General features: G+C 72.4%; 37 protein-coding genes and 6 pseudogenes. 29 read left to right on the forward strand and 14 right to left on the reverse strand.

Annotated elements, in window-relative coordinates:
* Positions 1-527 precede the first annotated feature (527 nt).
* The 16 genes and pseudogenes from B1L11_RS29360 (at position 528) to B1L11_RS29440 (ending at position 19,237) form a co-directional block, all read left to right on the forward strand.
* Complete coding sequence (locus B1L11_RS29360; RefSeq protein ID WP_256863004.1) at positions 528-2,258, forward strand: penicillin-binding protein 2; 1,731 nt, start codon at positions 528-530, stop codon at positions 2,256-2,258.
* Positions 2,259-2,337: 79 nt separating this feature from the next.
* On the forward strand, positions 2,338-3,909 hold the full coding sequence (locus B1L11_RS29365; RefSeq protein ID WP_079318362.1) for a UDP-N-acetylmuramoyl-L-alanyl-D-glutamate--2,6-diaminopimelate ligase: 1,572 nt from the start codon (positions 2,338-2,340) through the stop codon (positions 3,907-3,909).
* 63 nt (positions 3,910-3,972) lie between these two features.
* A pseudogene (murF, locus tag B1L11_RS29370) lies at positions 3,973-5,341 on the forward strand (UDP-N-acetylmuramoyl-tripeptide--D-alanyl-D-alanine ligase).
* Positions 5,338-6,414 carry a phospho-N-acetylmuramoyl-pentapeptide-transferase gene (gene mraY, locus B1L11_RS29375; RefSeq protein WP_079318295.1) on the forward strand — a complete coding sequence of 359 codons (1,077 nt, stop codon included), beginning with the start codon at positions 5,338-5,340 and terminating at the stop codon, positions 6,412-6,414. The pseudogene murF and the gene mraY overlap by 4 nt, the downstream one beginning before the upstream one ends.
* A pseudogene (gene murD / locus B1L11_RS29380) lies at positions 6,396-7,773 on the forward strand (UDP-N-acetylmuramoyl-L-alanine--D-glutamate ligase). Before mraY ends, murD begins: the two are co-directional and overlap by 19 nt.
* Positions 7,774-7,952: 179 nt before the next feature.
* A pseudogene (gene ftsW / locus B1L11_RS29385) lies at positions 7,953-9,211 on the forward strand (putative lipid II flippase FtsW).
* Position 9,212: 1 nt separating this feature from the next.
* Entirely contained in the window at positions 9,213-10,292 is a 1,080-nt protein-coding gene (gene murG, locus B1L11_RS29390) for an undecaprenyldiphospho-muramoylpentapeptide beta-N-acetylglucosaminyltransferase (RefSeq protein WP_079318297.1), read from the forward strand.
* Positions 10,289-11,713 carry a UDP-N-acetylmuramate--L-alanine ligase gene (murC, locus tag B1L11_RS29395; protein ID WP_079318299.1) on the forward strand — a complete coding sequence of 475 codons (1,425 nt, stop codon included), beginning with the start codon at positions 10,289-10,291 and terminating at the stop codon, positions 11,711-11,713. Before murG ends, murC begins: the two co-directional genes overlap by 4 nt.
* 55 nt (positions 11,714-11,768) lie before the next feature.
* Positions 11,769-12,440: a cell division protein FtsQ/DivIB gene (locus tag B1L11_RS29400; protein ID WP_079318301.1), complete on the forward strand. Its 672-nt coding sequence runs from the start codon at positions 11,769-11,771 to the stop codon at positions 12,438-12,440.
* A gap of 247 nt (positions 12,441-12,687) precedes the next feature.
* The gene (ftsZ, locus tag B1L11_RS29405; protein ID WP_079318303.1) at positions 12,688-14,157 is read left to right on the forward strand and encodes a cell division protein FtsZ; all 1,470 of its coding nucleotides are present in this window, start codon (positions 12,688-12,690) and stop codon (positions 14,155-14,157) included.
* Between the two features lie 33 nt (positions 14,158-14,190).
* Positions 14,191-14,904: a YggS family pyridoxal phosphate-dependent enzyme gene (locus B1L11_RS29410; protein ID WP_079318305.1), complete on the forward strand. Its 714-nt coding sequence runs from the start codon at positions 14,191-14,193 to the stop codon at positions 14,902-14,904.
* 134 nt (positions 14,905-15,038) lie between these two features.
* Positions 15,039-15,566 carry a cell division protein SepF gene (locus tag B1L11_RS29415; protein ID WP_079318306.1) on the forward strand — a complete coding sequence of 176 codons (528 nt, stop codon included), beginning with the start codon at positions 15,039-15,041 and terminating at the stop codon, positions 15,564-15,566.
* A 104-nt stretch (positions 15,567-15,670) separates the two neighbouring features.
* The gene (locus B1L11_RS29420; protein ID WP_205829672.1) at positions 15,671-15,937 is read left to right on the forward strand and encodes a YggT family protein; all 267 of its coding nucleotides are present in this window, start codon (positions 15,671-15,673) and stop codon (positions 15,935-15,937) included.
* A gap of 49 nt (positions 15,938-15,986) precedes the next feature.
* Positions 15,987-16,850 (forward strand): DivIVA domain-containing protein, encoded by an 864-nt coding sequence (locus B1L11_RS29425; protein ID WP_079318308.1) that lies wholly within the window; start codon positions 15,987-15,989, stop codon positions 16,848-16,850.
* A gap of 46 nt (positions 16,851-16,896) precedes the next feature.
* Positions 16,897-18,951, forward strand: coding sequence for a hypothetical protein (locus B1L11_RS29435; protein ID WP_143737634.1), 2,055 nt, complete (start codon positions 16,897-16,899; stop codon positions 18,949-18,951).
* A gap of 133 nt (positions 18,952-19,084) precedes the next feature.
* Positions 19,085-19,237 (forward strand): DUF3099 domain-containing protein, encoded by a 153-nt coding sequence (locus tag B1L11_RS29440; RefSeq protein WP_256863007.1) that lies wholly within the window; start codon positions 19,085-19,087, stop codon positions 19,235-19,237.
* A gap of 96 nt (positions 19,238-19,333) precedes the next feature.
* Here the strand turns inward: B1L11_RS29440 and ileS are convergent.
* Positions 19,334-22,490: pseudogene (gene ileS, locus B1L11_RS29445) on the reverse strand (isoleucine--tRNA ligase).
* Between the two features lie 671 nt (positions 22,491-23,161).
* On the opposite strand from ileS, the gene B1L11_RS29455 reads away from it, so the two are divergent.
* The 3 genes from B1L11_RS29455 to B1L11_RS29465 are packed head-to-tail and all read left to right on the forward strand — an operon-like array spanning position 23,162 to position 25,085.
* Positions 23,162-23,557: a TraR/DksA C4-type zinc finger protein gene (locus B1L11_RS29455; protein ID WP_079318316.1), complete on the forward strand. Its 396-nt coding sequence runs from the start codon at positions 23,162-23,164 to the stop codon at positions 23,555-23,557.
* Entirely contained in the window at positions 23,530-24,264 is a 735-nt protein-coding gene (lspA, locus tag B1L11_RS29460) for a signal peptidase II (RefSeq protein ID WP_079318366.1), read from the forward strand. Before B1L11_RS29455 ends, lspA begins: the two co-directional genes overlap by 28 nt.
* The gene (locus B1L11_RS29465; RefSeq protein WP_079318318.1) at positions 24,156-25,085 is read left to right on the forward strand and encodes an RluA family pseudouridine synthase; all 930 of its coding nucleotides are present in this window, start codon (positions 24,156-24,158) and stop codon (positions 25,083-25,085) included. Before lspA ends, B1L11_RS29465 begins: the two co-directional genes overlap by 109 nt.
* 53 nt (positions 25,086-25,138) lie before the next feature.
* Here B1L11_RS29465 and B1L11_RS29470 read toward each other — a convergent pair whose 3' ends face one another.
* Positions 25,139-25,720 (reverse strand): TetR/AcrR family transcriptional regulator, encoded by a 582-nt coding sequence (locus B1L11_RS29470; RefSeq protein WP_179155379.1) that lies wholly within the window; start codon positions 25,718-25,720, stop codon positions 25,139-25,141.
* 150 nt (positions 25,721-25,870) lie between these two features.
* Here B1L11_RS29470 and B1L11_RS29475 point away from each other — a divergent pair, with 150 nt between their 5' ends.
* A complete protein-coding gene (locus tag B1L11_RS29475) occupies positions 25,871-26,284 on the forward strand; it encodes an organic hydroperoxide resistance protein (protein WP_079318320.1) in 414 nt (137 codons plus the stop codon).
* A gap of 179 nt (positions 26,285-26,463) precedes the next feature.
* On the opposite strand, the gene B1L11_RS48750 is transcribed toward B1L11_RS29475, so the two are convergent.
* The 3 genes from B1L11_RS48750 to B1L11_RS29490 all read right to left on the reverse strand — a co-directional run bounded on the left by B1L11_RS48750 (position 26,464) and on the right by B1L11_RS29490 (position 30,110).
* The gene (locus B1L11_RS48750) at positions 26,464-28,038 is read right to left on the reverse strand and encodes a serine/threonine-protein kinase (RefSeq protein ID WP_218671391.1); all 1,575 of its coding nucleotides are present in this window, start codon (positions 28,036-28,038) and stop codon (positions 26,464-26,466) included.
* Between the two features lie 96 nt (positions 28,039-28,134).
* On the reverse strand, positions 28,135-28,857 hold the full coding sequence (locus B1L11_RS29485) for a hypothetical protein (RefSeq protein ID WP_143737635.1): 723 nt from the start codon (positions 28,855-28,857) through the stop codon (positions 28,135-28,137).
* Entirely contained in the window at positions 28,854-30,110 is a 1,257-nt protein-coding gene (locus B1L11_RS29490; protein WP_079318326.1) for a serine/threonine-protein kinase, read from the reverse strand. The genes B1L11_RS29485 and B1L11_RS29490 overlap by 4 nt, the downstream gene beginning before the upstream one ends.
* Before the next feature lie 345 nt (positions 30,111-30,455).
* Between B1L11_RS29490 and B1L11_RS45735 the strand changes: the two genes are divergently transcribed.
* The 5 genes from B1L11_RS45735 (at position 30,456) to B1L11_RS29515 (ending at position 38,496) form a co-directional block, all read left to right on the forward strand.
* The gene (locus B1L11_RS45735; protein ID WP_143737636.1) at positions 30,456-31,028 is read left to right on the forward strand and encodes a hypothetical protein; all 573 of its coding nucleotides are present in this window, start codon (positions 30,456-30,458) and stop codon (positions 31,026-31,028) included.
* A gap of 76 nt (positions 31,029-31,104) precedes the next feature.
* Positions 31,105-31,794: a M48 family metalloprotease gene (locus B1L11_RS29500; RefSeq protein ID WP_179155380.1), complete on the forward strand. Its 690-nt coding sequence runs from the start codon at positions 31,105-31,107 to the stop codon at positions 31,792-31,794.
* The gene (locus B1L11_RS29505; protein WP_143737637.1) at positions 31,791-33,887 is read left to right on the forward strand and encodes a hypothetical protein; all 2,097 of its coding nucleotides are present in this window, start codon (positions 31,791-31,793) and stop codon (positions 33,885-33,887) included. The genes B1L11_RS29500 and B1L11_RS29505 overlap by 4 nt, the downstream gene beginning before the upstream one ends.
* Before the next feature lie 278 nt (positions 33,888-34,165).
* Positions 34,166-37,003 carry a M14 family zinc carboxypeptidase gene (locus B1L11_RS29510; RefSeq protein ID WP_218671392.1) on the forward strand — a complete coding sequence of 946 codons (2,838 nt, stop codon included), beginning with the start codon at positions 34,166-34,168 and terminating at the stop codon, positions 37,001-37,003.
* A gap of 62 nt (positions 37,004-37,065) precedes the next feature.
* The gene (locus B1L11_RS29515) at positions 37,066-38,496 is read left to right on the forward strand and encodes a M1 family metallopeptidase (protein ID WP_079318336.1); all 1,431 of its coding nucleotides are present in this window, start codon (positions 37,066-37,068) and stop codon (positions 38,494-38,496) included.
* Positions 38,497-38,543: 47 nt separating this feature from the next.
* Here the strand turns inward: B1L11_RS29515 and B1L11_RS29520 are convergent, their stop codons facing one another.
* The 4 genes from B1L11_RS29520 to B1L11_RS29535 form a co-directional block, all read right to left on the reverse strand.
* On the reverse strand, positions 38,544-39,179 hold the full coding sequence (locus tag B1L11_RS29520) for a response regulator transcription factor (protein ID WP_079318338.1): 636 nt from the start codon (positions 39,177-39,179) through the stop codon (positions 38,544-38,546).
* Positions 39,176-40,321, reverse strand: coding sequence for a sensor histidine kinase (locus B1L11_RS29525; protein WP_079318340.1), 1,146 nt, complete (start codon positions 40,319-40,321; stop codon positions 39,176-39,178). The genes B1L11_RS29520 and B1L11_RS29525 overlap by 4 nt, the downstream gene beginning before the upstream one ends.
* A 168-nt stretch (positions 40,322-40,489) precedes the next feature.
* On the reverse strand, positions 40,490-42,286 hold the full coding sequence (locus B1L11_RS29530) for a cellulose binding domain-containing protein (protein ID WP_079318354.1): 1,797 nt from the start codon (positions 42,284-42,286) through the stop codon (positions 40,490-40,492).
* Between the two features lie 162 nt (positions 42,287-42,448).
* Positions 42,449-43,165 carry a DUF2470 domain-containing protein gene (locus B1L11_RS29535; protein ID WP_079318356.1) on the reverse strand — a complete coding sequence of 239 codons (717 nt, stop codon included), beginning with the start codon at positions 43,163-43,165 and terminating at the stop codon, positions 42,449-42,451.
* A 67-nt stretch (positions 43,166-43,232) separates the two neighbouring features.
* Between B1L11_RS29535 and B1L11_RS29540 the strand changes: the two genes are divergently transcribed.
* Positions 43,233-43,439 (forward strand): hypothetical protein, encoded by a 207-nt coding sequence (locus B1L11_RS29540; RefSeq protein ID WP_256863005.1) that lies wholly within the window; start codon positions 43,233-43,235, stop codon positions 43,437-43,439.
* 30 nt (positions 43,440-43,469) lie between these two features.
* Here the strand turns inward: B1L11_RS29540 and B1L11_RS54200 are convergent, their stop codons facing one another.
* Positions 43,470-43,715 carry a GNAT family N-acetyltransferase gene (locus B1L11_RS54200; RefSeq protein ID WP_306291723.1) on the reverse strand — a complete coding sequence of 82 codons (246 nt, stop codon included), beginning with the start codon at positions 43,713-43,715 and terminating at the stop codon, positions 43,470-43,472.
* Positions 43,607-44,167, reverse strand: a complete 561-nt coding sequence (locus B1L11_RS52275; protein ID WP_256863006.1) for a hypothetical protein — start codon at positions 44,165-44,167, stop codon at positions 43,607-43,609. Before B1L11_RS52275 ends, B1L11_RS54200 begins: the two co-directional genes overlap by 109 nt.
* Before the next feature lie 160 nt (positions 44,168-44,327).
* Here B1L11_RS52275 and B1L11_RS29550 point away from each other — a divergent pair, with 160 nt between their 5' ends.
* Positions 44,328-45,101, forward strand: coding sequence for a MerR family transcriptional regulator (locus B1L11_RS29550; protein WP_079318358.1), 774 nt, complete (start codon positions 44,328-44,330; stop codon positions 45,099-45,101).
* 189 nt (positions 45,102-45,290) lie between these two features.
* Complete coding sequence (locus B1L11_RS29555; protein WP_179155381.1) at positions 45,291-45,758, forward strand: hypothetical protein; 468 nt, start codon at positions 45,291-45,293, stop codon at positions 45,756-45,758.
* 44 nt (positions 45,759-45,802) lie between these two features.
* On the opposite strand, the gene B1L11_RS52280 is transcribed toward B1L11_RS29555, so the two are convergent.
* From B1L11_RS52280 to B1L11_RS45750, 3 genes and pseudogenes are all read right to left on the reverse strand, one after another.
* The gene (locus B1L11_RS52280) at positions 45,803-47,281 is read right to left on the reverse strand and encodes a hypothetical protein (protein ID WP_079318360.1); all 1,479 of its coding nucleotides are present in this window, start codon (positions 47,279-47,281) and stop codon (positions 45,803-45,805) included.
* 407 nt (positions 47,282-47,688) lie between these two features.
* Positions 47,689-48,144, reverse strand: a pseudogene (locus tag B1L11_RS55275) (serine/threonine-protein kinase); the annotation flags it as partial.
* A gap of 29 nt (positions 48,145-48,173) precedes the next feature.
* Complete coding sequence (locus B1L11_RS45750; RefSeq protein ID WP_143737640.1) at positions 48,174-48,419, reverse strand: hypothetical protein; 246 nt, start codon at positions 48,417-48,419, stop codon at positions 48,174-48,176.
* Positions 48,420-48,759: 340 nt separating this feature from the next.
* Between B1L11_RS45750 and B1L11_RS29570 the strand changes: the two are divergent.
* Positions 48,760-49,380, forward strand: a pseudogene (locus B1L11_RS29570) (hypothetical protein); the annotation flags it as partial.

Below are 49,380 nucleotides of genomic sequence, written 5' to 3' on the forward strand. Positions count from 1 at the left end.
CCGTTCCGCCCGCTCGCGCCCCGCGAAGGGGCGAGCCCGGCATGCCCGGCGGCGGTCCGCGCCGCGTCGTCGCGCAGCACCCGGCCCCCGGTGAGGGGCGTCCTCGCGGCGCTGCCGGAAAGCCCGGCGTTTCCGGAAAGCCCAGTGTCCCTGGAAAGCACGATGCCCCCGGAAAGCCCGGCGCCCCCGGAAAGCCCGGCGCCCCCGGGAAGGCCGGGGCTTCCGGCAGGCCCGGCGTCCCGGGAAAGTCCGGGGTTCCCGGCAGGCCCGGCGCCCAGGGGACACCGGGCGCCCCCGGAGACGGCGCTCCGGCGAAGGCAGGGGCCCCGGGCAGGACCGGCGCACCGCGGCCGTCCGCGCCGGGAGCGCCCGGCGGGACGGGCGGGACCGGCGTGGGCCGTCCCCGCACCGGCGGCGCTCCGTCGCGTCCCCAGCGCCCGCCGGGTCCGCAGCGTTCTCCAGGTCCACAGCGTTCTCCAGGTCCACAGCGTTCTTCGGGGCCGCCGGGTCCGCCGCGTCCGCCTGCCGTGCTCCGGCTGGGCAACCCCGTCCGGCGGCTGAGGGCGGCGCTCGTGGTGATGGCGATCGTGCTGTCGCTGTTCGCCGGCCGGCTGGTCCAGCTCCAGGGCTTCGACTCCAAGGTGCTCCAGGCCAGGGCCGCGGAGCAGCGCGTACGGCCCGAGACGCTGCCGGCGCGGCGCGGCTCGATCACCGACGCCGGGGGCCACGACCTCGCCGTGACGGTCGAGGCCAGGGAGATCTACGTCGACCCCAAGGACGTGGACGCGGACAAGCGCGACCTGGTCGCCACCACGCTGGCACGGGAGCTGAACAAGCCCAAGGAGGAGATCGCCGCCGCGCTGGCCAAGACCACCCAGCGGTACATCCCGCTGGCCCGCGACGTGGAGCCGCCGCGTGCCAAGCGCATCATGGGCTTCGAGCTCAAGGGCGTGGGCATGAAGGAGACCTACCGCCGCCTCTATCCCGGCGGCTCGCTCGCGGGCGGCCTGCTCGGCTTCGTCGGCGTCGACGGCAGGGGCCTGGAGGGCCTGGAGAGCGCGTACGACGACCTCCTGGCGGGCAAGGACGGCAAGCAGAGCGTCGAGCTCGGCGCGAACCGGCAGCGCATCCCGATGACGCGCAGCCAGCGCGAGGCGCCGGTGCCCGGGCGGGACGTGCGGCTGACCATCGACAGGGACATCCAGTGGGCCGCGGAGCAGGCGCTGGACCGGCAGGTCCGCGCGACGGGGGCGCGCAGCGGCAGCGTGATCGTCATGGACGTGCGGACCGGGCAGATCCTCGCCATGGCGAACGCGCCCCAGGCCAACCTCAACGACTGGCAGTCGGCCCCGGCCGAGGACCGCGCCAACCGCGCGGCGTCCGAGGTGTTCGAGCCGGGCAGCACCAACAAGGTGATCACGGCCGCGGCGGCGATGGAGGCGGGCGTGGTCACCCCCGACACCGTCTTCCGCGTGCCCGACCACATCCAGTGCGCCGACCGGCAGCTCAGGGACGCCCACCCGCACAAGCCCGAGCCGCTCACGTTCACCGGGATCCTCGCCGAGTCGAGCAACGTCGGCACGATCATGGTATCCGACAAGATCTCCAGCCAGCGGCTGTACGACATGTTCCGGTCCTTCGGATTCGGCGCGCGCAGCGGGTCGGAGGTCCCCGGCGAGCAGGCCGGCCTGCTGCCGCAGTGGCAGACGTGGTCGGGCAGCCAGCGCTGTACGATCGCCTACGGCCAGGGCATCTCGGTCACCGCGCTGCAGATGGCCAGCGTCTACCAGACGATCGCCAACGGTGGAGTGCGGATCACCCCCTCGATCGTGGCGGGCACCACCGACGAGCACGGCGCGTTCGTCCCCAGCCCCGCGGCCACGAGCACGCGGGTGATCAGCGAGACCACCGCCAAGAAGATCGCGCTGATGCTGGAGGCCGCGGTGGGCCACGAGGGCACGGGAGAGGAGGCCTCCATCGAGGGCTACCGTGTCGCGGGCAAGACCGGCACCGCCATGCGGTACGACGAGAAGTGCGCGGGATACTGCGGGTACACCGCCACGTTCGTCGGCTTCACCCCCGCGGACCAGCCCCGGCTGATGGCCCTGGCGGTCATCCAGGATCCGAAGAAAGGCCACTACGGCGGCGCCGTCGCCGCCCCGGTGTTCAAGGACGTCATGACTTTCGCGTTGAAGAACAGGAAGATCCCTCCGACCGGTACGAAGGCGCCCGCGATGGTCCTTCGCCCGTCGGAGTGACGGCGGAGTGACCGGAGCCGGAGTGGCCGGGGTGAGCGACGGAGGGGGGTACGCTCTCGCCGTGCGTTCCCCGTCGTCCATGCGTCCCGAGGCCGTCCAGGCCCGTCCGCTGTCCGCGCTGGCGTCCCTGCTCGGCACGTCGTCGGCCGTCCCGTCGCCCGGAGCGCGGGCGGTCCGCGGCACGGTCACCGGCATCACCCTCGACTCGCGCCGGGTGCGGCGCGGCGACCTGTACGTGGCCGTGCCCGGCAAGGCCCGGCACGGCGCGGAGTTCGCCGGCGACGCCCTGGCGTCGGGCGCGACGGCGATCCTGACCGACGAGGAGGGCCGCGACCGGGCCGTCGCGACCGGGCTGCCGGTGCTCGTCGTGCCCGACCCGAGGGCCGTGCTCGGACAGGTGGCCGCCTGGGTGTACGGCAAGCCGGCGGCCGGCATCACGCTCATCGGCGTCACCGGCACCAGCGGCAAGTCCACCTCGACGTTCCTGTTGGAGGCGGGACTGCGGGCGGCGGGTCACCGCACCGGCCTCGTCGGCGGCGTGGAGATCCGCGCGGGCGACGTGCGGTTCACCCCCGAGCTGACCACCCCGGAGGCGACCGACCTGCAGGGGCTGTTCGCGCTGATGCGCGAGCGGGGCGTGAGCGCGGCGGCCATGGAGGTCTCCAGCCACGCCCTGGCCCTCGGCCGCGTGGACGGCCTGTTCTACGACGTGTCGATCTTCACCAACCTCTCCCAGGACCACCTGGACTTCCACCGCGACCTGGACGACTACTTCGCGGCCAAGGCGCGCCTGTTCACCCCCGAGTTCAGCCGGGCGGGCGTGGTGAACATCGACGACGCCCACGGACGGGAGCTGGCCGCGACGGCCAAGATCCCCATCACCACGTTCTCCGCCACCGGGGCGCCGGAGGCCGACTGGCGCGCCGAGGACGTGCGCCTCGGCGCGGCCGGCAGCGCGTTCCGCCTGGTCGGTCCCGGCGGGGTCGAGGCCGAGGTGTCGGTGGCCCTGCCCGGCCCGTTCAACGTGGCCAACACGCTCGGCGCGCTGGTGGCGCTGGTGGAGGCGGGGGTCCCGCTGCAGGCCGCGGTGACCGGCGTCGGCGAGTTCGCCGGCGTGCCGGGCCGGATGGAGCGGGTGCCGGGCGCGGACGACGTCCAGGTGATCGTGGACTACGCGCACAAGCCGGGCGCGGTGGAGTCGGTGCTGTGCTCGCTGCGCGCCGTGCTCGACGACGGGCCCGGCGGCCGGCTGGTGATCGTGCTGGGCTGCGGCGGCGACCGCGACCGCGGCAAGCGCCCGATGATGGGCGAGGCCGCCGTCCGCCTCGCCGACCTGGCCGTGTTCACCAGCGACAACCCTCGTACGGAGGACCCGCTCGCGATCCTCGCCGCGATGCTGGAGGGCGCGCTGCGGGTACCTGTCCAGGAGCGGGCCCACGTAATCGTGGAGCCGGACCGGGCGGCGGCCATCCGCCTGGCCGTCGGCGGTGCGGCCCCCGGAGATGTGGTAGTTGTGGCCGGCAAGGGGCACGAGCAGGGGCAGTATGTCGGGGGCGAGGTCATTCCCTTCGACGACCGCGAGGTGGCCGCCGCCGCCATCGCGGAGCGGAGCCGGGCGCGGCGGGCGGCGCGGGAGGCCGCCGATGCGTGAGCCGATGCCGGGCCGTGCCCTGGCGGCCGAGTTAGCGACGCGAAAGAGAGCAGGAAAGACACCATGATCCCGTTGCCGCTGGCCCGGGTCGCCGAGATCACGTCCGGAGCGTTGAACGGGGCGGCCGACCCCGCGGCCGTGGTCCGGGGGCCCGTCGTGATCGACTCACGGGCGGCCGGACCGGGCTCGCTGTTCGTGGCGATCAAGGGTGAACGGGCCGATGGGCACGACTTCGCCCGGCAGGCCCACGACGCCGGCGCCGTCGCCGTCCTCGCCACCCGGCCCGTCGAGGCGCCCGCCGTGATCGTGGCCGACCCGCTCGCGGCCCTGGCCTCGCTCGCCACCGCCGTGCTGTCGGAGCTGCCCGGCACGACCGTGGTCGGGGTGACCGGATCCGCGGGCAAGACCACGACCAAGGACCTGCTGGCCGGTCTCGCCGCCCGGCTCGGCCCCACGGTCGCCCCCGTCGGCTCGTACAACAACGAGATCGGCCACCCGCTGACCGTGCTCAAGGCCGACGAGACCACCGGTTTCCTGGTCCTGGAGCTGAGCGCGCGCAGCGTCGGCCACATCGCCTACCTGGCGAGGATCGCCCCGCCCCGCATCGGCGTCGTGCTCAACGTCGGCACCGCGCATCTCGGGGTGTTCGGCGGCAAGGAGGCGATCGCGCAGGCCAAGGGCGAGCTCGTCGAGGCGCTGCCCGCCGACGGGGTCGCCGTGCTCAACGCCGACGACCCGCTGGTGCGCGCGATGGCCGGCCGTACGAGCGCGCGGGTGACTTACTTCGGGCGCTCGCCGGAGGCGCACGTGCGGGCGGAGGACGAGACGCTCGACGCGACCGGCCGCGCCTCGTTCACGCTGCGCACGCCGTCCGGCACCGCCCCGGTCCCGGCTGCGCCTGTACGGCGCGCACACCGTGGAGAACGCCCTTGCCGCGGCGGCCGCCGCGCACGAGCTGGGGCTGCCGGCGGCCGCCATCGCCGAGGAGCTGTCGGCGGCCGAGCCGCGCAGCCGCTGGCGCATGGAGGTCAGCGAGCGGCCCGACGGCGTGACCGTGATCAACGACGCCTACAACGCCAACCCCGACTCCATGCGGGCCGCCTTCGGCAGCCTGGCGGTGATGGGGGAGGGGCGGCGGCGGTTCGCGGTGATCGCCGCGCTGCGCGAACTGGGCGAGGAGAGCGCGGCGCTGAACGAGGACCTCGGGCGGCTGGCCGCGGGCGCGGGCCTGGAGGCCGTCGTCGTCGTGGGGGAGGACGCCGAGCCGGTGCTGCGGGGCGCGCCCGGCGCGATCCACGTCCCGGACGCCGCGGCGGCGGCTCGGGAGTTGTCGGACCGGCTCGCGCCGGGCGACGTGGTGCTGGTGAAGGGGCCGCGTGCGGCCGGGCTCGAGCGGGTCGCCGAGGCGATCCTCGGAGGTGACGCCCGGTGAGGAACATCCTCATCGCGGGGGCGATCTCGCTGATGCTGTCCATGGTCGGCACGCCGCTGGCCATCCGGCTGTTCGCCCGCAGGGGCTACGGCCAGAACATCCGGGAGGAGGGCCCGTCGGGGCACTACGACAAGAAGGGCACTCCCACGATGGGCGGCACGGTGATCGTCATCGCGTCGCTGATCGGCTACTTCGTGGCCCACGGGGTGACCGTCTTCTCGGCCGCCACCGACCCCCCGACGGCATCGGGACTGCTGGTGCTGTTCCTGATGACGGGCCTCGGCGCGGTCGGCTTCCTCGACGACTTCATCAAGATCTACAAGCAGCGCAGCCTGGGCCTGCGCAGCGGCGCCAAGGCGGGCGGGCAGCTCGTCGTCGGCGCGATCTTCGCGGTGCTGGTCCTGCGGTTCCCCAACGCCTACGCCGTCACCCCGGCCGACACGCACGTGTCGTTCCTGCGGGACATCGGGCCGTCCATCGGGCTCATCGGGTTCATGATCTGGGTCGTGTTCTTCATCGTGGGCTTCTCGAACGCGGTGAACCTGACCGATGGGCTCGACGGCCTGGCCTCCGGCGCCACCTGCCTGGTCCTCGCGGCGTACGTGCTGATCGGCAACTGGCAGCTGCGCAACAGCTGCACGACGGTCGGCTTCGGCCCAAACTGCTATTGGGTGCGCGATCCGCTCGACCTGGCGGTGGTCGCGGCGGCGGTGCTGGGCGCCTGCCTGGGCTTCCTGTGGTGGAACGCCCCGCCCGCCAAGATCTTCATGGGCGACACCGGCTCGCTGGCCCTCGGCGGCGTGATCGCCGGTCTGGCCTTCACCACCCGGACCCAGCTCCTGCTCGTCATCCTGGGCGGCCTGTTCGCGATCATCACGATGTCGGTGATCATCCAGGTCGGGTCCTTCAAGCTGACCCGCAGACGCGTGTTCCGGATGGCGCCGCTCCAGCACCACTTCGAGCTGTCGGGCTGGGCCGAGACGACCATCGTGGTGCGCTTCTGGCTGATCGCCGCCCTGTGCGTCGCCGCCGGTCTCGGTCTGTTCTACCTCGAATGGATGCCGAAACAGTGAACGTCGTCGTCGCCGGCCTCGGCGTGTCGGGCGCCGCCGCGGCGCGGGCCCTGGCGGCGCGCGGCGAGCGCGTGACCGTGCTGGAGGCCGCGGACGGCGAGCGGCAGCGCGCGACGGCCGCCGAGCTCGCCGAGCTGGGCGTGGAGGTGCGCTTCGGCGAGCCCGCCCTGCCCGACGGGACCTCGCTCCTGGTCACCTCGCCGGGCTGGCGCCCCCACGCACCCGCTGCTCGTCGCCGCCGCGGACGCGGGCGTCGAGGTCATCGGAGAGGTCGAGCTGGCCTGGCGGCTGCGGCAGGAGCCCGCGGCCCCCTGGCTGGCGCTGACCGGCACCAACGGCAAGACCACCGCCGTCCGCATGCTCACGTCCATGCTGTCCGCCGCCGGGCACAAGGCCGTGGCCGTGGGCAACGTCGGCGTCCCGATCGTGGATGCCGTCGACGGGCCGTACGACGTGCTGGCCGTGGAGCTGTCGAGCTTCCAGCTCCACTGGTCCTCGACCCTGGGCCCGCTCGCGGCGGCCGTGCTCAACGTGGCGCCCGACCACATCGACTGGCACGGCTCGATGGAGGAGTACGCCGCGGCCAAGGCGCGCGTCTACGCGGGAGCGGGGACGGTGGTCTACAACGCCGACGACGCGTGGTCGTCCCGCCTGGCCGAGCCGTACGCCTCTCGGGTGGGCTTCACGCTCGCCGTGCCCCGGCCAGGGCAGCTGGGCGTCGTGGAGGACCTGCTGGTCGACCGGGCCTTCGTGGCCGACCCCGCGACCTCGGCGGAGGAGCTGGCCTGCCTCGCCGACGTGCGGCCGTTCGCGCCCCACAACGTCGCCAACGCGCTCGCCGCCGCCGCCCTGGCCCGCGCGTACGGCGTGCCGCCCGAGGCCGTACGGCGCGGCCTGCGGGAGTTCACGCCCGACCCGCACCGGATCGCCCACGTGGCCCGGGTCGGCGAGGTCGACTACGTGGACGATTCCAAGGCCACCAACCCGCACGCGGCCGCCGCGTCCCTGGCCGCCTACGAGTCGATCGTGTGGATCGCGGGCGGCCAGCTCAAGGGCGCCGACGTCGACGACCTCGTACGGCAGGCCGCGCCCCGGCTGCGCGGCGCGGTGCTGCTGGGGACCGACCGGGATGTGATCCGCCGCGCATTGGCGCGACACGCCGCGAATGTCCCCGTGGTGGACGTGCCCGGGCAAGACACTGGGGTCATGGACCGTGTCGTCACCGAAGCCGCCCGGCTCGCCACCCCGGGTGACACCGTGCTGCTCGCCCCCGCCGGGGCGTCACTGGACATGTTCGCCAGTTACGGAGCGCGTGGGGAGGCGTTCGCCCGAGCCGTGCAGCGGCTGGCGGCCCGGTGACGGCCCCGCGACCGGCTCCGCCGCGCGCCACCGCGCGGAAGGCGGAGCGCCGGGGGCCCGAGCCCGTCGGCTGGGCCGGCGCCCAGCTCGCCGCGCTGCGCGAGCTGCTGGGCCGCCCGCTGACGTCCTACCACCTGGTGCTCGGCTGCAGCGCGCTGCTGCTGGCGCTCGGGCTGATGATGGTGCTGTCGGCGTCGAGCATCGAGGCGCTGCAGCGGACCGGCGACCCGTTCTACTGGTTCCTCAAGCAGGTCACGTCGGTGGCGATCGGGCTCCCCCTGATGTGGATCTGCTCCCGGCTGCCGCAGCGGTTCTTCCGCCTGGCCGGCTATCCGCTGATGGGCCTGGCGATCCTCGGCCTGCTGATGGTCATCTTCCTCGGTCAGGAGCTGCTGGGCGCCCAGCGGTGGATCGTCATCGGCCCGTTCTCGGTCCAGCCGTCTGAGCCGGCGAAGCTGGCCCTGGTGCTGTGGGGCGCCGACCTGCTGGCGACGCGGGCGCGCGCCGGCCGCATCGAATGGCGCCAGCTGCTGATCCCGCTCATGCCGGGCGTGGCCCTGCTGGCGGTCCTGGTCATGCTCGGGCGCGACCTCGGCACCACGCTCGTGCTCATGATGATCTTCCTGGCGCTGCTGTGGGTGGTCGGCGCGCCGGTGCGGCTGTTCGGCGGGATCCTCGCGCTGCTCGTGCTGGCGACCGCCACTATGATCATCGCCGAGCCGTACCGGCTCGACCGGCTGACCGGCTTCCTGCACCCGTGGGACACCGCGCAGAACGAGGGGTTCCAGTCCGTCCAGGGGCTCATGGCGATCGGGTCGGGCGGCTGGTTCGGCATCGGGCTGGGCGCCAGCCGGCAGAAGTGGAACTATCTGCCCCACGCCGAGAGCGACTTCATCTTCTCCATCATCGGCGAGGAGCTCGGGCTGATGGGGACGCTCGTGGTGGTCGCGCTGTTCGGCCTGCTCGGCTATGCCGGGCTGCGCATCGCCATCCGGACGAAGGACCCCTTCGTCCGGCTGTCGGCCGCCGCCGCCACCGCCTGGATCGCCGGGCAGGCGTCGTCAACATCGGCGCGGTCATCGGGGTCCTCCCGGTCACCGGCATCCCGCTGCCCCTGGTGTCGTACGGCGGATCGGCGCTGCTGCCGACGCTCGCCGCGCTCGGCATGCTGGTGTCGTTCGCCAAGCAGGAGCCCGGAGCGGCCGAGGCTCTGGCCGCCCGTGGCCCGGGACCGGCCGCGCGGGCTCTAAGCTGGCTTGGCCTGAACCGCGCCGGGCGGCGGTCCGCGGCCTCGCGGGCACCGGCCCGGCAGCAGGCCGCACGGCCGCGGACGGCACGAAGAGGAACGACAGGGAACGGATCCGGGAACATCCGCGACAAAATCCGGAAAGACGTCCGCGGCAATATCCGCGAAGACATCCGCAAGAACAGGGAGTGACATGAGGGTGGTCCTCGCCGGCGGCGGGACGGCCGGCCATATCGAGCCGGCGCTCGCGCTGGCCGACGCGCTTCGCCGGCTCGACCCGAGGATCGGCATCACCTGCCTCGGCACCGAGCGCGGCCTGGAGACCCGCCTGGTGCCCGCCCGGGGCTACGAGCTCGAACTCGTGCCCGCCGTGCCGCTGCCCCGCTCGCTCAGCCCTCAGCTCCTCACCGTGCCCGGCCGCCTCGCCGGGGCCATCGGCAGCGCCGCGGGCATCCTCGACAAGGTCGGCGCGGACGTCCTGGTCGGCTTCGGCGGGTACGTCGCCACGCCCGGCTACCTCGGCGCCCGGCGGCGTGGGGTGCCGATCGTGGTCCACGAGGCCAACCCCCGGCCCGGCCTGGCCAACCGGCTCGGCGCCCGCCTCACCGAGCACGTCTTCACCGGCCACCCCGACGCCGTGCTCCCGAACGCCGAGTACATCGGCATCCCGCTGCGCCGCGAGATCAGCATGATGGACCGCCTGTCGATGGGCGACAAGGCGCGGTCGTACTTCGGGCTGGAGTCCGACCGGGTGACGCTGCTCGTGTTCGGCGGCTCCCAGGGCGCCCGCTCGATCAACCAGGCGGCGCTGGAGGCCGCGCCCTACCTGCGGGCTGCGGGCGTCCAGGTGCTGCACGTGATCGGGCCCAAGAACACCGTCGAGGTGGAGCCCCCGCCGGGCGACCCGCAGTACGTCATCCTGCCGTACGTCGACCGGATGGACCTGGCCTACGCCGCCGCCGACCTCGTGCTGTCCCGCGCGGGCGCCATGACCTGCGCCGAGCTCACCGCCGTGGGGCTGCCGGCGGCGTTCGTGCCGCTGCCGCACGGCAACGGCGAGCAGCGCCTCAACGCCGAGCCCATCGTGCGGGCCGGGGGCGGCCTGATGGTCGATGACGCGAACCTGTCGGCCGCCTGGATCGTCCAGACGCTGCTGCCGATCCTGAACGACCCCGAGCGCGTGGTCGCGATGTCCGAGGCCGCATCGCGGATGGGCCGCAAGGACGCCGACATGGCGCTCGCCCGCAAGGTGCTGGAGATCGCTCACCGATGAGTCTCGTCAAGCTCGTGGATCCCGTCCCTGCGGCCGACCTGGGGCGGGTGCACTTCATCGGCATCGGCGGCGCCGGGATGTCCGGCATCGCCAGGATCCTGCTCAAGCGGGGCATGCCGGTGTCGGGCAGCGACGCGCGGCCCTCCGAGCTGCTGGCCGAGCTGCGCGAGCTGGGCGCCGTCATCCACGTCGGCCACGCCGCCTCCCACATCAAGGACGTGGACACGGTCGTGGTGTCCACCGCCATCCGCGACTCCAACCCCGAGCTGGGGGAGGCGCTGCGGCAGAACCTGCGGGTGATCCCGCGTGCCGCCGCGCTGGCCTCGGTCATGACCGGCCGCACCGGCATCGCCGTCGCCGGCACGCACGGCAAGACCACGACCACCTCGATGTTGACCGTGGCGTTGCAGAAGTGCGGCGAGGACCCGTCGTACTGCGTCGGCGGGCAGCTCGTGACGACCGGGCTCGGCGCCGACGACGGCGCGGGCGAGGTGTTCGTGGCGGAGGCCGACGAGAGCGACGGCTCGTTCCTCATGCTCGCGCCGCGCATCGCCGTGGTGACCAACGTCGAGGCCGACCACCTCGACAACTACGGCGACCCCCAGGCCGTCCACGACAGTTTCGCGCGTTTCGTCGAGCGGATCGAGTCGCTGCTCGTGGTGTGCGCCGACGACCCGGGCGCCGCCGCCCTCGTGCCCGTCGCGCGTGAGCGCGGCCTCACCGTCGTCACGTACGGCGAGAGCGCCGGCGCCGACCTGCGCACGACCGACGTGGTGCCGCGCGGCCTCGGCGTGGAGTTCGGCGTGGAGCTCGGCCCCGCCGCGCCCGGGGGACCGGGACGAGGCGAGGTGCGCCTCGCCGTGCCGGGCCGGCACAACGCGCTCAACGCCACCGCGGTGATCGCCGTGGCGCTCCACCTCGGCCTGCGCTTCGACGACGTCAAGGAGGGCCTGGCCGCCTTCACCGGGGCCAAGCGGCGGTTCGAGTCCAAGGGCGAGGCCGCGGGCGTGACCGTCTTCGACAGCTACGCCCACCACCCGACCGAGCTGACCGCCGACCTGCGCGCCGCCCGCGACGTCGTGACCGGCGACGGCCGGGTCATCGCGGTCTTCCAGCCGCACCTGTACTCGCGCACCCGGTTCTTCGCCGACGAGTTCGGCGCGGCGCTCGGCCTCGCCGACGAGGTGGTCGTGCTGGACGTGTACGGCGCGCGCGAGGACCCCGAGCCGGGGGTCTCCGGCGCGCTGGTCGCGGGGAAGATCCCGCTTCCCGCCGAGCGGGTCGTCTACGCGCCCGACCGGCAGGCCGTGCCGGCGCTCGTCGCCGACCGGGCCCGTGCCGGGGACATCGTGCTGACGATGGGCGCGGGAGACGTGACGGAACTCGGCCCGAAGATCGTCGCGGAGCTGTCCGCCCAGTGATCCGGCCCGTGATCCGCACCCTGATCCGCACCGTGATCCGGAGCGTGGGGGACCGGTGAGGCGGGCCGTCCGGCGTTCGGCCCTCGCCACCCTGCTGACCGGCGGGGTGGTGGGCGTCGCCACGTGGGTGGTGTTCTTCTCGCCCGTCCTCGGCGTGCGGGAGGTCGAGGTCACCGGCAACAGCCGGATCCCCGCCGAGCAGCTGCGGCAGGCCGCGGGGGTGCGCACCGGCACGCCGCTCGCCACGGTGGACCTCGCCGAGGTCGAACGGCGGGTGCGGGCGATGCGCGAGGTCGAGTCGGCCACGGCCGACCGCGGCTGGCCGGGAACGCTGCGCATCAACGTGGTCGAGCGCGTCCCCGCCGCCGCCGTGCCCATGGGCGTGACGACCGCGGTGATCGACCGGTACGGCGTCGTCCTGCAGCAGGTGACCGTGGCCCCGCCCCGGCTGCCGGTGCTGCGCGTCCAGCGGGCCGCCGTGGACGACCCCGCCACCAGGGCCGGGCTCACCGTGCTGCGGGCACTGCCGGAAAGCGTCCTGGAGCGCCTGCGGGAGCTGCGCGTCGCCTCGCCCCGGTCGATCACGCTCAAACTCACCGACGGCCGTACGGTCCTGTGGGGGGACGCGGGGCGCTCGGCGCAGAAGGGACGTGTCCTGCTCGCCGCCCTCGCCAAGCCGGGAACCAGCTACGATGTCAGCTCGCCGCAGGTGGTGACGGTCAAGTGAGATATCTCACGGGCCGTGAACACATGATCCGGGTCCGCCCCGGAGCAGGGCATCGTGCGAATAGGACAGCGCGCGACACGCCGGACGGCCTTGCGGCGCGGTTAGTTGACCCTGGGGGACGCGCAACCCTACTGTCCGTATCAATCCTCAGGTTGACATAACTCTAAATCTCAACTTGAGGGTGAGAGTTCAGAAGACGGCGGGCCCTGCCCGCATGAAACGCAAACGAGCGGAAAGGCCCCTCGTCGTGGCAGCACCGCAGAACTACCTCGCGGTCATCAAGGTCGTCGGCATCGGCGGCGGCGGAGTGAACGCCGTCAACCGGATGATCGAGGAGGGACTCAAGGGCGTCGAGTTCATCGCCATAAACACTGACGCCCAGGCGCTGCTGATGAGTGACGCCGACGTGAAGCTCGACGTGGGACGCGAGCTCACCCGGGGCCTCGGCGCGGGCGCCAATCCCGAGGTGGGCCGCAAGGCCGCCGAGGACCACCGGGAGGAGATCGAGGAGGTCCTCAAGGGCGCCGACATGGTCTTCGTGACCGCGGGCGAGGGCGGCGGCACCGGAACCGGCGGCGCGCCGGTCGTGGCCAGCATCGCCCGCTCGCTCGGCGCGCTCACGATAGGTGTGGTCACCCGGCCCTTCAGCTTCGAGGGCAAGCGCCGGGCCATGCAGGCCGAGGCCGGCATCGAGACCCTCCGCGAGGAGGTCGACACGCTGATCGTCATCCCGAACGACCGGCTGCTGTCGATCTCCGACCGCCAGGTGAGCGTGCTCGACGCGTTCAAGGCCGCCGACCAGGTGCTGCTGTCCGGTGTGCAGGGCATCACCGACCTCATCACCACGCCCGGCCTGATCAACCTGGACTTCGCCGACGTGAAGTCGGTCATGTCCGGCGCGGGCTCGGCCCTCATGGGCATCGGCCACGCCAGGGGCGACGACCGGTCGGTCGCCGCCGCCGAGATGGCGGTCTCCAGCCCGCTGCTGGAGGCGAGCATCGACGGCGCCCACGGCGTGCTGCTGTCCATCGCGGGCGGCTCCGACCTGGGTCTGTTCGAGATCAACGAGGCGGCCCAGCTCGTCAGCAACGCCGCCGCGCCCGACGCCAACATCATCTTCGGTACGGTCATCGACGACGCGCTCGGCGACGAGGTGCGGGTGACGGTCATCGCGGCCGGGTTCGACGAGCCCGCGCCGGCCAAGCCGGTGGCCGCGCCGCTGTCGCGGCCCCAGCAGGCGGCCCGTCCGGCGCAGCCCGCGCCCGCGGCCCGTCCCGCGCCCGCCCCGGCCAAGCCGGAGCCGCGCGTGGAGCCCGCGCCGGTGCGTCCGGTGAGCAGCGCGGCGCAGCCCGCGCCCGCACCTGCTCCCCGCACCGGTGCAGCCCGCGGCTCCGCCGGTGACCCAGCTTCCGGTGAACGCGCTCCCGGCGAACCCGGTGCCGCAGGCCCAGCCCGCGAGCCAGCCGGTCCAGCAGGCGACGTCGCAGGCGGCGTCCGCGCCCCAGGCCCAGCAGGCCGAGGCGGTCACGCCGTTCCCGCGCGAGGCGGCCGACGGCGGGCGCGACCAGGGTGCGACCGGACCGCTGTCGATCCCCGCGCCCCCACTCCCGAGCCGCCGACCCCGATCACCTCCAGGAACGCGCAGCCGGGCCCCCGGCGTCCCGTGGTCTTCGAGGAGCAGGAGGAGGAGCTCGACGTGCCGGACTTCCTCAAGTGACGCCGGACATCCGTACGGCCGGAGGCGCGGTCCGTGGGTGACCGGCGCGAGGAACTGGCCGCGGCGCTGGCCGGGGTGGAGCGGCACATCGAGGACGCCTGCCGGGCCGCGGGCCGGTCGCGGTCGGAGATCACGCTGATCGCGGTGACGAAGACCTACCCGGCCTCCGACGTGCGGCTGCTCGCGGAGCTGGGCGTGTCGCACGTCGGCGAGAACCGCGACCAGGAGGCGGCGGCCAAGGCGGCCGACTGCGCGGGTCTCGGCCTCACGTGGCACTTCATCGGCCAGTTACAGACGAACAAGGTCCGCTCGGTCGTCTCCTACGCCGACATGGTCCACTCGGTGGACCGCCCCCGCCTGGTGGACTCGCTCAGCCGCGAGGCCGTACGCGCGGAGCGCGAGCTGGACTGCCTCATCCAGGTCGCCCTCGACGCCGCACCGGGAGAGGGCGGGATCGGGCGGGGCGGCGCCGCGCCGGAGGAGGTGCCGGCGCTCGCGGGGCTCGTCGCGAAGGCGGAGGGGCTGCGCCTGCGGGGCGTCATGGCGGTCGCCCCGCTGGGGGAGGACCCGGCCGCCGCGTTCGCCCGGCTGCGGGCCGTCGCCGAGCGGGTCCGCGAGGAGCACCCCGGCGCCGATGTGATATCGGCCGGAATGAGTGGAGACATCCCCCAAGCTGTGGCGAACGGCGCGACACACCTTCGAGTCGGTACGGCGTTGCTCGGCCGCAGAAAGCCCTTCGTCAGGTAATGTCCCCCAAGTGGACCATGGTGTCCGCGCTCAGGTAGAGGTCGATCAGCGGTGAGCTCCAAGGGGGGTACGGCTACCGCCCTGGCCTTCCAAAGGGACCTTGAAGGCACCAGTAACGCGGAGGACGACGAGCGATGGCCGGCGCGATGCGCAAGATGGCGGTCTACCTCGGTCTCGTGGAGGACGACCGCTACGAAGACAGGTACGCGGCAGAGTACGGCACCGACGAGGAGTACGGCGACGAGGAGTACGAGTCGCCGCGGCGCGGCTTCGCCGGGCCCTCCGGCACGCACTCGGGGCCCCTGGAGCGCGAGGACGACACCGAGACGGCCGTCCCCGCCCCGCGTCCCCCCACTACCGTGCTCGAGCGCCGTACGACCGATCTGGCGCGCATCACCACCCTGCATCCCCGCACGTACAACGAGGCGCGGACGATCGGCGAGCACTTCCGCGAGGGCACGCCGGTCATCATGAATCTGACAGAGATGGTCGACAGCGACGCCAAGCGCCTTGTCGATTTCGCGGCAGGTCTCGTCTTTGGCCTACACGGCAGCATCGAACGTGTTACCAACAAGGTGTTCCTGTTGTCCCCCGCCAACGTTGAGGTGACCGCCGAGGACAAGGCCAGAATCGCGGAACGCGGCTTCTTCAACCAGAGCTAGAGTTCCATACATGAACAGTGACCGGCTGAGCGGTGCCCGTGCGGCCCGAGGGCGGCTGGACCGAGGGGAGGCGGGGCTCGACCGTGGGGATCATTAGCGAGATCTTGGTCATCGCCCTGACCCTCTTCCTGGTTCTGCTGATCGGCAGAATGATCATAGATACGGTGCAGGCGTTCGCCCGCGCCTGGCGGCCCACAGGGGTCGTCCTGGTGCTGGCGGAGGTTGTTTACACAGTGACCGACCCGCCTCTCAAGTTCCTCCGCCGTTTCATTCCGCCCCTCAGGTTGGGTACGGTGGCCTTTGACCTGAGCTTCACAGTGCTGTTCATTGTGGTTTTGGTCTTGATCCAAGTCGTGAACGCGCTTCGTTGATCGGGTACCGTCCGACCGGACAGACTCCAAGCGCGCCAAGGAGACCCAAATGCCGTTGACGCCCGCTGATGTGCGGAACAAGCAGTTCAGTACCACCCGGCTGAGGCCGGGGTACGACGAGGAGGAGGTCGACGCCTTCCTCGACGAGGTCGAGGCCGAGCTGGACCGCCTCATCCAGGAGAACGAGGAACTCCGCGCGAAGCTGGCCGAGTGCCTCAGGGGCAAGGTGCCCGGGGGTATGGGCATGCCCGGCTCCATGCAGATGGCGCCCGCTCCCGTGGCCGAGCCGAAGCCCGAGATGATGGCCCCCCAGCCGGAGCCGATCAAGCCTCCGGAGCCGGCCCGTCCCGAGCCGGTGCCCGTCGGCATGGGCCTCCCGCCCGCCGAGGACAACATGGACACCGCGGCCCGCGTGCTCGCCCTCGCCCAGCAGACGGCCGACCAGGCGATCGCCGATGCCCGTCGCGAGGCGGACGAGACCGTGACCCGCGCCCGGCGCGAGGCCGACGACATCCTCGGCAAGGCCCGCCGTCAGGCCGAGCAGATCATCGGCGACGCCCGCGCCCGCGCCGAGACGCTGGAGCGCGACGCCCAGGAGCGGCACCGCCAGGCCATGGGCACCCTCGTCCAGACCCGCGACGAGCTGGAGCGCAAGGTCGAGGAGCTGCGCAGCTTCGAGCGCGAGTACCGCAGCCGTCTCAAGCTGTACCTGGAGAACCAGCTCGCCGAGCTGAACGTCGCGGGTGAGGGCAGCGGAGGCTTCCCGATCGTGGGCGCCGCCCCGGCCATGGCCCACGCCGTCGCCCCCGGTCCCCAGCAGATGACCGCAGCCCCCAACCCGTTCGGTCAGGAGCCCTCGCAGCACTCCGGCGCCTTCCCCGGACCCGACGGCCCCCACAACGACCGCCGGTAAGAAGTGGCGGGTCCCCACAGGGACCCGATAGCTCGGAGAACCCCCCGTGATCCTCATCAGTGCCGCACTGGTCCTCGCCGCAATCGTCCTGCTCATCGCGGGCGTCGTGCTGGGGACGCCCCCTCTCGTGATGTGGTCGATCGTCGTCAGCGTGCTGTCGGCGGTCTGCCTGCTGATCGGGGCACTGCTGAGGCGCCACGAGCTGTTCCCTGCCGGTGGGCGTGCCGCCGAGGGAACCGCTCCCACCCCCCAGGGTTCGTCCGTGCCCCAGCTCGCGCACGTCGGTGCCGTGAGCGGGGCGTACGGCGGAGCCCTCGCCGGGGCACCGGCGCATCCGGTGGCGACGCCCATGGTGGCGGCCCCGCCGGTCACACATCACGGGGCATTGCCCCCGCAGACCTTCCCGTCCCCGCCGCCCCAGCGGACGGGACCGATCACGCGGCCGCCGGCCGGTTCCGGCCGCGGCCTCGCCCCCGACGCGATCGTCCTCGTGATCCCCGGGCGCAAGCGCTTCCATCTGGCCACCTGTCGCCAGCTCGCCGGGCGTGAGACCGAGGAGCTCACGCACGAGGAGGCCCGCGAGGAGGGCTTCACCCCCTGCACCACCTGTCTCCCCGAGATCTCCACCCGTACGGCGGAGCCGGAGGAGGCCCCATCCCGCGACGACACGGCCCGCGACGACACGGTCCGCGATGAGAGCCTGCGCGCGGAGGCCGCTCCCACGACCGCCACGCCTTCGGCCGGAACCTCCGGCACGACCGGCCAGGAACCGCCCCGTCCCACCACGCCCGCTGATCGCGAGCCGCCCGTCGCGCGGTTCCCTCAGCCCGGCGTCCCGGGGCCGCGCCTGCCCGAGTCGTCCGCCCCAGAATCGTCCGGCCCCCAGTCGCCCGATGACGAAGCGCGCGAAGAGCCCCGTGAGGCGGCGGAAAAGGCGCCCGGGAAGACCGCCGACGTCGGCGAGGCGGACGAGCAGGACGGTCCGGCGCGCGACACGGCCTCCAAGGCCGACGCAGAGGTCGACGCCGGGGCCGAGAGCGACGGGCACACACCGGTGAACTGGTTCGGCCGGGGCGGGCCGCAGGAGTCCGGCGCCGAGACGACGGCGCCGCCTGCCGCCTCCACGCCGCCGTCCTCGCCTTCCTCGTCCTCCACCGAGTCTTCAGAGGCGTCGTCCGGATCCTCCGCGCCGTCCTGGCCTTCTGCCACGTCATGGTCCGCACCGGCCTGGTCTCCGCCGGCGGCAGGATCGGCGTCGGGCCGGGCGGACGACGAGACGGACGACTCGCTGACCGACACCGCGGAGCACGACTGGTTCAGGCCCGGCAGGGTCCCCCTGCCGTGGGACCCCGCACGGTCCAAGACCGCGGGGGAGACGGCGAAGGAACCCCCGTCGTCGGGGGACGGCGAGTCCGATGGACCCGCGGCCGGGGACAAGGCTCCCGGTGCGGCTGCGGCCTCGCCGCGGAAGGCCACCTCTTCCGGGGCGGACGACGAGCAGGCCCGTGACGACCAGAGCGACTCCGGCGCCGTGGACGCGCAAGCCGCGTCCGGTCCGGAGGACGCCCCCACGCCCTCGCGTGCGGGGAGCGGAAAGCCGGTGGAGCCGGCAGAGACCCCCGGATCCGGGCGCGCCGGATCCGCGGCCTCGGCCGGCTCCACCTCCGGCCCGGCACCCGCCGCCCAGAACACCGCTGAGAACACCGCTGAGAAGAGCACCGAGAAGAGCGCGGGGAAGACGGGCGAGCGGCCCGGCGGTGACTCCGGCGCCGCCCGCGAGGAGGACGGCGCCGCAGCGGCGCCCCGCGCCGACAAGGGTGACGGCGCCGCGGCGGCCCGGACCGAAGAGGGCGGCGGCGAGACCGCAGACAACCGCGACGAGTCCGAAAGCGGGTCCGGAGAGGACCGCAGCGCCGACGCGGCGGAGCCGCCCGCGGGTGGGGACACCCAAGTGCGGGTCATGGTCGGCACACGGCGCTACCACGAGGCCGGTTGCCCTCTGATCAGCGGGATGGGCGACTCGGGCATCGAGACCATGACCCGGGCCGAGGCCGACGAGGCCGGCCTCACTCCCTGCTCGGTCTGTCAGAGCGACCGCTGAGGCGCGCCCCGGCCGCAAGGCCGGCGCGCCACGTCATGCGCGGTGCGGCCCCGTCAACGTGTCGACCGCCCGCCGGACCGTCACTCGCTAGGCTGGACGCGTGCGACGCCGACAGAAGGCGTACCTGCTGATGATGGGCACGTGCCTCACGCTGTTCGTGCTGGCCGGCGCCGTCGTCCGGATGTACTCGACCACCGCGGCGATCGTGATGTTCGTGGTGGCACTGGTGATCCCGCCCTTCGCCGTCATCGTCGCCAACCGTCGCGGCGACGACCGCGACGAGTGACGCCGTAAGTCGCGAGAGCGGTTCGGGCCGGGCGCCCGCAGTCCGGTGGATATGCCGATGGGGCCGGTCGGCGACCGGCCCCATCGGCTGCGGGAATCAGGCCTTGCGGAGGCGGAAGGACAGGCCGAGGTCGGCGTCCTGGTGGACCGGCAGGTCCTCGTCCGGGACGCCTTCCGTGAGGGTGGCCGCCAGGACCTCGTCGGCGACGGCGTCGCCGCCCTCGCGCAGCGCCTCGGCCAGCTCACCCTCGGCGACCACCACAGGTGGATGCGGTCGGTGATGGACAGGCCGGTGGACTTGCGGGCCTCCTGGACGAGCCGGATCACGTCGCGGACCAGGCCGGCCCGGCGCAGTTCGTCGGTGATCGCCAGGTCGAGCGCCACCGTCTCGCCGGTGCCGGTGTCCACCGCGCCGGTCTCCACGGCCCAGCCGGACTTCGGCTGCTCGGTCACGATCACGTCGTCCGCGCCCAGCTCCACCGTGCCCAGCTCTCCGGCCTCGACGGTCGCGGACCCTCCCGAGCGCAGGGCGCGGGCCAGCTCCGCCGGGTCGGCGCCCGACACGGCCGCGGCGACGAGCTTGGTCTGCGAGCCGAACCGCTTGCCGAGGCTGCGGAAGTTGGGCTTGACCGTGAACGTCACCAGGTCGGCGGAGAACCCGGACAGGTCCTCCAGCCGCTGGACGTTGAGCTCGTCGGCGATCAGCTCGCGCAGCTCGCCGGGGAGCGAGGCCCAGCCGGGGGCGCCGACCAGCGCCCGGCCGAGCGGCTGGCGGGTCTTGACCGACGACGACGCGCGCGCCGACCGGCCCAGCTCCACGAGCCTGCGCACCAGCGCCATCCGCTCCGACAGCTCGGGGTCGAGCAGCGCGGAGTTCACCTCCGGCCAGGTGGCCAGGTGCACCGAGGCCGGGGCGTCCGGGTCGCGCAGCACGTCCCACAGGTAGTCGGTGAGGAACGGCACGAGCGGGGCCATGAGCCGGGTGACGGTCTCCAGGCACTCGTACAGCGTCGCGAAGGCCGACGCCTCACCGGACCAGAAGCGGCGGCGCGAGCGGCGGACGTACCAGTTGGACAGGTCGTCCAGGAACTCGGTAAGCCGTCGCCCGGCCCGGGCGGTGTCGAACTCCTCCATCGACGCGGTGACCTCGGCCACCGTGCGGTGCAGCTCCGCCAGCGCCCACCGGTCGATCAGCGGCCGCTCGGCGTACGCCGGGGCGTCGGCCATCCGGGCCGGTGACCACGACTCGGCGTTGGCGTAGAGCGCGAAGAACGACGCGGTGTTCCAGTAGGTCAGCAGGACCTTCCGGACGATCTCCTCCAGCGCGGCGTGGCCGATCCTGCGCGGGGCCCAGGGGGACCCGGAGGTGGCCATGTACCAGCGCAGCGCGTCGGCGCCGTGCTGGTCCATCAGCGGCATCGGCTGCAGCACGTTGCCCAGGTGCTTGCTCATCTTGCGGCCGTCCTCGGCGAGGATCAGGCCGAGGCAGAGTACGTTCTCGTACGACGACCGGCCGAACACCAGCGTGCTGACGGTCATCATCGAGTAGAACCAGCCGCGGGTCTGGTCGATCGCCTCGCAGATGAACTGGCCGGGGAAGGAGCTCTCGAAGACGTCCTTGTTGACCAGCGGCGCGCCCCACTGGGCGAACGGCATGGCCCCCGAGTCGTACCAGACGTCGATCACGTCGGGCACCCGCCGCGCCTGCGCCCCACACGCCGGCAGTCGAAGGTCACGTCGTCGACGTACGGGCGGTGCGGGTCGAGGCCGGTCAGGTCGCGGCCCGCCAGCTCGCCCAGCTCCTTCAGCGAGCCGACGCAGGTGACGTGCTCCTCGTCCTGGGAGCAGACCCACAGCGGCAGCGGGGTGCCCCAGTAACGGGACCGCGACAGCGCCCAGTCGACGTTGTTGCGCAGCCACTCGCCGTACCGGCCGTGCTTGATCGTGTCGGGGAACCAGTTGGTGCGCTCGTTCTCGGCGAGGAGCTGGTCCTTGATCGCCGTGGTCCTGATGTACCAGGACGGGAGCGCGTAGTAGAGCAGCGGGGTGTGGCAGCGCCAGCAGTGCGGGTAGCTGTGCTCGAAGTGCTCGCCGCGGAACAGCAGGCCGCGCTCGCGCAGGTTCTCCGTCAGCGGTTCGTCGGCGTCCTTGAAGAACAGGCCGCCGACGAACGGCACGTCCGGCAGGAAGCGCCCGTCCGGGCCGATCGGGTTCACCACCGGCAGGCCGTAGCGCTTGCAGACCGTCATGTCGTCCGCGCCGAAGGCGGGGGCCTGGTGGACCAGGCCGGTGCCGTCCTCGACCGTGACGTACGTGCCGAGCACGACGTAGTGGGCGTCCTCGATGTCCACCAGGTCGAAGGGACGCCGGTAGGCGGTGTGCTCCAGCTCGGAGCCCTGGTAGGTCGCCAGCACCTCGGCGTCCTCGCCGAGGACCCGCCGCAGCAGCGGCTCGGCCACCACCAGCACCTCGTCACCGCGCCGGGCCGCGACGTACGTCACGTCGGGGTGCACGGCGACGGCGGTGTTGGACACCAGGGTCCAGGGCGTGGTGGTCCAGATCAGCAGCGAGGCGCCCATCTCGGCCAGGGGCCCGGAGACGACGGGCATCCGGACGTACACCGACGGGCTGGAGACGGTCTCGTAGCCGCCGGGCTGGCCGAGCTCGTGGTCCGACAGGCCGGTGCCGCACCGGGGGCAGTAGGGCGTGATCCGGTGGTCGCGGAACAGCAGGCCCTTGTCCCAGACGACCTTGAGCGACCACCAGACGGCCTCGACGTACTGGGGGTCCATCGTGCGGTAGGCCTGGGACATGTCGACCCAGTAGCCCATCCGCTCGGTCATCTCCTCGAACGCGTCCACGTGCCGCAGCACCGACTCGCGGCAGCGCGCGTTGAACTCGGCGATGCCGTACGACTCGATCTCGGGCTTGCCGGACAGGCCGAGTTCCTTCTCGACGGCGACCTCGACGGGCAGGCCGTGGCAGTCCCAGCCGGCCTTGCGGGGGACGTGGTAGCCGCGCATCGACTTGTAGCGGGGGAAGACGTCCTTGAAGACGCGGGCCTCGACGTGGTGGACGCCGGGCATGCCGTTGGCGGTCGGCGGGCCCTCGTAGAACACCCAGGAGGGGCCGTCGGCGTTCTGCTCCAGCGAGCGCTCGAAGACCTTCCCGTCCCGCCAGCGTTCGAGGACCTCGTGCTCGAGGGCCGGCAGGTCGACCTGCGCGGGAAGTGAGCGGAAATAGTGGGAAGACATCGTCGGGCGGGACCTCCACGCGGTGGCTGTGACAGCGCTGCTGACATGGCGTGAAGGGACGAAGCCGGGGACGGCTCCGCGGTACCACCCTTCTTGACGACCGGGCAGAGCCGGGCGCCCTCTCGTTTTCTCTCCGCTGCCGGTTCTACTCGGCCGGGACGGCCTTTCTTCCGGCGGCTCCGGGGTGATCTTCCCTTCGCGGCCCGCCCCGGGCTCACACCGTCCCCGGGTCGCTGAGCGGGCGGATGCGGAGGTACTCGTCCCCATCAACGCCTTGCAGACTATGACGATAACGCAACCCGGCCGGTAGGGCTTCCCGATATACAGGCGACGTCCCGAGTGAGACCCGGCCCGTCGCGGGAATACGTGGGAGGAACACGCGGAGACTCCGCGATTGTTGTGAGGGTGGGCACGGCTGTCGCCTCGGCATTCGGGGCATGGGGTCTGGGCGGCGCCGCCCGCGGCACCGCCCACGACAAACTGATCGAAACAGAGAGTGACGAGGAGGAGCCGGTCGAATGCACCACCCGGTCACGGGTGGGGTAAAAGCCTCGGCGAGTCCGTTGCCGATCCGTTATCGGCGACTTATTCTGCCCGGACCGGCTCGAATCGCACCCGCCTCGAAGGGTGTCCTGGGCTCGAAGGGGTTCTGGGCGAAGGGGAGGCCCGCAATGACGACGCGCACGGCGAGAACCGCCACCAGTGACGACGTCTGGTCCGACGAGGAGCTCGCCGAGGTCCGCGAGCGGCTGCGGCACGAGATCGAGGAGTTGCGCGGCGACATCGCCCGGGCGGAGGAGCAGCTCGCGTCCGGGGACGTGAGCCAGGGCGCGGGGGACGATCCGGCGGACGCCGGAGCCAAGACGTATGAGCGTGAGCGTGAGATCGCCCTTACCCTGAATGCGCGCGACCTGCTCGCGCAGAACGAGCGGGCGATCGCCCGCGTCGAGGCAGGGACTTACGGAGAGTGCGAATCGTGCCACAAGCCGATCGGCAAGGAGCGCCTGCGGGCATTCCCGAGGGCGACGCTGTGCGTAGCGTGCAAGCAACGGGAGGAGCGCCGCTGAGCGGCGAACCGGCGAGGCCCAACCGGGCGCGGAGGATCGCTCTTCTCGTCGTCGTCGCCGCCGTCGTTTACGCGCTCGACCAGGTCAGCAAGCTCCTCGTCGTGGAGTTCCTGGAGCACGAGGAGCCTCTCACCGTCGTGCCCGGCGCGCTGGTGCTGACCGTGATCCGCAACGCCGGCGCCGCCTTCAGCATCGGCACCGGCATGACGATCGTGTTCACGGTGATCGCGCTGGGCGTCGTCGTCGCGATCGTGCGTACGGCGCGGCAGTTGCGCAGCCTGCCCTGGGCGATCACGCTCGGCCTGCTGCTGGGCGGGGCGCTCGGCAACCTGACCGACCGCATCTTCCGCTCGCCGGCCCCGTTCCAGGGGCATGTGGTCGACTTCATCCAGGTGTTCCCGGTCACCCGGTTCCCGGTGTTCAACCTCGCCGACTCGGGCATCGTGTGCGGCGGCGTGCTCGCCGTGTTCCTCGCCTGGCGCGGCTATCAGATCGACGGCACCCGCCAGACGGACGAGCCCGCCGAGGACCGCACGCAGAACCACGCGGAGGGCGAGGCGGACACACAGGCCGGTGAGCCGGCGGGGGAGCGGGGCCGATGGGTGACCAGCGCAGCCTGCCCGTGCCGGACGGCCTGGAGGGCGAGCGCCTCGACGCCGCCCTGGCCAGGCTCTTCGGCTTCTCCCGCACCCGCGCGGCCGAACTGATCGCCTCGGGGGACGTACTGGTCGACGGCGCCGTCCCGGCGAAGTCCGACCGCGTCCACGCCGGGGCCTGGCTGGACGTCACGATCCCGCCGCCGCCCGCCGCGCCGATGCCGGTGGCCGAGCCCGTGCCGGGCATGACGATCCTGTACGAGGACGACGACATCGTCGTGGTGAGCAAGCCGATCGGCGTGGCGGCGCACCCGACCGTCGGCTGGACCGGCCCCACCGTGATCGGCGGCCTGCTCGGCGGCGGCCACCGGGTGTCCACGAGCGGCGCGGCCGAGCGGCAGGGCATCGTGCACCGGCTCGACGCCAACACCACCGGGGTCATGGTCGTCGCCAAGAGCGAGCGGGCCTACTCGCACCTCAAGCGGGCGTTCAAGGAGCGCACCGTCGACAAGCGCTACCACGCGCTCGTCCAGGGGCACATGGACCCGTTGCGGGGCACCGTGGACGCCCCGATCGACCGGCATCCGTCGGGCGACGGGCGCTTCGCGGTGGTGGCCGGGGGCAAGGACTCGGTCACGCACTACGACACGATCGAGGCGTTCCGGGCGGCGTCGCTGCTCGACATCAAGCTGGAGACCGGCAGAACGCACCAGATCCGGGTCCACATGGCCGCGCTCAGGCACCCGTGCGTGGGAGACCTGCTGTACGGCGCCGACCCCACCCTCGCCGCCCGCCTCGGCGTGGGCCGCCAGTGGCTGCACGCGGTCTCTCTGTCGTTCGAGCACCCGGCGAAGGGGGAGTGGATGACCTTCACCAGCGACTACCCCGCGGACCTGGCCCACGCGCTGGAGATCCTCGCGGACGAGGGCTGACGCCGCACTCCAGGTCCCCCGTTCCGGCGGGCGAGGCGTCTCGCCGGGAGACCTCAGCCGCGGGGGACGTGCCGGTCGATCAGTGTCCGGGCGGCGGCCACGGCGCGCCCGGCCGGGCCGGTCGGGCCCAGGGTGGCGGCGTTGGCGTAGAGGCCGGAGATGACGAGCATCAGCATGTCGGCGAGCGCGTCGGGGTCGGTGGCGTGCGCGGCCTCCGCCAGGGCGCGCAGGCGCAGGCGTAGCCGGTCGAGATGGGCGACGGCTTCCTGGCGGCCCGGGTGTGCGGGGTCGCGGAACTCCGCTGACGTGTTGTAGAAGGTGCAGCCGTGGAAATCCGGGGCCTGAACGCTCTCCTGCGCGAGTTCGACGACCGTCAGGAGTTGTCGGGCGGGGTGGCCCTCATGGAGGGCCAGCGCCTGCTCCATCCGCGACCATGATTCGGCGTCGAGCTCGCGCACCCATGCGGCGACCAGGTCGTCCTTGCTGACGAACTCCCGATAGAGAGCGCTCTTGCCGAGCCCCGTCTCCTCGACGACCTGCTGCATGCCCACCGCCCGGGCTCCGTGTTCGCCGAACAGCCGGGCGGCCGTCTCGAGGATGCGCTGCCTGGTGCCGGGCGCCGGTCTACGCGTCACCGTCGTCGGTTCCTTCCGTGTCCCCGGTTTCCGTGTCCTCAGGGCCTCTGGAATCTGCCCGTTGACAGAGTAGCGCCGTGCTCCCAACAATGGACCGATCGGTCCGGACCGATCGGTCCGCAATGGCGTTCCACGGGAAAGGCAGCACGCATGCGCATCTACACGGCGACGGTCACCTCTACCGGCCGCGACGGACGGGCGACCTCCTCGGACGGCAAACTGGACGTCCAGCTCGCGATGCAGAAGGAACTGGGCGGCAACGGCGACGGCACCAATCCCGAGCAGCTCTTCGCGGCGGGCTACGCCGCCTGCTTCGCGACGTCGCTGAAACTGGTGGCGGGCCGGAAGAACCTGGACGCCTCCGACGCGTCGGTCACGGCCGAGGTGGGGCTGTCCCCCAATGGCAAGGGCGGCTACCAGTTGGACGCCGTCCTGCGCGTGCGGCCACCCGCCGGCCTCTCCTCGGCAGAGGCTCACGACCTCGTGGAGACCACCCACCAGGTGTGCCCGTACTCCAACGCCACCCGCGGCACCATGCGAGTCGACCTGATCGTCGAGCAGTGATCGTCGCGGCGGACGGGACGGTATCGCCGAAGGTCGTAGGGACGATCAGGCGCGGCTGATGGAGGTGTCGCCCGGGCGCGTCGGGCGGGCAGACCGAGGTGAATCCCCGGGGGGCTCGCGGAAGTGGGCGCCGGGGACGTCACCGATGGCGGTGCGGAGCCTTCCGCCGCATCCGGGAGTCAGGCCTCCCAGTCGTTTTCCGGCTGGGTGTAGCCGTCGGGGAGGTCACCGGTGTCGTCAATGGTGGCCTCCTGGCCCTCGCCTTTTCCCTGGCCCCCACCCTTGCCCTGGGACGGCGCGCTTCCGCCGCCGTTCCCGGGCTTGGACGTGGAGGGCTGCCCATCGCCGGATCCCTTACCCGAGTGCTTGCCCGGGGGAGACTCCTTGGGCTTGCCCGCACCCTGGGACGGGCCCCCGGTGTGCTTCTCCTCGGACTTCCCCTTGTCGGACTTCTCGGACGATCTCCCGGTGGACCTGTCCGCGGGCCCGCCGCGATCCGTGCCGGAGGCGCGCGATGAGTGCTTCGCCACCGGCTGGGGGGCCGTCTTCTCCGCATCGCGGCTCTCGGTCCGCTTGCCGGTCTCGGCGGTCCTGGGGTCGGCGGTCTTGGTCGCGAAGACCGTCACCGTGGGCGTGCTCACCACGGCGGTCCCCCTCGGGTCGGCCGGAAGCCTGGCGGTGGCGAACGCGACGGCGCCGGCCGCCAGCCCGACGAAGGCGACGAGTGCTCCGGAGCCCGCCGCCAGCGCCCAGGGCCTGCGGCGCCGGCCCGCCGGTACGGGCACGGGGACCGGGACCGGCGTCGGGGTGCCCTCGCGGAGGGGCACGGGCGTGGACATGGGAGCCGAAGGCGCGGTGTCGAAGATGGGCATCAGGCGGGCGAGCCGGGGCGGCTGCCGCGGGCGCGGCACGACCGGGCCGGTCACCTGGCCGGTGGCCACGGCGTGCAGGTGCTGGGCGGCGTAGTCCGCGCTCATCCTGCGGTCCGGGTCCTTGATGAGCAGACCCTCGATCACCGGTGCCAGCGGCCCCGCGTTGTGCATCGGGCCCGCATCCTCGTACATGACCGCGGCCAGCGTCGCCAGCGCGTGACCCCGGTGGAACGGCGAGCGCCCCTCGACCGCCATGAACAGCGTCACTCCGAGCGACCACAGGTCCGACGCCCGCTGCGCCTGCCGTCCCGCCGCGCGCTCCGGGGCGATGAACGCCGGCGTGCCGATCAGCATGCCGGTGCGGGTGACCGGGGAGTCGTCCTCCATCGCGGCGATGCCGAAGTCCGTCAGCACGACCCGCCCGTCGTCGGCGAGCAGCACGTTGTCGGGTTTGACGTCCCGGTGCAGCACCCCGTTCGCGTGGGCGACGCGCAGCGCGGCCAGCACCTGGGACCCGATCTCCGCCACCCGCCGCGGTGGCAGGGGGCCCTCCTCGCGGATGACCGATCCCAGCGTCCGGGACGGTATCAGTTCGAGGACGATCCAGGGGTAGCCGTTCTCCTCGAAGGCGTCGTACACTGCCGCGACGCTCGGATGGCTCAACCGCCCGGCGGCCCTGGCCTCACGGAAGGTCCTGATGGTGAAGACCTCCCGCTCCGGGCCGGTGAGCTCGGCCGACGCGAGCAGCTCCTTGACCGCGACCTCCCGTTCGAGCACCTGGTCGACGGCTCGCCACACGGTGCCCATGCCGCCCCGCCCCAGCGGCTCGATCAGGCGATAGCGTCCTGCCACGACACGTTCGGAGGTCTGCGCTTCAGCCATGGTTGTCGCGCTACCCGTCTTGGGCGAACGCATGCGACATCGTTACTGTTCTGGGGCGAAATCCCCCTTGACCTGCGGATCTTCACCGAATCGTTATTATGGCCGGAAGGTGCGCGTGAAGGCGTTGAAGTAGGACAAACCGGAAGTCCATCGGGAGTCGGCGACCTGCCAGTAGAGGGCGACGCAGCGGCCGTCGTCGAGCCGGAAGGCGCGGTCGAGCACCCGCACCTTGCCGGCGTCGGTCATGTGGGTGAACTCCCAGTCGGCGGAGGGCACACCGAGGTAGCTTCCGGAGGCGAGGCCGATGCGCTCGTAGCCGCGCAGGTATCCCTTCTTGGTCGAGGCCGCCTCGACCGTGCGCAGCGCGGCCACCGGGTCCGTGGTCTCCCAGGGGGTGAAGTCGACCTGCAGGTAGTCCCGCCCGCTCGGGTCATGGAAGCGCACGCGAGTGGCCTCCCTCTTGAACGGGACCCAGCCGGAGGGCAGGGCGATCGAGAAGCCCAGGGAGTCGCGGTGGGTCTTCCACCCCTTGGGCGGCGTGGCCGCCGTCGGCGTGGGTGGTTCCGGTGACGGCTCCTCCGACGGCTCCTCCGTCGACTCATCCGACGGCCGCGTGGACGGCTCGCTGGAGGCGCTCGGCTCGGTGTCCCCCGAGGTGCCGGTGTCCCCCGTGGTGGGATCGGAATCCGAGGTGGGATCGGCGCCCGACGGCGTGAGGTCCTCGGCGACGGTCCCGCTGCCGGCCAGTGTGCTGTAGCCGTACCAGCCGCCCGCGACGACGGCCACGAGCAGCAGCGGTAACAGGACGAGCAGGGTCACCTTGGTCGCGGAGCCGCGCGCCGCGGGGCGGGCACCCGGCGCGGCGTACGCGCCAGGATGCGCACCCGGTGGAACGGCCGGGCCGCCGGAACCCGGGTGGCCCATCTGGGCCCCTTGGCCGCCCGGACTCGTGGGGTAGCCTGCCGCACCCGCGCCGCCGCCCGGGCCGGTCGGCCCCGGATAAGTGGCGGCTCCGGGCCAGGAGGGGGATCCGCCGGACTGGTGCGGGCCGCCGTACGACTGGGCACCGTACGGCTGAGGGGGGCCGGCCGGGCTCTGACTCCAGGACCCGGGCTGCCCAGGCTGCGCCGGGATGGACGGCGCACTGTCCACGCTGTTCCAGCCGGAGGCGGTCTGCGGCCACGGGCCGGAAGGCTGCGGCGGGCCGGACGGTGCGCCGCTACGGGAACCGGGCTCCGGCCCGGATGCGGCGGAGCCGGTCCGGCCGCCATGGCGGCGTTGAGAAGGGCGGCCGCCTCGGCCGCGCCGATGCGCCGGGCCGGGTCCTTGCGCAGCAGGCCTTCGAGCACCGGCGTCAGGGCGCCCGCCCGCTGGGGCGGGGCCGGGTCGTCGTGCAGGATGGCCGCCATCGTGGCCACCGGGGAGTTGCGGTCGAAGGGTGTCCTGCCCTCGACCGCGGCGTACAGCGTCGCGCCGAGGGACCACAGGTCGGACTCGGGGGTCGCGGGGTGGCCGTTCAGCCGCTCGGGCGGCATGAACGCGGGGGTGCCGGTGATGCCGCCGGTCATGGTCAGCGCGGCCTCCTCCGGCATCGTCGCGATGCCGAAGTCGGTCAGCACCACCCGGGTCTCCCCGTTGAGCAGCACGTTCTCCGGCTTGACGTCCCGGTGGAGCACTCCCGCGGCGTGCGCGGTGCACAGCGCGTCGAGCACCTGCAGGCCGATCGCGGCGACCCGGCCGGGCGGGAGGGCGCCCTGCTCGCGCAGCACCTGGCCCAGCGACCGCGACTGCACGAGCTGCATCACGATCCAGGGGCGGCCGTCCTCCTCGATCACGTCGTGGACGACGACGACGTTCGGATGGTCGATGCGGCCCGCCGCCCGCGCCTCGCGGATGGTGCGCCGGTTGAACGTCTCCCTGTCCTCTTCCGAGGTGGGGTGGTAGAGCACCTCTTTCACGGCCACCGTGCGATCGAGCAGGTCGTCGTGGGCACGCCAGACCACGCCCATGCCTCCGCGGCCGATCGGCTCGAGCAGGTGATACCTGCCCGCCACCCGACGCTCCTCGTCCACCCTGTCCTCCTAGAAACCCCCTGAATGTTCCCACAGCCCGGCCCACGCCCGCCCCGGCCGCGTGTGGGGAATTCCGGTGAAGGGGACGTCCTCATAAGGATGCTGGCCCGGGCTTTCCGGCGGCCTGCGTCGCGCTGCTCGGGCCGGATTCGTGACGCCGGCGCGCTGGGTCGCTCGTACCGTCCCGAATTTGTCATGCCGGAGTGAGCCGAGAAGGGATGGCGGCGGCCGGACAGCTCTGCTGGGCGCTCGCAGCCGGGACGGGTAAAAACGATTTCCGTCTCTTCTGAATATCGGTGTCATCGTGTTCCCCGGCGGCATCTGCGCGGGTCATACGATGGTGACATGACTGATGACATGGGGACAGGGCGGGTGAATACGGCAGGCCGTTATCAGTTACGGGACATCGTCCGATATGTAATAACCGACGTAGCTCCTGAGGAGCTGCCCTATCTCGATGGGCTCTGCCGATTCGACGACAAAACCATATTGCGACGGCTGAAACGAGGAGACCGGTCGGATGAACCTCTCGGGTTCGGCCTGGGAGACATCGTCACACTGCTGACGCCCATCGTGTGGCTGGCACTGGAGGAGACGGCACGCCGTGCCGCGGACGCGGCGGTCGACGGCGCGGTCAGGAGAGGGAGGGCCGGACTTCGCAGGATCCTCCACCGGCCGAAAGAGCCCTTGACGCTGCCCCCGCTGACCCCTGAGCAACTGGCCGACCTGCGACGTAGGGTGATCGAGGTAGGCATGCGCCACGGTCTGGACCTGCCGGCGGCGGAACGAATCGCGGACGCGGTGGTAGTGCGGTCGGCGCTGCGCGATCTGGATCAGCCTCCGTCCGGCGTGGCGGGAGACGAGGCAGGACAAGCCGAGGACGACGGGACCGGCGGCCTCCCGGCTCCGCATGCCTGACCTTCCGGGCGGCCCCGGGGTCACCGCGTCCCTCGTTCTGCGGGTGGATCAGCGTGTCCTGAGCGCGGGGACGACCATGCGCTTCGTGCTGCTGCTCATTCTGATCTTGAGCAGCGGGCTCGGGATGATGTCCGACGTCGAGGGATCCGGGCGCGCCGGCACTTGCCCGTACGCGGCGGGGCTGGACACCGTCGACGGCGAGTTCTTCCCCAACATGGCTGTCCTCCTCGACCAGCGGGACGCCCTGGCGGCGTGCTTCGCCCGCTACGGTTCGGGCGTGCCGTGGTGGTGGCGCCTCCTCTGGGTGCTCCTGTTCGTTGCCGCCTCCGCGGTGCTGTTCTGGGGACTGCCGGCCTGGAAGGGGCGCTCCAGCCGGGTCGTTCCTGTCGAGACGGTGGACGGCGGGGGCGACCTGCGCTCCGAACTGGAGGGCCTCGTCGCGACAGCCGGGCTGGCCCGTGCCCCGCGCTTCGTCGTCGCTTCCGGCGAAGCGGGGGCGAACGCGGTGACCTTCGGCCGGCCGGGACGCTACACGGTGTGCCTGAACGACGGACTCGTCGTGAGCCGATCCACCGATCCGCAGGGTTTCCGCACCGTCGTGCTTCACGAACTCGCCCACATCCGCAACGGCGACGTGGTCATCACGTATGCCACCGTCGCGCTCTGGCGGGTGTTCATCGTCGTGGTGATGCCGCTCTACCTGGTCAAAACGGTGATGGGCGTGCTCGGGACGCACCCGAATACCGGGTGGGGGAGCTTCCGGTGAGCACGCGGAACGTGCTGCTGATGGTTTTGATGGTGGCGCTGGTCCACCTGGCGCGAGCGGACGTCCTACGCAGCCGCGAGATCTACGCGGACCTGGATGCGCTGGCCTGGGGAGGCGACACCGAGGCATGGAGACGCAGGGCCGCGGCCGTCCGGAGCCGGCGCAACCGGCCGCTCGCGAAGTTCACCCAGCTGTGGAGCACCCATCCACGCTGGGACCTGCGCCTTCGGTCCCTCACCGAGCCGGCCGCGCTGTTCGGCCTGCAGGCACTGCCGTTCTTCCTCACTGGGGCCGCCACGTGGCTCCTCATCCATCAACTCGTCAACGCGAACACCTCCGGATGGATCAGTGGGTGGGCCGACGGCGCGACGGTGCCGCTGGCGGCCGCCGTCCTGACCGCCGTCATGGGTGTGGCCGTGTGGCGGTCGGCCACCCATGCCGTTCTCACCTCCCGCCGGGTTCCCACCGGGCTGGGGGCGGGACTGTGGCTGGGGGCAGGCCTGGCCGTGGGTGAGCTGACCACGAACCGCCTGGCCGTCAACAAGTGGACCCCGTCTCACATCGAGTCCCTGCTACTCATCGTCCTCGCCGCGGCTGTGGTGACATGGTGGACCGCCCAATGCGCCCGGATCTGGATCAGGACATGGCGGTGGGGGCCGCTACGGATTGGCATGCTGCTGGTCCTGCCGGCGACTTGGCTGCTCTTCTTCACGCTGCTCTCCTGGTGGAAGAGCAATGACCGCGCCATCGCGAACGGCTGGCCGTTCTCCTCCAGCGCCTGGATGGAGATACTCGTCCCCGGTTCCACCGGTCACCACTCTGGCCTCCTGGTGGCGCTCGCCGTCCCGGTGGCTCTGCTCAGCACCGTTGTCGTCACCACGCCGTCCGCCGCATGGGCCGTGCAGGCCCTGTGGCTGGTCCCGCTCCTCGCCTGGGGAGCCGGCCCGGCCAGGAGCATCCCGGGCTGGGTGAGCAGGGCTTTGGGTGACGCGAAGGCGCCGGACTCGATCAGGGAGGACGTTCCCGGCTTGCGGGGACCACTGCTCGTCTCCGCGCTCGGCGGCGTGGTGTGCTGGGGGGCGTTCGCGGTCGTCATGGCGTCCATGCACTCGGGGCGGGAGGCGTGGCGCACGGACGACGAATTCGTCCTCGTCTACGCGGCGTGGTGTGCACTGGTCCTTGTGGCCGCCGTCGCGGCCAGTGCGGTCGTCACGGCCGTGCTGGCCCGTCGCTACCGGCTCCTCGTCGCGCTTGTCAGCGCCGGCGCAGCCATGGTGGTCGGTGGCGCCGGGGTGTTCCTGCTCCTGGCGACGGACGGATGCGTGCCGCCACTCAGCACGCTGGCGGAGTCCTGCGCGTGGCGGCCCGGCGCAGCCTGGGACACCTTCTCCGGCGTACTGCTCTACGCGTCGGTCGCCGCGATGATGACCGCGACGATCGCGGTCATCCCGCTCGCCGCCGTGCCGCGGTGGCGTCGGCGGAAATCGCCCGGCGCGGTCCCGGCGCCCGGGGATCCTCGCCGTGGCCTCCGTACCCGCCGTGCCGCCGTCGCCGCCGTCACGGTGATCAGTTTGGGATTCACCACCGCGGTCTTCGCGACGCTGTCGGCCGCGTCCGAGGAGCACCGGCAGCAGAGGCGCCCTGGCGCCGTCATCGAGGCCCTCGTCCGCACCGACCGGCCGGATCCGGCACCGCAGATGCGGAGGCTGCAGGCGCAGTCATGGCTTCTCCACGGTGGCCTGGAGCTGGTGGACGGCTTCGTGGATGTTCACTTCCGCCTCCGCGATGCTTCCCGCTCTCATCCGCCCGACCACGCCCGTTTCCGCACGGTGTGCGCCGCTGTCGACCGGCTGACCCGGCAGGCCGGCGCCTACTTCCGGGTGCCGGATCCGCAGGGTCAGGACCTGTGGGCGAAGGCCGTCGGCCGGATGAAGAAGGCGGCCGCCGACTGCCTGCGCGGTTTGGCCGAGGGGAACGGCGGCCTTGTCGACAGGGCGGCCCTGGAGTTGACCGCCACAGAGAGCGAAGACCTGATTCCTGCCCTCGCCCGGATCTCCGTGATAGGGGCCACGACGGCCGGCGGATCGTCGTAACCGACAGCTCGGGGGCGCGGGCGGGCCGTGACCATCGGCCGAAGCGGGCGAACCCGATGCCCAGTTGTTATCGGACGTTATAAAAGGACGATTCGGTCAGAAGATGCCACATTGACATGCGGAAACGCCATTGCTCACAGTTTCCATCCGGATGTGGTTATATTTCGCGGCGTCTTGTCCGGTTTATTCCCTTCTAATACTGTCCGCAGTGACTTTGTCGTTTCCCGGACGGGTGCTCCCCCCGAGACATCCCCCCGTCCCCCCCGCCTGGAGGCGAGATGCGGTTACGCACGACGTTGTGCGGAAGATCCCCCTACGGCATGGCGCTCGGCGTCGCGGTCCTGGTGTCGGCCGCGCTCACGCTGACGCCCGCGTCCCCCGCGCAGGCCGACCCGGCCGACGCGCGTAAGGCGCCCGAACGGTGCAGCACCGACCCGAACGCCCACCTGGGCAAGGTCCCGGCTCCCGAGCAGTTCTTCGGCTTCCCCCTGGGCAAGGGACAGCCCCGGGTGCTCACGACCGAAGAGATCAAGAAGTACGTGGAAGCGGTCGGCGGCGCCTCGGACCGTGTGGTCACGGGCACCGTGGCGCACAGCGTGACCGGCCAGGACCTGCCGTACGCCATCGTGTCGAACTCCCACAACATGGTCCCGGGGCAGCTCAAGAAGATCGCGGACCAGATCCGTTCGCTGCGCGACCCGAGGTCGCTGCGGGCGGACAAGGCGGCGCGCATCGCCGACGACTCGCCGGCCATCGTCTGGATCGCCGGCAACGTGCACGGCGGTGAGAAGAGCGGCGCCGACGCCGCGCTCAAGACCCTGTACGAGCTGGCGAGCGGCCTGTCCTGCGACGTGGCCAAGCGCAACGACAACCTGGTCACGGTCATCGTGCCGACCCAGAACCCGGACGGCCGCGACGCGAGCCGCAGGCAGAACGAGTACGGCTTCGACCTCAACCGGGACTGGTTCGCCCGCACACAGCCGGAGACCGACGGCAAGATCGAGATGCTGCGTCAGTACCCGCCGCAGGTCTTCGTCGACGCGCACGAGATGGGCGGGCGGCAGTACTTCTTCCCGCCCAACGCCGACCCGATCCACCACGAGATCGCCGACCAGCCGGTGAACTGGATCAACCGCATCGGCGCGGCGAACGCGGCGGGCTTCGGCTACAACGGCGCTTGCGGCGGCGCGGTCACCACCGAGTGCTACTTCAACTACGCGACGTACGACCTGTTCTACATGGGCTACGGCGACAGCGTCCCGGCCGCGGGCTTCGGCGCCGCCGGGATGACGTTCGAGAAGGGCAGTTCGTCGGCGGTCGAGGACCGGGTGCAGCAGCAGTTCAACACCCAGTGGGCGACGACGGGCTGGGCCGCCGACAACCGGCGCGAGGTCCTGAACGGCTACTACTCGATCTGGCGGACCGCGCTCGCCGAGGGGGCCGCCGGCACCCTGGAGCCGAACGAGGTCGTCCAGCCGACCAACACGGTCCGGTTCCCGGTGCCCGGCATCACCATCCGGTCGTACTTCCTGCTGCCCGACCGGCAGCTCGGCGACGTGCGCCGGCTGGTCGAGCGGCTGCGCCGCATGGACGTCGAGGTCTACCGGGTGAAGAAGCCCGTGAAGGTGCCCTCCGCGCGGGTCTTCGGCGGCCGGACGGCCAGTGACGTGACGGTTCCCGAGGGGGCCTACTGGATCCCGATGGACCAGCCGCAGAAGCACTGGATCCAGGCGGTCATGGGGGAGGACCCGTACGTCCCGTTCCCCTACTTCTACGACGTCTCCTCGTGGAGCAACCCGCTGCTCTCCGGCGTGAACACCATCTCCACCGGCGACGTGCTGTCGCCGAAGGCCGACCTCGTCAGGGACATCGACGGCGGCGTGGCCTCCGCCGCGCCCCGGGGCGGGTCGTACTCCTACCCGATGGACTCGGCCGCCGCGTCCGAGCTGACCTTCCGGCTGCTCGGCGCGGGCGTGCCGCTCACGCGTGACGACCGGACCGGTGTCGTCAGCCTGCCCGCCACGGCGACGAACCGCGGCGAGCTGGACAAGCTGGCCCGCTCGCTCGGCGTGACGGTCGAGGGCGCCGCCGCCCCGGCCTCCGGCGCCGCGCTGCACACTCCCGACGTCGGCCTGTTCGCCGGCACCGGCGTCTCCACCACCTCCGGCTCGTACGGCGAGGCCCGCTACGTGCTGGGCGACCGCTGGGGCCTCGGGCTCACGCCGGTGACCACGGCCGACATCAACGGCAACACCCCGGCCTTCACCGAGCGGACCGTCCTGCTCGTCCCGGACGGCAGCAGCGCGAACGGCGGGCTGACCGCGCAGGGCCTGGCCAACCTCAGGCAGTGGGTGTCCGCGGGCGGCACGTACGTCGGGCTGCGCAACGAGGGCACCCGGGTCGCCAGGTCCGCGGGCCTGACCTCCACGACCGAGAAGGCCAAGCCGACCGGCTACCAGGTCATCGGCTCGCACTTCCGGGTGGACGTGGCCCAGGGCAGCCCGGTGTCGCTCGGCCGGCCGGCGGAGGACTTCCAGTTCAACAACGGCGACCCGATCCTCAACCCCAGCCAGACCGGGGTGAACGTGCTCACCTACCCCTCGGATGACACGTTCTGGTCCAACGGCTACACGGTGGGCGCCGAGGCGCTCAAGGGCACGGCCTCTCTCGTCGACGAGCCGACCGGGGCGGGACACGCCGTGCTGTTCGCGTACAACCCGCTGTTCAGGGCGTACAACGAGAACGGCATCCACCTCCTCGCCAACGCGCTGCTGTACCCGGCGGGCGGTGCCGCGCCCCAGGCGAAGCAGCGCATCGCTTCGGCACGGCCGGAGACGGAGTCCCTGCGCAGCGCCGCGGCGACGGCGGAGGAGCCGCCGAACCTCGGCGGGGAGTGGCGGCCGATCGTCATCCAGGTGGCCGACGCCGACCTCGCGCGGGCGCAGGCGGTGGTCGAGCGCTACACGGACACGGCGCTGACCGCGTCCGCGGACGGCTCGTCCTACATCACGATCCCGAACCCCGACGGACTGTCCGCCGACGAGCACCCGTTCGTCCGCGACCTGGTCCGCGACCTCGGCGCGGCGGGCATCCCGCTCCGCTCCGTCGTCGCCTGATCTCACGCGAAGAACCGGATCGGGCGGCCGGCCCCGGCCGCCCGTCCCGTGAAAGGACTCTCATGACATCGTCCCGTTCGCGTCGGGCGGCGCGGCTCGGCGGCGCGGCCCTCGCGGCCGCGCTGCTCACCGCGGCCCAGGCGACCACGGCTCTCGCGGCTCCCGGGGACCCCGGGGAGCCGCGCTACTCCGCGGGCGCCCCCTCGCTCGGCGACCCGTACTTCCCCGACCAGGGCAACGGCGGCTACGACGTGCGGCACTACGACGTCACGTTCTCCTACGACCCCGCCACCAAGGTCATGGACGCCACCACGGTGATCACCGCGGTCGCCACCCAGGACCTCGACCAGTTCGACCTGGACTTCCGCGGCCCGCAGATCACGTCGCTGAAGGTCGGCAAGCACCCGGCCGCCTACCGGCGGGACGGGCAGGAGCTCGTCGTCACCCCGCGGCCGAAGCTCAAGACCGGGGAGACCTTCACGGTCACGGTGACGTACGCGGGGACGCCGCCGGTCGTCACCGACCCCGACGGCTCGATCGAGGGCTGGGTGCCGACGGACGACGGCGCCTTCGTGCCGGGCGAGCCGCAGGGCGCCCCGGCGTGGCTGCCGGCCAACGACAGCCCGGCGGACAAGGCGACGTTCACCTTCCACGCGACGGTCCCGGAGGGCGTCACGGTGGTCGGCAACGGCCGCCTGGTGTCCAGGACGACCGCGAACGGCACGACGACGTTCGTCTGGGACTCGGCCGAGCCGATGGCGACCTACCTCGCCACGGTGACCCTGGGGAACTTCGTCGTCAACGAGACGACCACTCCCGGAGGCATCCCGGTCTACACGGCGGTGGACCCCCGCCTGGTGACCCAGTCGGCCGCGGCCGTCGCCCGGATCCCCGACATCCTGGACTACTTCTCCTCGATCTTCGGGCCGTACCCCTTCAACCAGGCGGGCGCCATCATCGACCGCGCGCCGAACGTCGGCTACGCCCTGGAGAGCCAGACCAAGCCGATCTTCTCCAGCGCGCCCGGCGTCGGCACGATGGCGCACGAGCTCGCGCACCAGTGGTACGGCGACAGCGTGAGCGTCGGCAAGTGGTCCGACATCTGGCTGAACGAGGGCTTCGCGACGTACGCGACCTGGCTGTGGACCGAGCACACCGGCGGCGCCACCGCGCAGCAGACGTTCAACAGCTCCAGCAACTACGGCCGGGCGGCGAGCTCGTCGTTCTGGCAGATCGTCACGGCCGACCCCGGCCCCGAGGACATGTTCGGCAACGTGCCGTACAACCGCGGCGCGATGACGCTGCACGCGCTGCGCGGCAAGATCGGCGACGCCGCCTTCTTCGCGCTGATCAAGGACTGGGCGGCGCAGCACCGGTACGGCAACGCGGGCACCGCCGACTTCATCCGGGCGGCGGAGAAGGTCTCGGGCATGGACCTGAAGGCGTTCTTCGACGTGTGGCTGTTCCAGAAGGGCAAGCCCGCCTCCTGGTGAACCCGTTCCGGCGGCTCCCCGGCAGGGGAGCGCCGCTGTTCCGGGGGTCACGAACGCAGGTGCAGGGCGAGCTGGATGCGGTCGCGCAGGCCCAGCTTGCGCAGCACGCTGGACACGTGGTTCTTGACCGTGCCCTCGGTGATCGACAGGTGCGCCGCGATCTCCCTGTTGGCGGCCCCGGCGGCGACCATCCGCGCCACCTCCACCTCGCGGGCCGACAGCAACTCCTGCCCGCGGAAGGCGACCGGGCTCACCGGCAGGTGCCGCAACTCGGCGACCAGGCGGGCCGCGACCGGGCTGCCCAGCACGGTCTCCCCGCGGCTCACCCGGTGCACGGCCGTGACCAGTTCCTCCGGCGAGCAGTCCTTCAGCAGGTAGCCGGTCGCGCCGCCGCGCAGCGCGCCGAAGATGAACTCGTCCTCATCGAACGTGCTGAGCACGACGACCGCCACCTCCGGATGCTCGGCGGCCAGGCGGACGATCAGCTCCACGCCGTTCATGCCCGGCATGCGCATGTCCACGAGCGCCACGTGCGGGCGGCGGTCGCCGATCACCCGCAGCGCCTCGTAGCCGTCGGCCGCCTCGCCCACGACCTCGATGCCGTCCTCGACCTCCAGCAGCTTCCGCAGCCCCTGGCGCAGCAGCGCCTGGTCGTCCACCAGCACCACCCTGACCGCCGTCATGCCCGCACCCCCAGCGGCAGCTCGGCGCGCAGCTCGAACCCTCCGCCCGGCCTGTTGCCGCCGGTCAGCGTGCCGCCGAGCGCTCTGGCCCGATCCGCCAGCGACGCCAGCCCGAAGCCGCCGCGCGACCGGTCGTCCCTGCCCGTTCCGTCGTCGCTGACCACGAGCGCCACCTGGGCGTCGCCGAACGTGAGCGTGCCGTGCACGTGCTCCGCACGCGCGTGCCGCAGCGCGTTGGTGAGCCCCTCCTGCAACACCCGGTAGAGGACGAGCTCGGTGTCGGCCTCCAGGCGCCGTTCCTCGCCCCGCACCTCGAAGGTCACGCTGATGCCGGTGCCGTCGAACGACGCCGCGAGCCGTTCGAGCGCGGCGCTGCCGACGCGGCCGTCCAGCGCGAGCGGCCGCAGCGCGCGCACCCAGCGCCGCGCGTCGGCCAGCGCCTCCACCGTGAGTTCCTTGGCCTGGCGGACCTCCGCCCAGGCGGCCTCGGGGCGGCGCTCGCGGAAACGCTCGGCGTTCTCCAGGCCCATCTTGACGACGGTCAGGTGATGGCCGACCGAGTCGTGCATCTCCGCCGCCATCCGCGCCCGCTCTTCGGCGACGGCCAGCTCCCTGATCCGCTCCAGCAGCCCCTGGGCCTCCTCCCGCCTGTGCCGCGCCTCCAGCGTGGACGCCGCCATGCCCAGGACGAACGCGGAGAACACCGCCATCCCGGCGGCCTGGATGAGGCCGTCGGCGATCGTCGAGCCCACGAGCGGGGGCATGATCGCGCACACGACCGTGACGCAGGACAGGATGATCGTCGCGACGCGTATGCCGTACAGGAACGCGAGGTTGGCCACCGCGACGAGAATCAGGGGCATGTGGTATGAGGCCACACCGGTGACGCCCATCATGAGCGTCGCCGCCAGGAACAGCGGCCCCACCCAGAGGCGGCCCCTCGCCCGGCTCCACGGCAGCGCCGGCCAGAGCGCCGCGACCAGCACCAGGTTGGCGCCGAAGAGCACGCACTGCAGCGGGGCGACGGCGCCGGTCACGGCCGCCTGCGCGAGGCCGGTGGTCAGCAGGGCCGTCATCGTCCAGAACACGAGGTTGAAAAGGAACGGCCGGTCGGCGTCGCGAAGCCAGTCGAAACGCGCCATGGTCTCGACCCTAGAGCGATTCGGATCGGATGCAATCGTCCATCGGAACCATGACCATGGTCATGCCCGTGTCCATCCACCGCTCGATCACGGCCGGCCCTGACGGCCGGTGCCCGCAGTGGTGGGGCCGCGCCGCCCGCACCTGCGTACGGGCGGGCGCGGCCGGGGTCAGCCGGTGGTGCAGGAGATCGGCGCCGGGACGTCGCCGGTGCCGTTCCCGGTGAAGCCGAACGACGTGGAGGCTCCGGCGGCCAGGCTGCCGTTGTAGCTCACGTTCTTCGTGGTGACGGCGGCGCCCGACTGGGACACCGCGGCGTTCCACGAGGAACTGATCGTCTGGCCGTTCCGGTACGACCAGCCGACGGTCCAGCCGGAGATCGCGGTGGTGCGGGTGTTCGTGACCGTCACATCGGCCTGGAAGCCGCCCGGCCAGGAGTTGGTCACCTTGTACGTCGCCGAGCACCCCGAGCCGCCGGGCGTGGGGGAGGCCGACGGCGAGGGGGACGGCGAGGGGGACACGGTGCCGCCGCCGGACGCCTTGAGGACCGTGATGGAGTACGGCGGGAGCGTGATCGAGGTGGCGGACGACGCGCTGCTCGTGCTGATCGAGGTGGCGCCCTTGCGCCACTGCACGACGGTGGCCGCGCCGCCCGGGGAGAAGCCGGAGTAGGACAGCGAGACCGTCGTGGAGTTGTTCAGGTCCTTGTTGACGAGCACGACGTTGACGCCGCCGGAGGTCTTCACCGCGTGCGCGGCGAGCAGCGAGCTGGACGAGGACGCCTTGACCAGCGTGTCACCGGGCGATCCGGCCCTGCCGACCATGGCCAGGCCGTAGTAGGGCGGCAGCGGCGTGTTCACCGGGGGCTCCCCGGAGCTGCCCGAGGACAGGATGCCGAAGTCGTTGTAGTCGGGGGTCCCGTCGTCGTTGGTCTTCGGGCTGCTGCTGGTGCCGTTGTGGAGGCTCCACCAGTCGACGTTCATCACCCCGTTCTCGAACCAGGTGAGGTAGCTGTCGGCGGCGCCCAGGGCCGTCGTCGCGCTGTTGAGCTGGTAGTTGAGGTTGGCCTCCGTGACCGCGATGCCGATGCTCGACGCCCTGCTCCCGGCGTATTTCGCGAGTAGGGAGCGGACCGTGCTCACCATCGGGGCGATCTGCGAGACCTTCGTCAGGCTGTCGGCCGCCGACGTGGCGCCCGGATACCAGTGGATGATCACGAAGTCGGCCTTGTCCTGCACGATGGACATGACCGTGTTGTTCCAGTCCGCGCTGTCGCCCGAACCGACGACGCCGTCCGGCCAGCCGCCGGGGGTGGTGAGCACGACGCCCACCTTGATCGAGGAGTCCACGGCCTTCATCGCCGAGATGTACTGGAGGACGTTGTTCGCGTACGCCTTCGGGCTCTTGTCGGCGTGGTTGTCCTGCTCCCAGCCCGAGCCGTAGTGGCCGTTGCCGTAGACCTCGTTGCCGATCTCCCAGTATTTGACGCCGTACCCCTTGGTGACGTTGGCGTACCGCACCCAGTCGGCCGCCTCCTGGGCGGTGCCCGTCCCGTAGTTGGCGATGACGACCGGCTGCGCGCCGGCCGAGCGCACCGTGCTGACGTAGGTGTCGAAGTCGGTGCCCGGGGCCACGTAGCCGCCCTCGGTGGTGTGCGTCTTCCAGTGGTAGATGTCGCCGTAGGAGCCGCCGGGGTAGCGGACGGCGGTGAAGCCGGCGTCCCGGAGCAGACCCGAGACGGGGGAACTGTTCATGTTGCCGTCGTAGACGGCGACGTTGACGCCGTGACCGGCGGCCGGGATCGTGCCGAGGCTCGTGCCGGTGTTCACCGTCACGGTGGCGGAGGTCGCGGCCGAGGCGGGCGCGGTGACGGCCGTCGCCGCCACGAGGGCCGACGCGGCGGCGAGCGCCGCCGACGTCAGCAGGGCCAGGCCGGCGCGCCGCCGGCGGGTGAGCGAGCCGTGCATGGGGAGCTCCTTCGAGCGGTCGCGCTGTCGCCCTCTCCGGGCGCAGGTCGAGCCGCATCCTTTTCCTCGCCATGCCGGACGGTCAACGCCCAGGCGGTCCGCAAGGCTCTGACCTGCGGACGATTTCGTATGGACCTGCAACTTTCATCGTCGTTTCCCAGATCACTGGGACAGCAGGCAGGCCAGGGCGCGTTCGAGTGCCGCGGGCGTCGCGACCGGCGCCGGCCAGGGGACCCTGACCAGGTGGCCTGGCCCCGGCCGCAACGTGGCGCCGTAGCGGTCCAGCTCCCACAGCCACACCTCCTGGGCGGGTTCCCCCGTCAGCCGCTCCGCCGCCTCCCTCAGTTGCCCCGCATGCGACTCGTTGACGTGGCGCACCATGCGTTCGGCCAGGGGGAGCAACGGGTCGGGGGCCGAGGCGAGGTAGCTCTCGGCGTCGAGGACGCCGGACTCCTGGCCGCTCAGGTAGATCACGTGGCAGACGTCGACGCGCAGCAGCGCGGGTCCGCCACCCTCGACGGCCGCGAACAGGTCCTCGTCGGGGCACGCCTCCGCGATGGCGACCGCGGCGGCGCGTGTTTCCGCCGCCGGCACGGGCTGCGTCCACCCTCGCACCTTCAGCAGGGCGCGGGGCCGCTCGACCCCGCCGACCTCCCTGATCGCCGTGAGGTCGACCGTCACCAGGGTCTCCGCGGGCGCGGCGTACAGGGTCTCGCCCGGCTTGACCAGCAGGACCGGCCGGCCTCTGCCGTCCACGCCGCCGCGGGCGGCGGACGCGGACACGCCGGACCCGGCGACGGAGACGTGTGTGGGCGCCGCCAGCGCCGCGAGCGTGCGTACGCGTTCGGGGACCGGGACGGCGGTGACCGGATGGCGCATGGGGAGCTCCTCGACAGTAGGTTAGGCTCACCTTAGTAAGGCTTGCCTAACTTGGAAAGAGGGCGTCATGCGCTACACGGGACCGAAGGTGCGGCTGTCCCGGATGCAGCCGTTCGCGGCCGCCGCCGAGGGCACGTACGCGGACGAGCGGATCGCCCCCTACCTCGACGTCGACCACCGGGGGCTGCGCTTCACCCTGCTGCGGCGCCCGGAACGCGAGGAGATCGTGGTCCCGGTGGACGAGCAGCTCGTGGTCGAGCACTACTCCCGCTGACCCCGGCGGCGGCTTCGGCGGCGTATACCGTCATGGCGTACGGAACCCGCGGAACGTCACGCGCTTGCGGACCACGAAGCCGAGCCGCTCGTAGAGCGCGATCGCGTTGACGTTGGCTTCGGCCGCGTGGAGGAACGGGCGCTCGTTCCGGGACGTGATACGGGTGATCAGTGCGCGTACGAGGCGCGAGGCATGGCCTCGCCCGCGGACTTCGGGGGCGGTGCAGACGGCGCTGATCTCGGTCCATCCGGGCGGGCGGAGCCGTTCGCCCGCCATGGCGACCAGGACGCCGTTCTCGCGGATACCCAAGTAGGTGCCGAGTTCGAGAGTCCGGGGCCAGAACGGTCCCGGCCGGTCCGCGCGGTGAGATCGAGCATCTCGGGCACGTCGCCGACGCCCAGCTCGACCATGTCCGAGCCGGGCTCGGCAGGACCGGGGCGGCCGCCCGCGGGCCAGATCATCTGGAAGCCGTCGAGAGTGAAGACCGGTTCCCAGTCCGCGGGCGGGGTCGCCGGGCAGCTGAACAGGTCCGCGAACTCGCCGCGGCCGAGCAACCGCGCGAGGTCGGCCCACTCCGCCGGGTCCGGGTCGGCGGACACCGTGGAGAAGGTCGCGACTTCCGGCAGGTAACCGGCCGCCCGGCCGAGCCGGCGGGCCAGGTGCGCGTGATGGCCGCGGAGCGACTCACCGACCGGGTCGTCGAGGGCGACGGCGTCGCGGTCGACCATGTGTTCTGTGCCTTTCGTGTCGTGCGCGGGTGAGAGCCGCTGACCACTCGCAGCCGCAGTGTAGCCAGGCGAGTTCCTGTCCCCGCCTGGGGGAGGGGTCCGATCGCGCGCTCGGGCGTGGCTTGAACCTCCCGTTGGGAGAGGTCGTAGCGTTTCGCACGTGATCGGGGCAGACGACGCCGGGCGGCGATGGTCGATCGGCGAGCTGGCGCGGGCGACCGGGATGACGGTGCGCGCGCTGTACCACTACGACGAGATCGGGCTGCTGAGCGCGAGCGAGCGTACGCCCGCCGGGCACCGCCGCTACACCGAGCGCGACCTGCGGCGGCTGTACCGGGTCCGCGCCCTGCGGGCGCTCGGCCTGTCGCTGGAGGAGATCGCGGGTGTCCTCGACGGCGCGGCGGACGACCCCGGGTCGATGCGCGATCTGCTGACGGCGCAGTTGCGCAGGCTCGACGAGCACGCGGAGCTGATCGGGGTGCTGCGTCAGCGGATCCGCGGGCTGCTCTGGCAGACCGGCGACTCGTCCGGCCCCGATCCGGATCGGTTGATGACCACCTTGGAGTTGATGTCGGTGTTCGAGACGTATTTCACAGCGGAGCAGCGCGAGCGGCTGGCCGAGCGCAGGGACGCGCTGGGCGGCGAGGGCGTCGAAGCGGCCAAGCGCGAGTGGACGGGGCTGGTCGAGGAGGGGCTGCGGCTCATGGAGACCGGCGTGCCCGCGGACGACGAGCGGGCCCGGGACCTCGTACGCCGCTGGGACGCGCTGGCGGGCGGGTTCCATCCGGACGGACCGGAAGGAGAGCGGACCAGGGCGGCGGCCCGCAGGATGTGGCGGGACAACAGCGCCGAGATCGGCCGGAGCCTGCCCTGGCCGGCCGAGCGGACGGCCGGCCTGGTGACCTACCTGGAGCAGGCCCGCCACTCCGGCTGAGCTCCCCGTCGTCCCGGAGTTTTCGCCGCCGCGTGTTCGCAGGCGGGCTCGTACAGTGGAGGGAGTGGTGATCGCTTCCGGCCGCCTCGGGCCGGAGAAGGACCGCCGCGAACGGTCGCCCGGAGCAAGGGCGGGCCGGGAGCGGCGGCCCGGTGTTCCTCCCATCCGGCCCCACGACCGGGGGTTCTCATGGCGCTGACGATCGAACGGACCGTTCGGGGGGTCCTGGTGATCCTGGGAGTGGTCACGGCACTCCCGGCGCTCGCCCTGGTCGCCCCGGGAAGGGCGCTGGACTTCTCCTACGGCATCTCGCCGCCGTCCGACCCCATGGCACTGGCGCTGCTCCAGCATCGGGGCATCCTGCAGGGGGCCCTGGGTGCGGCCCTCGTCTGGGCCGCGTTCCACCCGGCGGTCAGGGTTCCGGCGGCGGTGACGGCAATCGTCACCAAGTCCGTCTTTCTCGGCCTGATGGCGGCCTTGCCCGTCGCGGTGAGGGCGGGCGCGACACCCGGCATCCTGTTCGACATCGGCGCGATCGTTCTCCTCGCGGCCGTCCTCACGCTCCACCGCAGGCTGACGGGCTCACACGGGCAGGGCGGCGGGAGCCCGGCCCGGCTTTCCACCGACGGAGGAGGGCGGTCGGCGGCCGGGCGCTGAACCGGACTCCCGCGCCGCCGTCGGCCACTCGGCGGGGGAGCGCGTCACTTCGCCGGCTTGAAGGTGGCGGCCATGGTCTCGAAGAGCTCCTTCTTCTTCTTCCAGTCCTTGTCCTGGGTCTTGTAGAGCAGCGCGTAGCCGTTGTGCTTGTCGGTGACGAAGCCGCGGTCGATCACCCGTGACCGGTACGGGCTGTCGCCGAAGGTGAACTCCCAGTCGGCCGCGGTCTTCCAGTACCCCTTGACCTCTCTGATCTCGATGAGTTTGTAGCCGGGGAAGTTGCGGCTCATCCCGGGCACATCACGCCGCCAGACCTTCAGCGCGTCGGACTCGGGACTGGTGGTGTGGTGGACCTCCAGGTAGGTGTGCGAGTCGCCGCGGAAGCGGACCTCGCCGTTGCCCCTGCCGTCCACGTGCCACCCCTTCGGCAGCGCGATGGAGAACCCGCTCGAGTGCTTGTACTTGTGCCAGCCCTCGGGGACATCCCCGGGTCCGATGGCATCGGAGCTCGGGGAGGGCTCGGGGGACGGGGACGTCGTCGCCTCGTCCGAGGCGGACGCGGACGGCTCGGCGGAGGACGGCGCGGCCGAGGAGGACGCCGAGGCGGAGGGCTTCTGGCCGCCCTTCCCCGTCGCGGCCGGGGCCGCGTCCGACCCGGCGGAGGGGTCGCCCCCCGGGTCGCCCTCGCCCGCCCGCAGGCCGAGGTAGCCCGCCACGCCCGCGACGACCAGCAGCGCGGGGATGAGGATCAGCGCGACCTTCAGCAGGCTGTTCGACGACCGCGGCCGGACAGCGGTGGTGGACACCTCGTGCCACGCCGCACCGCCCTGCGGGGGCACCGTCGCAGGCGCCTGCCTCAGCCCGGCGATCGGGCTCCCGGCGCCGGCGATCCCGGCCGCGCCCAAGGCGTCCTGCGTCCGGTCCGCCGTGGCGGCGCGCCGCTCGTCGCCCGCGCCCGGCGCGGACCTGTCGTTCGCGAGGGACCGGGGCGTCTCGGCGCGGGCCGCTCCGGCGCGGTCGCCCGTCCGGTCCGTACGGCTGTCGCCCCCGGAGCCGGTCGCGGCGCCGATCTCGGAGCCGGTCTGGGAGCCCGTGGAACCGGAGGAGACGGACGACGCCGAACCCGCCGCGCCCTTCGACGCGGCGCTCCCGCCAGTGGCGCCCTTCGGGGTCGCACTCGCGCCGGAGGCCGCCGAGGGCCGTGAGGTCGAGGGCGGTGTGGTCGAGGGCGGTGTGGCCGAGGGTGTCCGCTCGCCGGAGGAGGCGCCGGAATCCTGCGTCTTCCCGGAGGCGGCCGAGCTCTCCGGCGCCTCGCGGTCCTCCTGGCCGGAGGCCGCGCCGGCCTGGCCGGAGGCCGTGCCGGCGGTGACGGCGGGGGCGACCTTGGTGGTGCCGTCCTGGGCGTCCGCCGCCGCCGGACCGCCTTCCTTCCCGGGCTTCTCCTCGGCGGGGGCGCCGGTCGAGGGCGACGTACGGGCGGGTGGGGCGGCCTGCGCTCCGGTCTCCGGCATGGTCTCCGGCATGGCCGCCGGCGCCTTCCCGGCCTCTTCCCGAGCCGGGCCGTCCTCCTGCTCCTGTGCCCCTTCGTCGCGTATGACCGGCAGGGGTGAGGTGATCTCGCCGGGGCCCGGCGCCTCGTCGCGCTCCGCGGGCGTCGCGGGGCGCTGTCGCGGCGGGCGGAGGACACGGGCGGGTACGGCGCCGCGCCCCGGGAGGGTTTGGCCGCACCGGGACGGGAGGCGGGCGTCCGAGGGCTCCGGACCTCCGGCTTCGGGGCCTCCGGCGTCACGGGCCGCGGCGAAGCAGGTTCGGCGGGCGCGGCGGCGGGCCGGGAGGGCGGCGGGGACAGATCCCGCGACGCGCGCTTGAGCAGCCGGGTCAGTTCGTCGTAGCCGGGCCGGTCGGCGGGCTCCTTGGCGAGCATCCGCAGCAGCACGGGACCCAGCGCGCCCGCGCGCCGCGGCGGGGCCGGGTCGTCGTTCAGCACGGCGTGCATGGTGGCCATCGCCATGCCCCGGTCGTGCGGGGGCTTGCCCTCCACGGCCGTGTAGAGCGTGGCGCCGAGCGACCACAGGTCCGACTCGCGCTGCGCGGCCTCGCCGCGGAGCCGTTCCGGGGCGATGAAGGCGGGGGTGCCGACGAGGCCGGTGCGGGTCATGGTGGAGTCGGCTTCGAGCCTGGCGATGCCGAAGTCGGTCAGGACCACCCGGCCGTCATCGGTGAGCAGCACGTTCTCGGGTTTGACGTCGCGGTGCAGCACGCCCTGGCGGTGGGCGGCGCGCAGCGCGTCCAGGATCTGCAGGCCGATCTCGACGGTGCGCTCGGGGGCCAGCGGGCCGTCCTCCCTGATCACCTGCCCGAGCGAGCGGGACGGCACGAGCTGCATGATGATCCAGGGCCGGTCGTCCTCTTCGATCACGTCGTGGACGACACCACGTTCGGGTGGGTGAGGCGGCCGGCGGCCCGGGCCTCGCGCATGGTCCGGCGATTGAGGTCGCTGAGCTCGTCGCCCATGGCGCTGTCGTAGCGGACCTCCTTGACCGCGACCGCGCGGTCCAGCAACTGGTCGTGGGCGCGCCAGACGACGCCCATGCCACCCCGGCCGATCGGCTCCATCAACTGGTACCGGCCTCCGACGAGCCGGCCTTCCGCACGCGACACTCGAACCCCTTCCTGGACCCATGAATCGTCCCACGGATGGCAAAGGGATCAACCGCGTCCATGACCGGCGATCCCGGAATCCGAGACAGATCGGTTCGAGCCGTGGCCCGTCGCTGCTAAGGTCCTTGTTATGGGTAGGTACAGCTCGTTTACGAGGCCGGCTCCGGGAGGGCCGGTCGCGTGACGGTGAGCTAGCGACCATCCGGAGCCGGCTTGAGGCAGGGACGCCAGCGTCTCTGCCTTTTTCGTTCTCGGAAGTCCGATCTCAGCCAGTCCCGATCTCAACGAGTCCCCATGGCAGACGGCCGGTTCCGCGGGGCCGGCCCACGGAGGAGCCCACATGTCGAAGGCAGCCCAACTCGACCGCGACGCCGTACGGATCGGCGACCTCGTGATCGGCGACGGGCTCCCCGTTGTGGTCATCGGGGGCCAGGACGCCCGCTGGCTGCGCCTGCGCGGCGACGGCGGCCCTCCCGGCGACGGCGCGGAAACCGCGCGGGACACGCCGGCGGACTCCTCGGGGGACAGGGCGGACTCCTCGGGGGACAGGGCGGTCGCCGAGGCCAGGGCGCGCTGGACGGGCCCGCTGCTGGTGGAGCCCGCCACAGTGGCCGACCTGCCCGCCGTGGCCCGGCACGCCGACGGAGTGGTGGTCGGGGCGGCCTGGGCGGGCGACCCCGATCTCGTCCGCGCCGCGGCCCGGCTCGGGCTCCCCGTCGTCCTCCAGCGGGGGATCGTCCGGAGCGGGCGCGCGGCGACGCTGGAGGAGTGGCTGGCCGCGGCGGACGACTGCGCGGCCGAGGGCAACGAGGCGGTCGTGCTCTGCGAGAGCGGGGGCCGCGCGAAGCCGGAGGACGCCGCGCCCGACCTCGGGCTCATGCGCGCCGCGCGGGAGCGCACGGGGCGCCCGGCGCTCGCCGGGCTGGGCGGCGACGGCGGGCTCGCGGACGCGGCGGTGGCG

Source organism: Microbispora sp. GKU 823, from assembly GCF_002027145.1.
GTDB lineage: Bacteria > Actinomycetota > Actinomycetes > Streptosporangiales > Streptosporangiaceae > Microbispora > Microbispora siamensis.

Bases quoted from the DNA above. Each gene is read 5' to 3' on its own strand.
- B1L11_RS29475 (WP_079318320.1), top strand. From the start codon at position 25,871: ATGCGCATCTACACGGCGACGGTCACCTCTACCGGCCGCGACGGACGG.
- B1L11_RS54200 (WP_306291723.1), bottom strand. From the start codon at position 43,715: ATGGCGGGCGAACGGCTCCGCCCGCCCGGATGGACCGAGATCAGCGCC.
- B1L11_RS45735 (WP_143737636.1), top strand. From the start codon at position 30,456: ATGACTGATGACATGGGGACAGGGCGGGTGAATACGGCAGGCCGTTAT.
- murG (WP_079318297.1), top strand. From the start codon at position 9,213: ATGAGGGTGGTCCTCGCCGGCGGCGGGACGGCCGGCCATATCGAGCCG.
- B1L11_RS29365 (WP_079318362.1), top strand. From the start codon at position 2,338: ATGCGTCCCGAGGCCGTCCAGGCCCGTCCGCTGTCCGCGCTGGCGTCC.
- B1L11_RS52280 (WP_079318360.1), bottom strand. From the start codon at position 47,281: ATGCCGGAGACCATGCCGGAGACCGGAGCGCAGGCCGCCCCACCCGCC.
- B1L11_RS29525 (WP_079318340.1), bottom strand. From the start codon at position 40,321: ATGGCGCGTTTCGACTGGCTTCGCGACGCCGACCGGCCGTTCCTTTTC.
- B1L11_RS29555 (WP_179155381.1), top strand. From the start codon at position 45,291: ATGGCGCTGACGATCGAACGGACCGTTCGGGGGGTCCTGGTGATCCTG.
- B1L11_RS29520 (WP_079318338.1), bottom strand. From the start codon at position 39,179: ATGACGGCGGTCAGGGTGGTGCTGGTGGACGACCAGGCGCTGCTGCGC.
- B1L11_RS29500 (WP_179155380.1), top strand. From the start codon at position 31,105: ATGCGCTTCGTGCTGCTGCTCATTCTGATCTTGAGCAGCGGGCTCGGG.
- B1L11_RS29465 (WP_079318318.1), top strand. From the start codon at position 24,156: ATGGGTGACCAGCGCAGCCTGCCCGTGCCGGACGGCCTGGAGGGCGAG.
- B1L11_RS29415 (WP_079318306.1), top strand. From the start codon at position 15,039: ATGGCCGGCGCGATGCGCAAGATGGCGGTCTACCTCGGTCTCGTGGAG.
- B1L11_RS29540 (WP_256863005.1), top strand. From the start codon at position 43,233: ATGCGCTACACGGGACCGAAGGTGCGGCTGTCCCGGATGCAGCCGTTC.
- B1L11_RS52275 (WP_256863006.1), bottom strand. From the start codon at position 44,167: ATGGTCGACCGCGACGCCGTCGCCCTCGACGACCCGGTCGGTGAGTCG.
- B1L11_RS29535 (WP_079318356.1), bottom strand. From the start codon at position 43,165: ATGCGCCATCCGGTCACCGCCGTCCCGGTCCCCGAACGCGTACGCACG.
- B1L11_RS29455 (WP_079318316.1), top strand. From the start codon at position 23,162: ATGACGACGCGCACGGCGAGAACCGCCACCAGTGACGACGTCTGGTCC.
- B1L11_RS29425 (WP_079318308.1), top strand. From the start codon at position 15,987: ATGCCGTTGACGCCCGCTGATGTGCGGAACAAGCAGTTCAGTACCACC.
- B1L11_RS48750 (WP_218671391.1), bottom strand. From the start codon at position 28,038: ATGGCTGAAGCGCAGACCTCCGAACGTGTCGTGGCAGGACGCTATCGC.
- B1L11_RS29510 (WP_218671392.1), top strand. From the start codon at position 34,166: ATGCGGTTACGCACGACGTTGTGCGGAAGATCCCCCTACGGCATGGCG.
- B1L11_RS29530 (WP_079318354.1), bottom strand. From the start codon at position 42,286: ATGCACGGCTCGCTCACCCGCCGGCGGCGCGCCGGCCTGGCCCTGCTG.
- B1L11_RS29440 (WP_256863007.1), top strand. From the start codon at position 19,085: ATGGGCACGTGCCTCACGCTGTTCGTGCTGGCCGGCGCCGTCGTCCGG.
- B1L11_RS29515 (WP_079318336.1), top strand. From the start codon at position 37,066: ATGACATCGTCCCGTTCGCGTCGGGCGGCGCGGCTCGGCGGCGCGGCC.
- murC (WP_079318299.1), top strand. From the start codon at position 10,289: ATGAGTCTCGTCAAGCTCGTGGATCCCGTCCCTGCGGCCGACCTGGGG.